Raw genomic sequence first — 57671 nt, forward strand, 5'->3', positions numbered from 1 at the left:
AAATGACAATTAGCAGGCTCCTTCTCCAAACGAGGCGGAATGGATAACGGGCATATGTCTTAATCACAATAAAGTTGATGAGAATGGCTGCAACATATCCAATTGTCGTTGCCAATACCGCTCCTCGTGTTTCCAGCAATTTTATTAACGGAATATTTAGAGTTAATTTAATTAATAATCCTACAAGTAAACTTAACACCGTAAACCGTTGTTCGTTGATTCCTTGTAATATAGCTGCGGTGACAGAATATAAGGAAAATAGAATGGCTACAGGTGCGTATGCCCTTAATACTTCAGTACCTATTAAATCATGCTGATAAAATGCCGTATAGACAGGTTCTGCCAACAACGAAAGACCGATAGCTGCAGGCAATGTTAAAAATAGCAGTACCTGAAAGGTCTGATTTAACTGGCGGTTTAGGCTTGCTCCCTCTCCCTCAACGAAGGCTCTCGTTATACTTGGTACAAGTGTTAACGAAAAACCTGTTGCCAGAGAAACTGGGATAATGACAATTTTGTGGGATTCAAAATTCAAAATAGAGAAGAAAGCTTCCGCAAATTTCTTTTTCCCAATTTCCTCCATCGCCTGGCTAAAGGTGAATTGATCAATTGCCTGGAACAAAGGATTAGCTATTCCAACTAACACGAACGGAAAAGCATAAATAAGAATTTCCTTATAAATATCCTTAAGGGAGATATCAATTGTGCCCTTATCATGTGATAGCAGTTCGTCTAAATACGGTTTTCGTTTATACCAATACCAAAATAATACGATTAATCCGCCAATGGCACCAATAAAGGCAGCGAACGTAGCCACACTTACAGCCGTTACCATTTTGCCATTAAAAATATGCAAGACGGCGAAGGCCCCCAAAAGGGTAAACGCAATCCTGACAATTTGCTCCACGACTTGTGAAAGTGCAGAAGGGCCCATCGATTGGTGCCCTTGAAAGAATCCTCTAATGAGACTCATAAATGGAACAACAATTAACGCAAAGCTGACAGCCCGCATAACCGTTGTGACATTATCTAAATTTGCCTTCTTATCACCCACACTCATTTCCGCTAATGTCGGTGCCGCAAGATACATAATCAAAAAGGCCATTACCCCTGTTGCCAGCATGATCACTAAGCCGGATTTAAACAACTTCCTGCCGACGGCATATTCCTCAAGGGCATTATATTTTGAAATAAATTTTGAAACGGCAAGCGGGACTCCTGCTGTTGCTATACTAATAAAAATGGTATAAGGAACATAGGAGAATTGATAAAGCGTTGTCCCTTCCCTGCCGACAATTTGAAAAAATGGAATAACGTAAATTAAGCCAATCACCTTTGATAAAATGGTACCCAGCGTTAAAATAAAGGTTCCTCTTAAAAGCTTAGATTGCATAAAATCCCTTCCTACCCGAAGAAAAAATTCGACTTTTTTTGCACACTATTAGTAGTTTACAACTTCTTTCTCTCAGACGCTACTCACAACCATGTAATTTTTCTCAAGAATCCCCCGGTTTTCGTTTTATTTTCACAAGAAATGTTTATAATGAAGTGACGAATTAATAAAAAGTTGGTGGAAATATGGAATACGATGTTATTGTTATCGGCGGCGGCCCATCCGGATTAATGGCGGCCATTGCTGCTGGTGAAAAAGGTGTGAAGGTGCTGTTAATTGATAAAGGAGACAAGCTTGGACGGAAGCTTGCCATTTCGGGCGGCGGCCGCTGCAATGTTACCAATCGCCTGCCGATTGAAGAAATTATTAAACACCTTCCGGGAAACGGAAAGTTTTTATATAGTGCCTTTTCGATTTTTAGTAATGAAGATATCATCGCATTTTTCGAAAAACTGGGAGTTGAATTAAAGGAAAGAGGATCATGGGAGGATGTTCCCGGTGTCGAACAAAGCCCAATCGGTTGTCGATGTGCTTTTAGAACAATTGGAGAAATTCCGAGTAAAAGTCTTCCAAAACAGTCCCGTTGCTGATGTCATGTATAAAGATGGTCATGTTTCTGGCGTTTTGTTAAAGGATGGGCAAGAAATTAGCGCAAAATCGATTGTCATTGCAGTCGGCGGAAAGTCCGTCCCACATACAGGCTCGACAGGTGATGGCTATGCATGGGCAGAAAAAGCGGGACACACGATTACAGATTTATTCCCAACGGAAGTCCCTGTTACCTCTAATGAACCCTTTATTAAAGATAAAACACTTCAAGGACTTTCATTACGAGACATTAACTTATCCGTGATGAATCCTAAAGGCAAGCCAATTATCACGCATCGAATGGATATGCTGTTTACTCATTTTGGCATCAGCGGGCCGGCCGTTCTTCGCTGCAGTCAGTTTGTTGTCAAAGCGATGAAAAAGTGGAAGCTTAAAGAAGTGACGATGAGCCTCGATGTTCTGCCTGACAAACGAGAAGAAGAGATTTTTCAAGAAATCGTCAAGCTTGTAAAAAATGAGCCTAAAAGAAGTATCAAAAATACGCTAAAAGGACTGGTCCCAGAGCGATATCTTCTCTTTTTATTAGAAAATAGCGGGATTGACCCAGCTGAACAGGGTGGCACGATTTCAAATGAAAAAATTCGCAGTTTTACAAAAAGCTGCAAGCAGTTTCTTATTAAAGTAAATGGCACCCTGCCGCTCGATAAAGCATTTGTGACAGGGGGCGGTGTATCTGTTAAAGAAATCGAACCACAAACAATGGGTTCAAAATTAATGAATGGGCTGTATTTCTGCGGGGAGATTCTTGATGTCCACGGTTATACTGGCGGATATAATATCACCTCTGCCCTTGTGACTGGCAGACTTGCCGGGACGAATTCTGCCCTAACTTCAAAAAATCGGGCCTGATGTAACCATCAGGCCTTGTAAATAATCATCGCTGAAAAACAATATATCTGCTCTTCTTCTTCCTCTTCAGCCATCGCAGCAACATTATATTTAATATCTAAAAGACTTTTTTCATCAATCCCTCTTAAAAACCGATTCATTTCCTTTTCCAAATCCTTTTCATGCTCCCGATCAAATAGTTTAACCTGTATCACTTTTATCTCCCTCTCTTTTTTCTATCATTATTGACCTATTTTCAGAATTTTAAAAATTAGGAAGTTAAGATTTTTTTAAGATTGTCCTTGTACACTTCTTTTTGAGGTCAAATGGAAAGGAGCTTTTGCAATGGATAAAAAACAAAAAATCTCTTGGGGTGTCAGTTTTGGCAGCTTAGCTCTAGTAGCTGGGATGGTTTCATATCTTGGGATATTTAACGGTGATAAAACAGACAATCAAATGACATTAAGCCAGGGACAGCAATCTGATAATAATGCAAATCAGCAGTCGCCAGGCAGCTTTAATCCACAACAAGGGGAGGATTTTGATCGTTCTTGGGGTGATGATCGTTCTTCACAATATAATCAGAATGATCAAGGGGAAAGTAATAATTTCGATAATGGCGGACAGGCATTTGATAACAGTGATCAGCAGCAAGGTCAATATTCAAACGGCGGCGTCCCATCGTTCGGTCAATCTGGTCATCATCATGGCTTTGATACAACCACAGGTGGAACCTAATGTATCAATACAACTTCCATTCCATGAGCACGATTGTGCAAATTTCGATTAGTCATGAACTATATGCCAATGATTTGATGCCCATCTATAAACAGTTTTCAATGATAGAGGATACGTGCAGCAGGTTTCGTGCCGATAGCGAGCTATCACGAATGAATCAACAAGTTGGAAAAGAAGTACCTGTATCTAGCGAAATGTTTTCCATTCTCACAAAGGCATATCAGTTTTATTTGGAAACAGATGGCGTTTTTAATCCAAGTGTGTTAGATGCTCTCGAAAACAATGGGTATGAAAAATCTATCGAATTCATTAGGGATCGTGAAATTGAATCACCGACACGTTCCTCCGTTGCTTTCCATACACAACCATATACGCTTAATGAAGAATTACAGACTGTTAGTTTACATTCAAAAATTGATCTTGGTGGCATTGCCAAGTGCTGGGTCATCGATCAATCCGCTCAGTTGTTAAATAAGATTGGCTATGGATTTATCAATGTTGGCGGTGATATTCGGATTTTTGGTAATTTGCCCCGGCCATTAAACATCGGGATTGAGGATCCTTTTGGAAAAACAAATATGATTTCTTCAATTAAGGTGGAAAATGGTGCGGTCGCAACATCCACTTCAATGAAACGAAAATGGCGTGTGAATGGTGAATGGAAGCACCATTTAATTGACACAAGAACAGGAAATCCATCTGAAAGCACGATTGTTTCATCAACAATTACCGCACCAACCGCATTAGAAGCCGATGTTTGGGCAAAAACAATTCTTTTTTTAGGCGAAAAGGATGGCCCCGAATGGATAAAGGAAAAAGGCACTCATGCCGTTTTAATCAATAAATACGGAGATGTTTGGAGAGGAGGCGAGTAAATTGGAGATGTTTGAATGGTTTTTGATTCGAGCGACAGGTACAGTTGCTTATCTATTACTATACTTATCAGTCATCATTGGATTGTACTCGCAAGTCCAGAAAAAGCGGAAACAGAAGGTTACAATAACGTTATTTTTACACGAATCATTGTCAAATTGGGCGCTTTATCTTGTCCTTGTGCATGTCGGACTCTTACTGATCGATACGTATATTTCGTTCCAATGGTATGAGGTCCTCATTCCGTTTAACACCTACTATAAACCATTACCTATGGCAATGGGTGCTTTATCGTTGTACTTTTTAAGCATCACGGTTGTAACCTCAAAGGCACGGAAAAAGCTTGGCTATCAAAAATGGCGAAAATTACATGCATTGAACCCAATTCTTTATATATTAGTTACATTACACGGTCTATTTATCGGGACAGACTTTCAAGGAAATATCCTTGCAGTGATAAACATTGTTCCATTAATTTTGATGGGAGTTATGCTGCAAAGACAGGAGCAGAAACAAAGCGCAATAAAATAAGCAGAGAAAAAGAAAAACCGATTCCAAAATAGCCAAAGATTAGCAGGAATATCCCTCTCTTTTTTATCATTAGGGTTAATTTTCTGAATTTTTTAACACAAAAAAGGAACTAGAGTTTTTTACACTTTAGTTCCTTAACAAATGTTGCAAGTTAGACACCCTAGCTCTACCTTGCAGCTCTTTCGTTAAATGAAGTTTTTTTTACAATAGGCTGACCTATGAAGATGCTTCGGTCGCAAATCGCATCAGCGTCACTGCGGTCGTGCGTTACCATCACGCAGGTCATGTTTGCTTTTTTCAAAATAGAGCGTAATTCCTCGCGAATTGATTCTTTTAAATCCGCATCCAGATTGCTGAATGGTTCATCCATTAACATCAATTTAGGCTTGGGAGCAAGTGCTCTTGCAAGGGCAATTCTTTGCTGCTGCCCACCGCTCAACTCATGAGGATATCTTTTTTCATAGTCTTCCATATGAACAAGCTCAAGCATTTCATTCAGGCGTGACTTTCGGTCTTTCCGAGGCATGCGAGACAAGCCAAATAAGATATTGTCCTTAACCGTCATATGCGGAAATAAGGCATAATCCTGAAACACCATCCCAACTCCCCTGTCTTCAGGCTGAACAAATAATCCCTTATTAACGACAGGAATGCCGGCAATATTTATACTACCCTTTTCTGGCAATTCCAGCCCGGCAATTAAACGCAGTAACGTACTTTTCCCACTTCCGCTTTGCCCGAGGACACCGACCATTTCCCCTTTATTAATCGAAAAGGAAAAATCGTTAATCACTGGTGCCGCTCCGCGTGAAAACGAAAAAGAAAGACCTTGAATGTCTAAAACCTTCATTACTCCACCCTCTTATCGATTATATGAAAGACGATTACTGACAATACACTTATGCCGATGATCATCAGAGAGGAAATAGAGGCCTCATGGATCATCTCGTCTTTTGCATATTGAAAAGTCTTTGTAGCTAATGTTTCAAAATTAAATGGCCGTAACAATAACACTAAAGGTAATTCCTTGCAAATTTCGACGAATGTTAAAATGAACCCGCTAAACAAGGCACCCTTGATTAACGGTAAATCCACTTTAAAAAATGATTTGGTCATCCCATGGCCAAGAAGCCTTGAAGCCTCGGTGTATTTTGTACCAACTTTTTCAAAACCGACTTCAACCGCATTAAAACCGGTTGCCATAAACCGAATCGTATATCCGGCAATCAGCATGAACAAAGACATACTTAACACAAGCGGGGCAGTTCCCAGTCCCATTAAAGAATATACCGGGGCAAGCCATTTATCAAGTGTGATAAAGACTGCAAGGACACCTATTGCGATAATCGCACCAGGTACCGAATAGCCGGAGGTGACCCATTTTGATAATAGATAGGAAAAAGACGTTTTAGAGCGGCAAATATTTGCGACAATAACAGAAAAAATCAGGATTAAGGCGGTCGATATTGCAGCCACATAAACGGTTTGATTGAACAAGGTGATGAAGGAGATGCTCCAAACTTTTTCAAATGTCAGCCTTGCCCACGATATTAACTGAAGCAGCGGGATAAGAAACCCTAATGCAAACACTGCTGCACAATACGTAAAAGCAGCCGCAGCGGGCAATCCTTTCAATTTCATCGGTACAAATGGCCTCGATTTATTGCTTAAATGATAGCGCCTGCGTTTTCTCAGAAGCTTTTCGACTAGAAACATTCCAACCACGACTACCATCAGCCACGCGGCAAGTCTCATCGCTGTATCAACGTCATACATGCCAAACCATGTTTGAAAAATCGCGGTTGTTATCGTATGAATGCCAAAATAGCTGGTGACTCCGTAATCACTCAGCACTTCATAAATCACTAAGACCACCCCGCCGACAACAGCAGGGCGGGACAATGGAAGTATTATTTTTAGAAAAATAGCCACTGGCTTTCTGCCCAGAAGTCTGGCATTTTCCATATAGGATGAGCTTTGGCTTTCTAGAAATGCTCTCGCTATAATGTAAACATACGGAAACAGAAACAAAGTGAAAATGAAAATCGCACCGCGAATGGATGAAATCGATAACAACTCAGGATTAATCTGATAATCATATTGATTTCTCAGGGTGGTTTGAATCACTCCAGTATAACTGAGCATTGTCCTGTAAGTATAGGCCGCAATATAAGGCGGTATTGCAAGTGGCAGCATCAGCCCCCAGCGAAAGAATTTCCGTAGAGGAAATTGATATACTGCTGTTAGCCATGCCAAGGTAATTCCTAAAAAAGCTGTCAAGATTCCCGTTGCACCCACAAGAACGATTGTATTAAAAATATAGTTTTTCAATAAGTATTGGCGGATTTGAAACCAGTTTTCGTTTGGTTCTTGAAAAAGCGAAAAGAACACAAACAGGATGGGCAGCAGGATGACTGCCGCCCCAATGATACTAATGATCCACCAGCCATTAAGCTCTTTTTGAACGTAACGCCTTATAAACTCAGTTTTCATTTTACTTCCAGCCTGTTTTATTAAATATTTCGATTGCCTTATGGTTATGTTCTCCTAAAGTATCAAAGTTAAGCTTTTGGCTTTTGAAGTCACCCCAAGATTGCAATAGTTCCGGTTTCTTTGCTTCTGGATTGACTGGGAACTCATAGTTATTTGCTGATAGATATTCCTGTGCCTCGGTACCAGTCATATACTCCACTAGCTTAATTGCATTATCTTTATTCTTGCTATATTTCGTTAGACCAATTCCACTGATATTAATATGTGTCCCAGTTGTTTCTTGGTTCGGGAAGAAGACGCCGATATTACTGCCTACTTTTGCTTCTTCAGGATCTGCTGAGTTAACTAGTAATCCCACATAGTATGTGTTCATAATTGCCACATCACCCGTCCCGGCAGCAATTGCTTTTGCCTGATCACGGTCACCGCCATCTGGCTGGCGCGCAAAGTTTTGTACGATTCCACTAGCCCATTCTTCCGCCTTCTTCTCGCCATTTAGCTCGATAAAGGAAGCTAACAGTGATTGGTTATATAGGCTTGTTGATGAACGGGCAAGTACTTTGCCCTTCCACTTCTTGTCCGTTAAATCCTCGTATGTAGATAGCTGGTCAGGAGACACCCGATCCTTTGAATATACGATCACCCGGGCTCTTGTAGCGATTCCCACCCAGTTATTCTCTTTATCTCTTAAATTTTCAGGTACATTTTTATCAATTATTTTAGAGGTTACGGGCTGTAGTACGCCATTATTCTTAGCATTCGCTAACACGCCGCCATCGACTGTAATAAATAAATCTGCTTGCGTGCTTTCTCCTTCACGCTTTAAACGTTCAATTAACTCTTCTGCCTCAGCTTTTACCACATTAACTTTAATTCCTGTTTTTTCAGTAAATTTTTTGTACACTTCATCATCTGCCTCATAATGTCTAGCTGTATAGACATTGACAATCTGGTTTTCTGATTTCTTCGGATTTCCTGCTGTTTTCTCCGAATCCGAATCCGAGTTACCCTGGCTCGCTCCACAACCAGTAAGGCCAATAGTCAGGAGTGTACTGGCGAGTAAAGGTTTAACTAATTTTGATAATTTCATCGTATGTATCCACCTTTTGTATTTTATATATATTGATAATGATAATTATTATCACTTGATTCCTTTTCATTGTAATAGCCATTTTGCCTATAGTCAATAACATATATATAATTATTTAAATAAGTTTGAATTTTTTTCACAACAATGTCAATTTCACTAAGGCTATTATCTTTTTCAAAAAAAAAACGATTCCGGTTGGAATCGTTTTTTATTTAACTTCACCAGTCCAATTCAACATGCCGCCTACCATGTTGCGAACTTTATAGCCTTGTTCCTGGAGGTAATGACAAACATTCCCGCTGCGAGCGCTAGAGCGGCAGATAAAGATATACTCTTTATCCTTATCAAAATAATCAAGGTTAGCAGGAATATCGCCCATGCGAATATGCTTTGCCTCAGGAATCATCCCTGCTGCTATTTCTTCATCTTCCCTAACGTCTACAAGCTCAAGTTTTTCCCCTGCCTCAAGCTTCTTTTGTAATTCTTCTGGTGTAATTGTTTGAATTTCTTCCATCCCAATCATCCTTTCAGAAAACTTCCCCCAAAAGCCAGGGGGAAGTATCCTTAATTTTAATTCGCAACGATATTTACTAACTTACCTGGTACTGTAATCACTTTACGAATTGTTTTTCCTTCAATTTGTTCCTTTACCCGGTCATCGTCCATTGCGATCCCTTCCAATGCTTCTTTGCTGGCATCCGTTGGAACCTTAAGTTTTGTCTTTACCTTACCGTTTACTTGGATGACAATTTCAACTTCATCATCGACTAATTTCGCCTCATCATATGCAGGCCAAGCTTCGTACGAGATGGTTCCGCTGTGACCTAGTTTTCCCCACAGCTCTTCAGCAATATGCGGGCAAACAGGTGCAAGCATTTTTACAAAACCTTCAACATAATCCTTTGGAAGTACAGTTGATTTATAGGCTTCATTAATGAATACCATCATTTGTGAAATCGCCGTATTGAAGCGTAGCCCTTCATAATCCTCGGTAACCTTTTTCACCGTTTGGTGGTACACTTTTTCCAAGGTAGAAGCTTCTTCATTTGGTTGGATTTTCGAATTTAATTCACCGTTTTCCTCCACAAATAAGCGCCATATCCGGTCAAGGAAGCGACGTGAGCCATCTAGACCGTTAGTTGACCAGGCAATCGAGGCATCTAGCGGGCCCATAAACATTTCATATAAGCGAAGCGTGTCGGCACCATGACTGTCGATGATATCATCAGGATTGACCACATTTCCTTTTGACTTACTCATTTTTTCATTGCCTTCGCCCAAAATCATCCCCTGGTTAAATAGCTTTTGGAATGGTTCTTTTGTCGGAACGACTCCGATATCATACAAGAATTTATGCCAGAAACGGGCATACAGCAAGTGAAGTACAGCATGTTCAGCACCGCCAATGTAAATATCAACCGGCAGCCAGTGATTTAATTTTTCAGCTGAAGCCAATGCTTCGCTGTTCTTTGGATCGATATAACGTAAATAGTACCAGCAGCTGCCGGCCCATTGCGGCATTGTATTCGTTTCACGGCGGCCTTTTTTGCCTGTTGCCGGATCCACGACATTTACCCAGTCTGCAATAATAGCAAGTGGTGATTCACCTGTACCGGACGGTTTGATATCTTTCGTTTTTGGCAGCATCAATGGAAGTTGATCTTCAGGAACAGCTGTCATCGTGCCATCTTCCCAATGGATAATTGGAATTGGTTCGCCCCAGTAACGCTGGCGGCTGAACAGCCAATCACGTAAACGGAAGGTTACCTTTTTCGTTCCAATGCCTTTTTCCTCTAACCAGGAAATCATTTTAGTAATTGCCTCTTCTTTATTTAACCCATTTAAGAAGTCGGAGTTGATATGTTCACCATCTCCGGTATATACTTCTTTCTCAACGTCGCCGCCGGCAACAACCGGTATAATTGGCAGACCGAATTCTTTGGCAAAATCATAGTCACGTTCATCGTGGGCAGGTACTGCCATAATTGCACCTGTTCCGTAGCTGACTAATACATAGTCTGCAATCCAGATTGGTATATTTTCACCATTTACCGGATTGATGGCATATGCTCCGGTAAATACACCTGTTTTCTCTTTCGCAAGGTCTGTACGCTCAAGGTCGCTCTTTGTTTTCACTTTATCTAAATAGGCTTCAACAGCAGCGCGTTGCTCAGCAGTTGTGATTTTATCAACAAAGGCATGTTCCGGCGCCAATACAGCATAAGTTGCACCGAATAAGGTATCCGGACGTGTCGTGAAAACAGTGAAGGTTTCATCATGTCCATCGATCGCGAAGGTTACTTCAGCACCTTCAGAACGGCCAATCCAATTGCGCTGCATTTCTTTCAAGCTTTCTGGCCAATCAAGCTCTTCTAAGTCTTCTAATAAACGGTCCCCGTAAGCAGTGATTTTTAACATCCATTGCTTCATCGGACGGCGTTCAACCGGATGGCCGCCGCGTTCACTCTTGCCATCAATGACCTCTTCGTTGGCAAGAACGGTTCCTAATGCGGGGCACCAGTTTACAGCTACCTCATCAATATAGGCAAGTCCTTTCTCCCAAAGCTTTAAGAAAATCCACTGTGTCCATTTATAGTACTCTGGGTCTGTCGTATTTACTTCCCGATCCCAATCATAGGAGAATCCAAGTGCTTTAATTTGTCTGCGGAAGGTGTTAATATTTTGCTCGGTAAACTCCGCCGGATCGTTACCAGTATCTAATGCGTACTGCTCTGCCGGCAGTCCGAAAGCATCCCAGCCCATTGGATGAAGGACATTATATCCCTGCATCCGCTTCATACGAGATAGTATATCTGTTGCTGTATAGCCTTCTGGATGACCTACATGGAGTCCTGCACCTGATGGATACGGGAACATATCTAAAGCGTAGAACTTGCGTTTATCATATTCTTCACTTGTTTTGAATGTTTTTTCTGTTTCCCATTTCTGTTGCCACTTTTTTTCGATTTGCTGATGGTCGAAACTCATTTTATTTTCCTCCTACAAAAAAATAAAAGCGGAAGCGCCTTGTTCAGCCCCGACCAGCATAAGACGGGCCGGTGAGAAGGTTGTTTTTTAACCTTCTTGCCGGACTGGCTTATGACCTCGAGGGGCTAGGCGCTGCAGCTAGATAAAATAAAAAACCTCTCATCCCAAAAAAGGGACGAGAGGATTGTATGTATCTTCCCGCGGTACCACCCACATTAGTGCATGAATGCACTCGCTTCATTCATCCTTAACGCGGAAAACGGCAAGCATTACTGTTCCTTCATGCCTGCAACTCAAAGGCGAGTTCATGATGTACCCGGTTGACTTTCACCAGCCGTCAACTCTCTAATGGCTCGGATATTGACCACTACTACTCCTGATCACTGTTTTTCTAATATAAAAAGTATTACGGTTATTGTATTAAATTTTCAGGCAGTATGCAAGTATGCTTGCGCCTATTTTCATATTAGACCGTTTCTCTTCCTTTTAAACATCAAAAAAACAGTGAGGTACCCCTCACTGTCCATTCCACGTGGACAAATCCTACATTTGTCCACGAACGGTGCCTGACACCAATTTCCTTTTTATTCCATGATCATAGATAAGTGTGGTTATGATGGCGATTAGGAAAAGTCCGATTAATAGGATAAATAGTACTGACATGTTGTATAGGTCTACAATTATTCCGCCTAGTAATGGGCCAATCATTCTGCCACCGGTTGCGGTGCTGTTGACGATTCCTTGATAAAAGCCTTCTCTTCCCTTAGGAGCTAAATCAAAAGCAATGGTAGGAACGGCAGGCCAGATGAACATTTCGCCGACTGTTAGGATTATCATTGCTACGAGGAAGCCTGAAAATGCATTCGCTTTACCTGCAACTAAAAATGAAACGATAAAGATCCCAATTCCAATTAGGATTTGCAACTTAAGAGAAGCAGATAGATATTTAAGTATCCCATTCAAAAGCGGCTGCCCGAGGACGATAATGGCACCGTTTATCGTCCATAATAAACTATAGTGCGTCATTGAGATGTTTATTTCTTGCGTGTAAGATGCAATCGTTGTTGTCCATTGACTGTAAGAAACCCAGCATAGCAAATAACCCGAACAAATAATTAACAAGGCATGTAAATTCACTTTGTTTTTTATTGGAGTCATTGTTTTTTCGATATGGTTGTGTGCTACATGTTCTACCGTGATTCCCTTATATCCAAAAATAGCAATTAGTAAGAAGACAACATACATGATGGTATTCGCTAAGAAGATTAATTGGAAGGAGTAATCAGCTACGATACCGCCAAGTGACGCACCAACGGCTACCCCGAGATTTTGTGCGACATAAATGGCATTAAATGATTTCCGCCCGCCCTCTTTCCAAACCGAACCCGCCATTGCATACATGGATGGAAAAATAATTCCTGCTCCAAAACCAGCGATGGTTAGAAAAACGACGTATTGCGGCCAATCATGCCAAATGGATAAGCCTATAAGGGCCAAGAGGGAAATACCAATTCCCAAAAGAATAGATTTATAGCCGCCAATTTTATCAAATAAATGACCGCCATAGAGATTTCCAATAACGCTTGCTCCCGAGTTGAGCATGAGGACAATCCCGGCTACGGATAAGGATTTTCCTAAATGATTGTGAATATAGATTGTATTTAAAGGCCATAAAAAAGAAGAGCCTATTACATTCACTGCCATCCCGATGATTAAAAGCCATAAGGCACGTGGCATGAAAAACGCTCCTTTATCATTAACTATTTCGATTCCCTTGGTAATTTTAGCTGTTTTTCTGCTCTGGCGCAATCGTTTTGTGTTTCCATTTTTCGCATTAATTCCGACACCATCACTGACAGCCCAGACAATTGACACCACGGCCCAATTCCAGCACAATAAACGTAAGAAAACACTGTCCCAAAAAGGGAAACAGTGTTTTCCAACACAATTTTAATGGCTCTTTCCTGAAAATTTCTTATTCCTTCTTGGCGGGATGAATAAGAATGTCAAAATGGAAAGAGTCTATTTTTTTGGTACCGCTGGTACGACTGGTGCCTGGGCAGGGAAATAGCTGTTAACTGCCTGATCCTTTTTCTTCTCATTCACTTTCTCATCAGCTACAGCTTTTTTCGCTTTTTCAATTTCCTGATCAAGCTCTTCCATGTTGACGCCTTTTTTCACAAGCTCTTCTGTTGCGAGGCGTATCGCTTTATTAGACTGTTCAATCGAAATCCTTAAGGAATCCATGGATCCTTGTGGATTGTGGAAGCCTGAAGAGTTTTCAGCGGCGATGATATCCCAGAACCATTGACCTTTACGGACAAATTCCTGTGCCTCTTTAATCTTTTCTTGGCTTACACCGGAAGTAATCATTTTGTTTACATAATAATGGGCAGACGTAGAAATATCTTGGGCATCATGTAATCCGCTTACGTTTGCTTCTTGAATTTCAAGCACACGGTCTTTTAACTTGTCTAAATCACGGTCACCATGGCACTGGCCGCAAGAAGTTTGCATTGTTTTAAGCGGTGAAGTCCACCAGTGTGACGAAATCTTTCTTTTTCCATCAACACGTTCATATGGCATATGGCAATCGGCACAGGAGACATTTGCTTTACCATGTGTACCCGATGAATGGGTTTCAAATTCAGGATGCTGTGCTTTTAACATTGGAGTTCCGGAAATATTACTGATCCAGTCTTTTTCAAAACCATTTTCTTTGGCAATCGTGTTATAGTATTCATACATTTCTTCAGGTTTAAAGCCTTTTGTCCATGGGTAGGTAACTTCGCTATTATTAGCAGCAAAGTAATATTCATCATGGCACTGGCCGCAAACATAGCTGCGCATTTCATTTTTCGTTGGGTTTGACACATCAACACCCTTAGCTTCCAATGCTTTAAAAAGACTTGGACGGGTAACCCGTAAATCCATTGTTTTTGGATCATGGCAATCAGAGCAGCCGATTGGCGAGTGACCCATTGCTTCACCTTTTGGCCAAATATCCTTGTTAAAATTTGCGCCCCAGTAGCTGTCGCCCATTTCTTCTATCATTTTTGGCACGGCCGTTGATTTACATGTATAACAGGAACCGACTGACTTATCGGTAATCCTTTTAACATTGCGGATATCTTCTAACGCGTAAGTATGGCCGCGGTCTTCATTGTATTCTGTCGCAAATCCATAGCCATTGAAAAGAATTGGCAATAGTGGTTCCTTATCCGGATCGTACTTACTGCGTTTTACTGAACCATTGTATTTTGTATCTTCCATCTTTTCATTTTTCTTATAACTGTTATATTGAAGCGGAAATAAGTCTTTAAATGCTTCATTGCTTATTTCATCTGTTGAAAGGCCTGTCGTCTTCTTACCTTCTGCCGAAGCGGTTTTATCACTACTGAAGTCCTTGCCGCAGCCAGTAATAATCAGCACTAATGCCAATAGAAGAAGATATGCCCCATATCGGAACCTTCCCATTCTTAAAATCCTCCCTTATTTTCTAATAATTCTCCTGATACAGGTGGCTTATTATAGTGGTCATCTTTAAAGCCTTTCCCGTGTGGTACTGTTTTGTGACACGAGATACAACTGTCCTTTGCATCATGCGAGACATTGTCAACCGTACTTTTGTGACATGAAATACAGTTGTCGTCCATGATCGCCTTTGTCCTCTCTGTTGCCCCAATCACATCTGGTATATCCTCAGTACCAAGTGTGTTGAAATAAATATGAGTCATCCCGGCACGGCCTTTGAAAAATAATTTCCCGACTTCACTCTTATGCGGCAGATGACAGTCATTACACTGCAATTCTGCATGTGTCGAATCGACGAATGAAGTATAAACAGATTTCATCGTATGACAGTTTTGACAAAAACCAGGGGAATCCAAATAGGCCATTGTTTTTACTGTTGAAAATGATAAAAACACGCCAATCAGCAGGGCTAACACAACTAAAAACTTTTTGTTCATCTTTAGAAGCTTTTTGAACATTTCTTCACCTCCCATAAAATCTTTTGATCTCTCTAATTATTTATTAAAACACCCTAGGGGTACCTTAATCCAAATGAACCATCCACCAATTTAAGCGCCTTGTTTTTACTACTTTTTCTTGCGGTTTCTGAATAATACGGCCAATGCAGTTACGGACAGAACACTTACCCCGCCGAATGCTGCGACTGCAAGGCTGGTGGTTTTTTTTTCTTTATTTTCTTTCAGTTCTTGAGGAGTTTTATTAATAGTTAGTTCTGTAGTTGGCTTAGTCTCGCTGCGCTCATATGTTATAGTGAAGTTTTTTTCATTACCTGCTTTTATATCTTGAAAAAAATAAGAAGAGGTATTAGCGCCTTCCCCATGATTCTGTTTTTCATCTGGGGCGGGGGTCAGCTTTATTTTTTTCGCCTTTGACGGTTGAGTAACAGTAATATTGACAAGACCGATGTCCGCGAAGCTTTTAAAATCGTAGGATAATGATTTCTTCGTCCTATTAACCTTTAGGCTGTCCGTATAAAACTCAATAACAAATTTATATCGTTCTTTTGGGGCAATCTCTTCAGTTGTAGTCCAGGAGATTGTTTCCTTTTCACGGTCAATGACGTATTCAATTTCAAAAGCATTTCGTAAATCGCTGGAATAATCCGCAACATAGCCAATTCGAAAATTCTTTTCCTTCATTGGAAGGGGAATTTCAATTTGACCCTTCTGCGACTGATTAGAATTGTTGATCATCGACCCCTGATAACCAATTAATAATGGTGCATGGTCTTTCTTCTGATCGTTTGGATGAAAAGCATACTCGGGCATGATTTGAATCGATAATTCTTCCATTTTTAAAATCGATTCATTTTCTGCATAACTGATTGCAGGGTACATAAAGAGTAAAATGATACTTACAATGAACAAGTATTTTTTCATTAATAACTTCCTTTCAAAAAAACTGTCTGAGGCAAATATGACTAAAATGTGAACATATTCACATAAACTTCAAAAATAGCGCTCCCCTGAGGAACTAGCGGCGGTTTGGGAATAAAATTTTCAAATCCCTACCTTATTTAAACCATGATAAAGTAACCCAATCTGTGACCTACATCACAACTTGAACCATAGTTGTTTCCAAAGTGTGAACAGCATTTTTCTTCTATTTCCATGTTGTTTTTATTAAGAAATTATTGTCTTGGGTCTTTTGAGGGGAATGAGATGGGTGAATCCTATTTTTTTGAGAAAATAAAAATTAATGAATATTTAGCAAAAAAATCCCCCAACGAAAATGTTGAGGGAATGAACCTTAACCTTATTCTTGATGCATTTTAGATTTTACCGGCTGGCCGCCAGACTTTTCGTATTTCTTTTTTGCCTGTTTTACAAGATCAATATCCTGACCTAGTTCGACATCTTGGTTATTACTGCCATTTCTTGTTTTTTGTTCAGGGTTTTGCTGCTTTGAACGTTTTTTCACAACGGTTCGCCTCCTCTTAATGCCCTTCTAAAATCATTGAGTTTTGTAACTGCTGAAGCTGCAGTCTCATTCGATGAAGTTGCTCCCGCTGCTGCGAATTTGCACTTAGAGCCATTTTGGCAATATCCTGATAGGTATCCTCTAGCTGTTGCAGTGCAGTTGTATAATTATCGTCATTATAATGCTCTTGAAGGCTGCTTTGTTTATATTGTTCCTCCGCATAACGAATGGTGTCCTCCACTTGCTGCATTAAATTATCCATTGAGTCGCGAGTAGCCATTTAAGTACCCCCTTATTGTTTCTACACAATCCCATTATGAAGCACACTGCTTCATTTCTTATTGTGTTCTCCATTCAGTTTCCTATAACTCAAACAGTTGGAGAAATTATGGCAATTTAACTTGAAACAATTACAATTGGATAAGGCAATTCCTTCATGTTAAAATTGACCTTATGTGATTTTACTTTTTAAAAAAGGAGGTTTTCTGACATGCTTCAGACAAAACCTTTTCAATATGCATCAGATGATAAACGTTACCATACATGGAATTACCACCTTCGACAGGAATTCGGCCATAAGGTGTTTAAAGTCGCGCTAGACGGGGGCTTTGACTGTCCGAATCGTGACGGTACGGTGGCACATGGCGGCTGTACGTTCTGCAGCGCTGCTGGTTCGGGCGATTTTGCGGGGAACCGTGTAGAGACCCTGGAAACACAATTCAACGAGATTAAAGCAAAAATGCATACAAAATGGAAAGACGGTAAATATATGGCCTATTTCCAAGCTTTTACGAATACCCATGCACCTCTGGATGTTATCCGCCAAAAGTATGAAACCGTCCTTAAACAAGAAGATGTTGTGGGATTGTCAATCGCAACCCGTCCTGATTGCCTGCCTGATGATGTGGTTGAATATTTAGCAGAATTAAATGAACGCACTTATTTATGGGTTGAACTTGGACTTCAAACTGTTCACGAACGCACAGCACTACTCATTAACCGTGCCCACGATTTTCAATGTTACGTTGAGGGAGTCAACAAATTAAGAAAGCATGGAATACGTATTTGCTCGCATATCATTAATGGCCTGCCGCTTGAATCGTATGAGATGATGATGGAAACGGCACGTGAAGTGGCTAAATTAGACGTCCAAGGGATTAAAATCCATCTGCTTCACCTATTAAAAGGTACACCAATGGTGAAGCAGTATGAAAAAGGCATGCTTGAATTTCTCACCCAAGAGGACTATGTAGACTTAGTATGCGACCAATTGGAAATTTTACCGCCGGAAATGATTGTCCATCGGATTACCGGTGACGGACCGATTGACTTGATGGTCGGCCCAATGTGGAGTGTGAATAAGTGGGAAGTTTTGAATGCCATCGATGCGGAACTGAAGCGACGAAGCAGCTGGCAGGGTAAATATTATCAAGGGGCATTGAACCAATGAAAATGGAACGTATTCTTCCCTTTGCAAAAAGTTTACTCGAAAAAGCGGTAAAAGCCGGAGGGGTTGCAGTAGATGCAACTGTTGGAAATGGCTATGACACCGTTTTTTTAGCGGATCTCGTTGGTGAAACTGGTAAGGTCTATGGCTTTGACGTTCAGGGAAGAGGCAATCGCAACAACGAAAGAGCGGTTGATACAGCATGGCCTGTCAGAGCGGGTAACCGTATTTCATGCAGGTCATGAGCAGCTTTCCGTAAGGATTCCTACTGAACACCAAAAAAAAATAGCAGGAGCGATTTTTAACCTTGGATACTTGCCCGGCAGTGATAAAACGATTGTAACCCGGCCTGAGACGACAATAGCTGCTATCGAGCAGTTATTAGCGATGATGGTACCTGAAGGGATCATTGTCCTTGTCATTTACCACGGGCACGAACAGGGTGCAGTAGAACGGGATTCTATCCTCCAATACTGCCGGCAATTAGATCAAAAAACAGCTCATGTGCTGCAGTATCAATTTATTAATCAGCAAAATAACCCACCGTTCATTGTTGCAATTGAAAAGAGATAAAAAAACCAGGCCCTGCCTGGTTTTTATTTTGCCAATAATCTCGTTACAAACGAGGGAACTGATTTTTGAAACGAGCGGTAGGCAAGTCCATTGAAATAAAAGAAATAGCTGATCCATCCTCCGGATTTAATGATACCTTTTGCCAGCTTTCGGACATTTTTCTGCTTGCGAACCTTCGAATCCGAAAGGTAGATTCCTAACAAGCCGCGATTGATCAACTGGTGGAATTTTTTGTGCGGCAGATATTCCGTATGCTTATCAGCTTCCAAAACAAAATGCTTTAAGCGCTTGAAAAGGGTCTCCTCACTTTTATAATAGGAGCAGAAATTCAAATCGCCTCCAGCAATGTCCTCCTCCTGGTCAATAAAATAATCTAAAAGAATATGTAATCCTTGAATATAAGGAAAATATCCCTTACGGATATTTTCAGCATCGCTCACCTTGAAGTCTTCTCGCATCGCATAGGAAATTAAACAAAAAATCCCCAATGTCGAACCGGAGCAGGCTGAAAACTCATACCATTCCATTTCAGGCAGCTCGTCTTGATAGCGGTGAAACCATTTTTCCAGACGGGGCACCCGTTCCTCCTTCACCACATGCTTGTGAATCTGTAAATCACAATAGTACTGGCATAATTCAAGAAGGTAATCTTTGATGACATCATAATGCTTTAACTCCCTTAAAACAGAACGACAGGTTGCCGACAAATCATGCAAATACTGATCATCGTTTTGATCGGCACGGAGCCGGTAATAATTTTTTTCTTCAGCATTTAGAACCAATGCATCTGACATCGATTCATGCAGGGCAGCAAAATCATTAGGATCAAGAGAAGTACTCCGATCGCAGAGGTTATCCAAGTAATCGCTAATCGTTTGATAGGCAACGATAAATTTGACGGCCTTTTTATAATCCTTACCAGCCGTGAGCGCTAGGATGGCCCCACCTTCACAATGAAAGGTTTTGTGCTCAATACTGGCAAGAGCCTGATTTCTTAGTTCAGCATTCGGAATTTTTTCAGCCCGGCTTCTCCAATAAGCCAATTCTTGGTGGACTGCTGGAATGATTTTGCGATATACCCTGGACATGAGGGTGATTGGCTTCATGGATTAAGACGTCCTTTCTATACAATGTATCCAATTGCTTTTAATTGGCTGTTAACAAAGTCCTTTGCGTATTCAAAAATTTCTTCCCGCTCCGGTTCGTTAAAAATTTCATGATAGCATTTCGGCCATTCCTTAAAACGTTTTTCAGATAATGGAACGTTATTAAACCATTCTTTAACGGTAGCTTTATTTACAATTTTATCATCCCCGCCCTGCATTACAAGCATAGGGATATCCTGAATTTTATCAAGATTGACGAATGCTTGTTTAATCGCGCCCGCCAGTTCACGATACCATCTGATCGAAACCTTTGTCACGTAAAGTGTATCATTGGAATCCGCTTCCCGGACATCCTCGTTTCTTGTTGCCATTTGGACGGTCAAGCCTGAATTCATCCTTAAAGAAGGATACACTGCATTTAAGAGGTGCGACATGGCATCTAAAAATTTTGAAGGGGTATGAATCAGTCCTAAGCATGGGGAGGAAAGAATCACACCTGCAATATTTAATCGTTCCTCCTGTAAAAGACGGATTGAAATTAACCCCCCCATACTGTGCCCAATTAAAAATACAGGCAGTTCATAGCGATAGGCAGCTTGAATCCAATCCTTTACCTCAATAATATATTCATCGAAAGAATCAATATGGCCGCGGCTGGCTCTTGTTGTCATGCCTTGCCCCGGAAGATCAGCCATGATGACATGAAAGCCGGATAATCGCCACATTTCAATCAGCCAGCCGTATCGGCCATGGTGTTCCATTGCCCCATGAACGATTACGATTACCGCTTTAGCTTCCCCTTCAGCTTCCCACTTCCACATATCATTTCCCCCTAGACATATTTGTTTCTTAATAAAAGTGAATTATTTTGAAAATTAAGTTCGGCATCGCTAAAATAGAAGTATGAATGTAAAAGGAGCGAACCCGATGATCTATCCCTATAAAGATAAATACCCTTTAATTGCCGAGACAGCGTTCATTGCTGATTATGTAACCATTACTGGAGATGTTGAAATTGGTGAATATTCAAGCATCTGGTTTAATACAAGTATCCGCGGTGATGTTGCACCAACGAAGATTGGAAATAAAGTAAATATCCAAGATAATTCTATCTTACACCAAAGTCCTAACAACCCGCTAATTTTAGAAGATGAAGTCACCATTGGCCATCAGGTGATACTTCACAGCTGTATTATCAGGAAACGGGCCCTTATCGGCATGGGGTCCATTATCCTTGATCAAGCCGAAATTGGGGAAGGTGCATTTATTGGCGCTGGCAGTCTTGTTCCACAAGGAAAGAAAATCCCTCCTAATACTTTAGCTTTTGGCAGACCTGCTAAAGTTATTAGAGAATTAACTCCTGAGGATAAAAAAGAAATCGAACGCATTTATACACAATATGCGGAGAAGGGGCAATATTATAAGTCACTTCAGTCATGAAAATTTGAAAAGCACCCATATCAAATAATTGGGTGCTTTCCTTTTAGTGCTTCATTGTTTGTAGCTCTTTGTTTATGGCATAATCACGTTGAAAGGAATAAACATCCTCCACATATACTTGATGCCAAACCATGAACATGAGAACCGTCCAAATTTTCCGGCTGTTATCAGCTTTTCCCTGGCAATGGTCTTCAAGCAATCTAGAGACGTATGCTTTATTGATTAAATGATCCGTATTGCTCTCGCGGATGATTTTTTTCGCCCAATCATTCATTTCATTTTTTAACCAGTGGCGAATTGGCACTGGAAAACCAAGCTTCTTCCGATCAAGCACATGTGCCGGCACAATTCCTTCTGCGGCTTTTCGCAAAATATACTTGGTGGTTCCATTCGTTGTCTTCAAGCTAGTCGGAATTTTTGATGCGACCTCAAATACGGCCTTGTCTAGAAATGGCACCCTTAGTTCAAGCGAATGGGCCATAGTTACTCTATCGGCCTTAAGCAAGATATCCCCGCGCATCCACGTATGAATATCAATATACTGCATCCGATCGACAGGATCGTAGCCTCTCGATTCCTGGTAAAGCGGATTCGTTACGTCTAAGTAATTCAATCCTTCATGATAAACATTTAATAGATCCCGCTTCTCTTCTTCGGTGAACATTTTCGCATTCCCGATATAACGCTCTTCCATTGGAGTGACACCGCGTTCAATAAAACTTTTGCCTTTCATTCCTTCAGGCATCATATTCGCAATCCCTTTTAACAACACTTTCCCAACTCTTGGGATTTTATTAAATACCTCAAGTGATTGCGGTTCACGATAAATATTATAGCCACCGAATAGCTCATCGGCCCCTTCTCCCGATAGAACGACGGTTACATGTTTACGGGCTTCGCGGGCAACGAAATAAAGCGGCACGCAAGCAGGGTCGGCAAGCGGGTCATCCATATGCCACATGATTTTTGGAACCTCGTTCATGTATTCTTCTGGTGTGATGACATAGCTGATATTTTCCAATCCAAGTTTTTCAGCCGTTTCTTTAGCGACATCGATTTCACTAAAGCCATTATGCTCAAAGCCGACAGAGAACGTTTTAATTGCCGGGTGAAATTGTTTGGCAATAGACGCAATAATCGAAGAGTCAATTCCTCCAGAAAGGAACGATCCAACCGGAACATCGCTGCGCATATGCTTTTCAACTGAATCAAATAGAATCTCACGAATTTCTTTAATATAATCATCCTCAGATTTCAGTACCGGCTTAAATTGTGCCTTCCAATACCTGTTGATTTCCATAGAGGAGCCAATTTTTTTTGTAAAATAATGACCAGGCTCTAGCTTTTGAATTCCCTCTGACAATGTATATGGCTCAGGAACGAATTGATAGGTCAAATAATGCTGCAACGAATCATAATTGAGCACATCATTTTCTAACGCAAGCAGAATACTTTTTTTCTCAGATGCAAAGAATGTTCTTTCTTCATCTTCCAAAAAGAAGAATGGTTTGATACCAAAGGGATCACGTGCCCCGTAAAGCGTCTGTTCTTGTTTATCCCAAATGACAAAAGCAAACATCCCACGCAGTTTTTCTACCGCTTTTTCCTTTAAATGGCTATAAAGAGCGATGATGACTTCTGTATCGGAGCTCGTAGCAAAAGATAAGCCCTCTTTAAGAAGTTCTTCACGAAGCTCTACATAGTTATAAATCTCACCATTAAAAATAATCCAATAGCGCTCATTCTCGTACGTAAGCGGCTGGTGTCCGCTTTCAATATCAATAATACTCAAGCGGCGGAACCCAAATTGGATGTGGTCATCATAATAAAAACCGTCATCATCCGGCCCGCGATGCGTAATGATATCATTCATATTTTTAAATTGTTGTTTTTGTTCTTCAGTATAGTTTTGTGTTTTGTCGTGTACACAACCGATAAAACCACACATTATGTACCTCACCTACTCCATTTAAAAATAAAACCTCTCTAATACTACCACTTTTTTTTAAAAAAAGGCACTGTGAACATTAGGAAATTTAGTCTATCTTCATTTTTCACTTCTTTTGTCCTACCTAAACATTTTATTCTATACGTCAGGATTACTATACAGAATATAGACGAAAAATAAAAATGGGAGTTACATATAAAATGCAACTCCCACCTCTATTTTTTCATGCTCAAGCATCTAGGATACTTTGCTTTTCTAATTAGATATTTGCTTGGCTGCGTAAAGCATCTGCTTTATCCGTGCGCTCCCAAGAAAGGTCAACATCTGTACGTCCAAAGTGGCCGTATGCGGCTGTTTGCTTGTAGATTGGGCGGCGAAGGTCGAGCATCTTAATGATTCCTGCTGGGCGAAGGTCAAAGTTGTTGCTTACAAGATCAACTAATATTTCTTCGCTTACTTTACCTGTACCAAATGTGTCGACAGAAATAGAAACAGGTCTTGCTACACCGATTGCATATGCAAGCTGTACTTCACATTTTTCAGCAAGTCCTGCCGCCACGATATTTTTGGCTACATAACGAGCTGCATAGGCCGCTGAACGGTCCACTTTAGTAGGATCCTTACCGGAGAAAGCACCGCCGCCATGACGAGCATAGCCGCCGTACGTATCAACGATGATTTTACGTCCAGTTAAACCGGCATCCCCTTGTGGTCCGCCAATTACAAAACGGCCTGTTGGATTTATGAAGTATTTTGTATTTTCATCAATTAGTTCTTGTGGAACAACTGGATTGATCACATATTCCTTCAGATTACGTTGAATTTGTTCTAACGTTACCTCTGGATTATGCTGAGTTGATATAACAATCGTATCAATGCGAACAGGCTTGTCATTTTCATCATACTCAACAGTTACTTGCGTTTTTCCATCTGGACGAAGGTATTCAAGAACTTTATCTTTACGTACTTCTGTTAATTTGCGAGCAAGCTTGTGTGCAAGTGATATTGGAAGAGGCATTAGTTCTTTTGTTTCATTACAAGCAAAACCAAACATTAACCCTTGGTCTCCTGCTCCAATTGCTTCGATTTCTTCATCGGACATTTGACCTTCACGTGCTTCAAGTGCCTGATCGACACCCATCGCAATATCAGGGCTCTGTTCACCAATCGATGTTAAAACAGCACAAGTTTCAGAATCAAAACCATATTTAGCACGATCATAACCAATACCTTTAACCGTTTCACGAACAATCTTTGGAATATCCACGTAAGTAGAAGTAGTAATTTCACCTGCAACTAGAACCAATCCGGTTGTTACTGATGTTTCAGCGGCAACACGGGCATTGGCATCCTTTGCTAAAATAGCATCTAAAATGGAATCAGAAATTTGGTCACAAATCTTATCAGGATGACCTTCAGTTACTGATTCAGAAGTGAACAATCGACGTTTTGTTGACATCTGAATTCCTCCTTAGTATTGAAATAAAGTGAGGTTAGCTGTGTGGGATAAAAGCATATCTTGCCGTTTAACCTCGGGTTGATACGGAACTCATTCCCTTAGTAGTATGAAATAAACATGGGGTTTTTATTATAAAACAACAGATTGGACGCAGCCCCATAGAAATTCTAACGATGGAATAAAAAGCAGCGATAATGGAGCACGTAAAAAATCTGCAAATAAAAAACCTTTCCATCGTGAGGAAAGGTTGATAGCAAAAGTTTTGCGTGCCTTTCACTCTTATCGTTCAAGGTCAAGCCTTGCTTCAGGTTTAGCACCTTTGCCCGAAAATTAGACTGATAAGAGAATTCTTTGATCACATCTATATTCGTTTGCAGGTTGCTGGGTTTCATTGGGCCTGTCCCTCCACCAGCTCGGGATAAGAGAGTATCCGTTCAAGGGTAAATCATAACCTACTCTGTCAAACGATGTCAATGGGTTTATTGAAAACTTTTCTGCTATTTTCTTTTCTTCCTATATATTGTGTTCATGACTTTTTTATGATTCTATGAATAAAGTATTTTATGCGGATTTTTTATTAAATAGCATAGATTATTGGAGTTAATGTGTTATACTATTTACCATAATCATTCTAAAAATAAGGATAAAGGAAGGTTTCAGTGAATGAATTCTGTTCATATTCCAAATGAATTAAAACAATTGTTACAAGAAAGTCATGCCCAAATTCAATTGTCCGTTCCTCAATTAGTTGAAAAAATCCTTACTCGTAATGAAGGGACTTTAACCTCAACTGGAGCTGTTCGAGTCTCTACAGGCAAATACACTGGGCGGTCACCGAAGGATAAATTTATTGTTTTGGAAGAGTCTTCGAAGGATAAAATCGAATGGGGACCAACAAATCAGCCTATTTCTGAAAAGGTATTCACAAACCTGTATCAGAAGGTACTTGAGTACTTAAAACAGCAAGATGAAATTTTTGTATTTAAAGGCTTTGCCGGTGCGGATAAAAGATCCCGCTTACCTATTCAAGTTATAAATGAATATGCATGGCATAATTTATTCGCGCATCAGTTATTCATTCGTCCCTCTGAAGATGAATTATTGGAACATGATGCCGGTTTCACAGTTATTTCTGCACCAAATTTTAAAGCGAATCCAGTTGTTGATGGTACAAACTCAGAAACCTTTATTATTATATCCTTTGAACAAAGAGTTGTCTTAATTGGGGGCACAGAATATGCCGGGGAAATGAAAAAGTCTATTTTTTCGGTCATGAATTATTTGCTGCCTGAAAATAATATTTTTTCAATGCATTGTTCGGCAAATGTTGGTCAGGAAGGGGATGTAGCCTTATTCTTCGGTTTATCCGGAACAGGAAAAACCACCTTATCGGCTGACCCTAATCGCAAACTGATTGGCGATGATGAGCATGGCTGGTCTTCCAACGGTGTCTTTAATGTGGAGGGCGGCTGCTATGCCAAATGTATAAATCTTTCGCGGGAAAAAGAGCCGCAAATATTTGACGCCATTCGATTTGGTACAGTTCTTGAAAACGTTGTCATGAATCAAGAATCAAGAATCCCTGATTATGATGATGGAACATTAACCGAAAATACACGGGCAGCCTACCCAATCCAAGCCATCGATAATATTGTTCAGCCTAGCATTGCCGGTCATCCAAATACAATCGTCTTTTTAACAGCAGATGCATTCGGGGTATTGCCGCCAATTGCAAAATTAACAAAAGAACAAGCAATGTATCATTTCTTAAGCGGATATACGTCAAAGCTTGCCGGAACAGAGCGAGGAGTCACGTCACCTGAAGCCACCTTCTCTACCTGCTTCGGTGCGCCATTCCTGCCGCTTCCGGCTACACGTTATGCAGAAATGCTCGGTGAAAAAATTCTTGAACATAGCGCAAATGTCTTTCTAGTCAATACAGGCTGGACCGGCGGCGAGTATGGAGTCGGCAGCCGAATCGAAGCTTTCCTACACAAGAGCAATGGTTCAGGCCGCTTTGGAAGGCGAATTGAATCATGTTGAAACCGTTAAAGATGAAATTTTCGGTTTAAATATTCCGCTTCACATTGCCGGTGTCCCAGATGAAGTGTTGCAGCCGAATAAAACATGGGCTGACCGTGCTGCATATGAGGCAAAAGCTAAAGAACTTGCCGGGAAATTCCGCGAGAACTTTAAGAAGTTTACCAATGTTGCGGAGGAAATTGAAGAAAAAGGCGGCCCTCTCGCCTAATATGAAAAGCGAAAGCATCCTGGTCAGCGGAGCGAAAGACATTAGCCGCTAGGGTGCTGGAGCCGGACAATTCTCTAAGTAGAAAGCCCATATCAATTGGATATGGGCTTTCTTACTTCTACCGTCTGCGACTGTTGTAAAACAGTGAAACGATATTTGCCGCTCTTTTTCAGTTGAAAATCTCCCTTGTACGTTGAAATATTTTTACCATCTGTCTTTGTATAGTCTGTTTTATCTTTAAATGTAAAGGTGGATGTCTCCCCTGTCTCCAGGCTGAATATCTCTAATTCTATCTCCTGAGGAAGGTCATCTCCCTCTATCTCAATATCGGTTTCCTCATAAAAACCAGCATATAAATCTTCTTGCGATATCATTAATGTGGAATTCCCAATTGTAATATAGGGCTCCTTCACATATATAGTAAATTCACCTGCATTTTTCTTTTCCCCTTTAGTGTTGTATAAAGTAAATTCCAAGTTCCAGAATCCTGGTTGATCCAAGGTTGCAAAATTGGTAAGTGCATGGGCATCGGCACCGTATAACCCGCTAGACAATGATGTTTTATCAAGATGCTGCGTTTCTCCTGTTTTAACATTTACGGCATCAATATTTAGTGTTTGACTTAAATCAAAATCTTTCCCCCACAAAAAGACCATGATTTTGCTGACAGAGCGGTAGTCTTGCGCAACCCATTCCTTTGGTGCGAGTAAACTGACCTTATTTGGAATGCCGTAGTTACTTTCTCCATAAAGCGGTTTTCCGTTGTCATCCCTTAAGGCAAAATAGTCGGCTTCCTGTGTTGCAATATTCGTGGATCCAGTCCTTGGTAATTGTTCCTCGGTGTTTATAAAATAAAGGATAGGGGCAATTAGAATGAACGCCAGTGCCGCGGCAAGGGCACCGATTTTTTGAAAATGAATCGTTCGCTTCTTCCCTCTGATTGCCGATCTCAGTCATTTTTTTTAACATTTCCGTTCTCTGAACAGTGGTTAATTCATACTTTGGAAAATCCGATAACAATTGGAGCAATTCTTTATCCGATAAATGACTCAAAATACTCTCCCTCCTTTAACCGCTCATTTAGTTTTTTTACTGCCCGAAAAAAGGTCACATTCACTTTATTTTCTGTCCAGCCAAGAACCTGCCCTGTTTCTTGTGAGGTAAGCTCGGCAATCCCCCTTAATAAAATCACATCCCGGTAATTTGGTTTCAGCTCGTTAATTGCTTCGTAAAGTTGTGCATATTCCATTTTCCTTATTAATTTCTCTTCCGTTTGCGGTTCGTGAAGATTTGGTGATTCTCGGTCCAGACGCTCCTTCACTCGCTGCCATACTGATTTTTTTCTATAAAAATCAATTGCAGTGTTTCTTGCAATCGAAATTAGCCATGTCTTTGGACTCGATTCATTTTTAAATCGTTCGAACGCTCGAAATGCCCGTAAAAAGGTTTCCTGAACTAAATCCTCGACATCCGCAGTGCCGGTATAATAAACGAGATAATTGGTCACATCCTTCTCAAATTGAATAAACCATTTCTCTATCTGATGCCCCCGTTCCAACTAGATCCCCCCCTTCCCAAATCGATAAAAAAATTTGAACTTACTAATTAAGACGTTTGTAAATAATATTTCTTACACATTATCTACAGTCTAACGACTCTTTTTCTGACTATGGGCTTTATGAAATCACTTTAATCTTAGTCAATAGAAAAACAGGCTGTGAAACCCAGCCTGCTTAATTCGGTGAATATAATGAAATTAATTGATAGGTTATTGTCGTAGTGCTGTTTTCCCATTCTACTTTTTTGATTACTCCGGTTCCACTTGATTCACTGTCGATGGTTTTCCTTACTTCAATGGGAATCTCAATCGGATAAAGTCTGTAACCTTCCTTAATGAGCACAAAAAGATTTTCTTCTACTCTCTTTTCCCTGCCTTTTGTCACGATCATCGTATTTAACTCAAGGGGCATTCCCATAACCAATCCGCTCCTCTGCTTGTATTAACTATATATTACCATCTTTTGCTTTGATTTTTCATCCACTTTGATAAATCCTCCACAACTTTTCGATTTACTACAGGCGGAAAATAGTGAGTATACTCTTCAAAGTACCAGCATTCAACTGGTTTTTCCAATGATCTCAGTCTACTTTCAAGACGGTACCCATGCTCAACGGATACATTATGATCCTTGACACCGTGAATAATCAGCACAGGGGGGACCAGTTTTTCCATTTCAAATAAAGGTGTCCGCTCCCGATATCTTTCGGGAAATTTCTCAGGGGTGCCGCCAATGACCCGTTTCATCATTCTCCGTAAATCTTTACGCTCCCGATAGGTTAGGACCATATCACTTACACCGCCCCAGGTGACAACGGATGCTGTTTCTGGAAATTGAATCGCAGTCATCAATGCCATTACCCCGCCGCGTGAAAAGCCAAATATATGGATATCACGAACCCTTGCGAGTGATTTTAACAGCAAATAAGCAGAAAAAGCATCCTCCCTGTCCTCACCGGCAAAATCCTCATTTCCCTCCCCCCCTTGATTTCCCCGATAAAAGGGGGCAAACACGATAAATCCCTCGGCAGCAAATTGGGCAATCCGGGCAGGACGGACTTTTCCAACATTTTTAATTCCGCCGCGTAAATAGAGAAATCCATCCAGCGGTTCATTACCTAAAGGTGCCGCAAGCATCCCTTTCACCCTTAATCCATTCGAAAGGTAAGTAATGACCGTTAATTCAACTCTAGGGTTTGGTGAAGGAAAGCGTGTATATTCAAGGATCTTTCCATTATTCATATTCATTGCAATCTTTCCTTTTAATAATTTTTGTAACTGGGCATTCACACATTCCTCCCCTTTTCATACGATATCTTAGGCAATTAGCCCAGATTTTAATGGTATTTAAGGAGGTTTATTTTATGAAAAAATCGTTAAAGTTCAGTTTCTCCTTTCTTCTCATTGCTATTCTTATGATTTCATTGGCCGCTTGTAATAATGATACCAAATCAGAGACAAAGAAATTGGAAAAGGTGAGAATTGCAGAAGTGACCCGGTCCATTTTCTATGCCCCCCAGTATGTTGCCTTAGCAAAAGGCTTTTTTAAGGAGGAAGGTTTAGACGTTACCTTAACAACAACCCCCGGCGGTGACAAAACGATGACGGCTCTTATTTCAGGAGGAGCGGATGTTGCCTTAGTGGGTTCGGAAACATCGATTTATGTTTACGCCCAAGGGGCTAATGACCCGGTCATCAATTTTGCGCAATTGACACAAACAGACGGCACCTTCCTTGTTGCTCGGGATAAAATCGATAACTTTTCATGGGATCTATTAAGAGGAAAAACATTCTTAGGCCAGCGGAAAGGCGGCATGCCGCAAATGGTCGGTGAATTCGTTCTAAAGAAGCATGGCATTGATCCGCACCAAGACTTGAATCTAATTCAAAATATTGATTTTGCAAATATCGCAAACGCTTTTGCCTCCGGAACGGGAGAATTCGTGCAATTGTTTGAACCAACAGCAAGTATTTTTGAAAAAGAAGGAAAGGGCCATATTGTTGCCTCATTTGGGAAAGAATCCGGCCATGTTCCATATACAACGTTCATGGCGAAAGAAAGCTTTATGAAAGAAAATAAAGCAACGATTGAAAAATTCACAAGAGCCGTTTATAAAGCGCAAAAGTGGGTGGAATCTCATAGTGCCGAAGAAATTGCCAAAGCAGTTGAACCATACTTCCCTGATACAGATCCCGAAATCATGAAAACCGTTGTTGAGCGCTATAAAAGTCAAGGTTCGTTTGCAACAGACCCGATTTTAGATGAGGAAGAGTGGAACAATCTGCAAAATATCATGAAGGAAGCGGGAGAGCTTCCGAAAGAAGTCGATCATAAAACCCTTGTAAACACTGAAGTAGCTGAAAAAGTTATTAAAAAATAAAAGGAAAGGGTGGCCGTTTACATGAGCTTTTTACAAGTTCAGGATGTACATCATACCTATTTCACCAAAGCCTCTGCCACCACGGCCCTCTCCGATATTACACTGACGGTTGAGGAAGGGGAATTTGTCTCTCTCCTCGGCCCAAGTGGCTGTGGAAAGACAACATTGCTTTCAATCATTTCTAGTTTACTCAAACCAACCCAAGGTACTATTCTTTTAGAAAACAAACCAGTATCGACAGCAAAAAATCAAATTGGCTATATGTTGCAGCAGGATTATTTGTTTCCTTGGAAAACGATTGAAGAAAATATTCTAATGGGCTTGAAATTATCAAAGCAGCTAAATGAAAAAAATAAATCAGCCGCATTAAACCTTTTGGATCAAATTGGCCTTGGCGGGCTGGAAAAACAACTGCCTAAGCAATTGTCAGGCGGAATGCGGCAACGGGTAGCTCTCGTAAGAACATTAGCTACCGAACCAAAATTACTAATGCTAGATGAACCCTTCTCTGCTCTCGATTACCAAACAAAGCTGAAACTAGAGGATTTAGTTTCAAAAACATTAGATGAATTTGGCAAAACAGCGATTCTTGTGACCCATGATATCGGTGAGTCCATTGCCATGAGTGACCGCGTCTTTTTACTTTCCCCCAGTCCGGGCAAAATCCATAAAATCTTTGAAATTCCGGATGAACTAAAAAGGATATCACCGTTTGAAGCTAGAAATCATGAAATGTACTCTAGCATCTTTCAAACGATATGGAAGGAGCTGGAGTCACTTGAACCTGGAAAAGAAAAGGCTTGAACTCCTTCATAAAAATTACATTCATTCGTTAAAATTGGAACGAAGATGGGTTCGTTTTTATCAGGCTGTCATCTTTATCGCCTTTTTCTCCAGTTGGGAACTGGCAAGCCAAAAGCAATGGATCGACCCATTGATTTTCAGTTCGCCATCTAAAATTTGGCAGTTATTTTTAGATAAAATTCAAGATGGTTCATTGATTACACATACAGGTGTGACCCTAACCGAAACCATTGTCGGCTTTATTCTTGGTACCTTGCTTGGCACCATTTTGGCCGCGATTCTCTGGTGGTCGCCGTTTGTGCAAAAAATTCTTGATCCCTATCTTGTTGTCTTAAATGCGATGCCGAAAGTGGCACTTGGACCAATTTTGATTGTCGCTTTAAGTCCAGGGTATCCATCGATTATTGCCATGGGTGCGATTATTTCGGTCATTATTACCACCATTGTCGTGTATACCTCATTTAAAGAGGTCGATCCCAATTATTTAAAGGTACTGCGAACATTTGGGGCATCGCGTTTTCAATGCTTTAAAGAAGCAATTCTGCCGGCAAGTTTTCCAACTATCATCTCGACGTTAAAAGTTAATGTCGGTTTATCTTGGGTCGGCGTCATTGTTGGGGAATTCCTCGTATCCTCACGCGGACTCGGATACATGATTATTTACGGATTCCAAGTATTTAATTTTACCCTCGTGTTCTTATCACTGTTAGTAATCGCAGTTATTGCGACAATTATGTATCAGCTGGTTGAACTTCTGGAGAAAAAACTCATAAAGGAATAGTGACTGCAACTATTCCTTTTTGAGTTGGAGCCGCTGGATCTGTTTCAGACATTCAGCAACGACTTCATCCTGCATAATAAAGCTAAAGTTATCCTCAAAGCGGCGCTGCAAAAGATCACCCGTAATCGCAACAGGGCCATTTGTTTCAAAGTACGAAACGGTTTTCTCGACTCGTTCAACTTCAGCCCAAAAAACAGCTTTTACAAAAGAATTTAATTCGTCCGTAACCTTATACTCACCTATAAATATGAGCTTGCCAAGAATAGACCCTGTTTCTTCATATGTCTCACGTCTTGCTGCTTCTTCAAGTGTTTCCCCTGCTTCCACTTTACCACCGGGAAATTCAAAACCACGTAGTTTATGATTCGTTAAAAACCAGCATCCCTGATATTGGCAAATAATAAGCACATGCTTTGCCGGTTCTTCAAATGCATTCAGTGAAAAAGAAAGTTCAACCCTATTCCCATTACGATCTAAAAATTGTTTCATGGAAAACCGCCTCAATATTTTACTTTAATGATATAGTAAAATGAAAAAAAGGAAAATCCTAAAAGAGCAGATTTTCCTAAAGACAATTATTTCGGCAGGATATTCATACTTTCAATATGGCTTTTTGCTTCATCATCACCTAATTTATGCAGCATGCCATACACTTGTTGGATGGTACTGTCGTAGGCATCATTTTCCCGGTCATAATGGTATTGCACATATGGAACATGGGCCCGAAAAAAATTCTTCCACTCTGTTGAATAGTTTTGGTTAAACAGCTCGCGAAGCTCGGTAATTTCTTGATCAGATGCTTGAATTTTATAGCTCCAAGTGGAACTTGTGGCACTCCTTGTGATATGACCGGTTCCAACATCAATATAATAGGTTTTCTTCTGTTCATCCATTGCATCATCCCCTTTTACTAAAGATAGTAAAGTATATAATTTCGACTTTGAGAAATGTCCAGCTCCAGCGCCCTAGCGGCTAATGTCCTTCGCTCTCCGCCCTACGATAAGTCAACATCGATTCGCCTCCGGCTCATCGTGTTTCCTTTATCTCAGTTGGAGGGCTCCAGGCCATACGCCGCTGACCAGGGCGCTTGCGCTTTTCTTATTTTAGTAATGTACAAATAGATAAAATTTATTCTGCTTCAAATTTCGACTCATTTTTTAGAAATGAATGCGATATAATAAACATACAATCAAGAAAACAGATTTTTCAGTTAATTCATTCATAGAAAGGCAGGGATGATTTCAAGCTTTTATGGGTATTCAATAAGATATACAATGATTTTAACGGAGGTGTTGTAATGAAAATAGTCGATGAATTATATGAAATGTATCGAAACAAATTAACTGGTGATGAAGAGGATATTGATATGCTGACATTTGCCTTTTTGGAAGAGATGTCCCATGAAGATCTTCTTGCATTAATTCAGGATATGGATAAACAGGAACTATATGATTTGATGGGCCTTTACCTAATTGAAAGCCTAAAAGGGAAATTTGCCCAAGAAGAGTACGGACAGCATCGAGCACATACTTTTTATCCTAGAAATATTCATTGAATTTACATAACACCAAACAAAAGGGAGCAGAACTGCTTCCTTTTTTCTTTTTCTTATCAACAGCAAGCCGTTTAATGGTACAATGTTGGTAAAGGGGGAAGAGAGATTTGTATACAGTAATGGTAGTCAGTATTATTATTGTTATTATTGTCTTGCTTCTAGCGGTCATTACCACTTCAAAGGCATATGATTATAAACATAGTGTGGATGCATTAGAAAATAATCCATATTTAGATCAAGAGATTAACGAATCTGTCCAAGACCAAAAGAAGGCATAAAAAAATTCCTATTCTAGCTAGAATAGGAATTTTTTTAATTAAGCGAAAACCTGTTTTAATTCTTCCTTGCTATGTTCCAGCCAGAAACGCATTAAGCGCTTGGCGCCTTCTAGGTCATGCAATTTTGCTTGGCCGCATTGTCTTTCATTCGCTGCAGGAATATCAATGATCTCAACTGCGTCCTTCATTGTATCTTCAAGAAGGTCAATAATTTCCTCGACGGTTGGTTCTCCGCTTACTACAAGATAGTAGCCAGTTTGGCAGCCCATCGGCGAAATATCAATAATGTCAAAGTGGTCATATTTTTCCGAATGCTCGCGGATATTGAAGGCTAACAAATGTTCAAGTGTATGAATCGCATCTGGTTTCATTGCCTGTTTATTTGGCTGGCAAAAGCGGATATCATATTTATTGACAATACCGTCACTCCCTACCTTATGGACACCACAATGTCTGACATAGGGGGCTTTCACGGCATTATGATCTAAATCAAAGCTTTCTACTGAAGGCATGTATATCACTCCTTTTTATATCTATCAATAATCATACAATAAATCCCGACTTTTTTCATTCACTTAGTTACATTTAACAATTTAGACGGCAATTAGAATTTATGGTATGTTGTATGTAAGGAGAGCGATATTATGCTAAAAAAAACTTTACTGGCGATTATTCGGTTTTATCAAGTTGCCATCTCACCTTTAAAACCGCCAACATGTCGATTTTATCCAACCTGTTCACATTATGGCATAGAGGCCATACAGCGTTTTGGCGCTCTTAAAGGCGGCTGGCTCACTATCAAACGAATTTTAAAATGTCATCCTTTTCATCCAGGCGGAATGGATCCTGTCCCTGAAAAAAAGAAACATTAATTTTTGTATCCATCTACGACAAGGTCCAGCTTACCTGTTTTAGGATCAATAACCAAACCATGAACTGGAACACCACTTGGCAATAATGGATGATGTTTAATGACATCAACACTGTGAGCGACACTTTCACTCACATTTTCAAACCCTTGAAGCCATTGTTTAATGTCAATGCCGGAATAGGAAAGTGTTTCAAACGTTTCGTCAGATATTCCACGGTCCTTCATGCTCTCAATCACAGGTTCAGGTTTCATGCCGCTCATGCCGCAATCATGGTGACCGACTACCAAAACTTCCTGCGCCTTTAACTGATATACTGCAACTAAAATACTTCTCATCACACTTCCAAAAGGATGCGAAACCAGTGCGCCGGCATCTTTAATGATTTTGGCATCCCCATTTCCCAAGTTTAACGCTTTTGGCAGTAACTCCAGCAAACGGGTATCCATACAAGTTAGGATGACCATCTTCTTATTCGGGAACTTCGTTGTTTCATACTTCTCATACTCGTGATCTTCTACAAACTTATGATTGTAGTCTAAAATCTCATTCAATATTGTCATTAAAATCCCGCCTTTCTATATAAGAATACATAATATTCCTTGTTTGAAACAAATATTATACTTGCATTTAGCCTATTTTTTTTGTAAGATACAAATGGAAATCGGAATCGTTCCGTATTACCTGCAAATATCTTTTCTGAATGCTAAAAATTTTTCGAATATAAATCGTAATTAATCCGATTTAATATATTATTAAGGAGTCTTTATGAAAAAAATTACCCTTTTCCTTTCTTTTTTATTACCATTAATCCTTATTTTATCCGCTTGTTCAACTAAAAAGGAGCAGACAGCCAAAAACAAGAATCAATTAACCATCTATACAACCGTATTCCCACTTCAATATTTTACTGAACGAATTGGCGGTAAATATGTAGATGTAAAAACGATCTATCCTCCCGGAGCAGATGAACACACATTCGAACCATCGCAAAAGGATATGATGAATTTGGCCGATTCAGACTTATTTTTCTATATCGGTCTTGGACTAGAAGGATTTGTTGAAAAAGCAAAAGGTACTTTAAAAAATGAAGCCGTTACATTAGTTCCTGCAGCCGATCAATTGGCTTTGCCTAAAGATACTCATTCTGATAAAGAAGAGGCAGGGCATGATGACCATAACCATGGAGATATCAACCCCCATGTCTGGCTTGACCCGATTTATTCAAAAGATATGGCCGCGGTTATTCGTGATGCATTAGCCAAAAAAATGCCGCAAAACAAGGAACTTTTTAATGAAAATTATCAAAAACTGGCAACAGAATTAGATGAATTAAATAGCGAATATGAGCAGACTATTTCCAACGCGAAGCATAAAAAAATAATCGTGACCCATGCGGCGTTTGGTTATTGGGAACATCGTTACGGGATTGAACAAATTAGTATTTCCGGGCTTTCAACTACCAATGAGCCAACACAAAAAGAACTTGAGAAAATCATCTCAATCGCCGACCATGACGGCTTACACTATATCCTTTTTGAACAAAACGTCCAATCCAAACTGGGCAAAGTTGTCCAAAAGGAAATTGGTGCAAGAGCACTGCCCATTCATAACCTGGCTATTTTATCTAAAGACAATATCAAGGATAAAGAAACCTATTTTTCATTGATGAAAGCAAATCTTGAGACATTAAAAACGGCTTTAAATAATTAATGGTACCTTTCCCATTTCCCGTATTTGTTTCCTGTCAGACTCAGGGATGCAGGTATACTCAAATTCAAATGCTATTACTGTATTACCGATACTTTAAGGAGTGATACGAATGGCAAAGGATGTATTATGTGAAGTAAACAACTGCACGTATTGGGCGAACGGAAACAAATGCAGTGCTGACAAAATCTATGTTGTCAGCCATACAGGGCAGACGGCTGATTCAACGAAAGAAACCGATTGTCAAACCTTTGAAGCGAGTGATTTATAGATAAATGACAGAACCAGGCACACCTTGCCTGGTTCTTTTTATCGTGAAAACGGAAAAGTCTTTTTTGTTAAAGTGACCTCTTCCAGCCTTTTTTTATTAATTTCGTATCCAATTCCAGGGTTGGATGGTACCGTAATAAACCCATTTTTAACGGTTACTTCGGGAAAAATAATATCTTCCTCCCAGAAACGACGCGATGCGGATATATCCCCGGGAATGGTGAATCCTGGGAGGGAAGCAAGTGCAATATTATGGGCACGTGAAATACCAAATTCGATCATGCCGCCGCACCAAACGGAAATTCCCCTTTCAAAACAATAATCATGGATTCGTTTAGCTTCATAAAGTCCGCCAACCCGCCCCACTTTTATATTAATGATTTTACAACTTCCGTACTCGATTGCTTTCCTTGCATCATCAAAGGTGACGATACTTTCATCTAAACAAACGGGCGTACGGATCTCCTTTTGCAGCAGAGCATGTTCGATGATATCGTCATGTGCCAGCGGCTGCTCAATCATCATCAGGTTAAAGTCATCTAAAGCTTTTAACCGGTCTATTGTCTTTAACGAATAAGCGGAATTGGCATCTGCCATTATCGGCAGATTTGGATAATGATGTCGGATATCTGCGAGAAAGTGGTAATCCTGTTGTGGATTAATTTTTACTTTGATCCGTTGATACCCATCCTCAAGAAACTGTTCGATTTGCTGGAGCGCATTTTTGGTTGAATCGGTTGCAACTACTACACCTGAAGCGATCATCGTGCGTGTACCGCCTAGCGTTTTTGAAAGTGAGGCAGTTTGGGACTTTGCATCTAAATCCCATAGCGCTGTTTCCAGGGCCGCCTTTGCCATATTGTTTCTTCTTATCGAACTGAAAAGCTGCGATGCGTCTTCAGGGCTGTTAATAGGAGATTTTTGCAGCAAGGGAATTAAAATGTCTGTTAACATATGTAGACTAGTTATCACCGTTTCTTCGGTATACCACGGCGTAGAGAAGGCCACACCTTCACCATACCCTGAAAGCCCATCAGTGTTAGTAATCTTAACGATGATTCCCTCTCGGTCATTCACCGCTCCGAGATGCGTTAGAAATGGTGCCTTTAATGGCATTTGAATAACAAAAAGTTCAATCTTGGCTATTTTCATGATCAGCCACCCACTCCCGCAGTTCTCTTCGCAGCAATTTTTTTGCTGCATTCCTTGGCAGCTTTTCGGTAAAATAAAAGACTTTAGGCATCTTGTATTTAGCTAGTTGAGTAAGGCAAAATTGTTGAAGTTCGTCTACTGTGACTTCTTCTCTTTTAACAATAAATGCAGCCGGTACCTGCCCCCATTTTGCATCATCAATGCCAGTAACCCCTGCTTCTACAACCGCAGGATGGGCTAATAAAACTGCTTCTACTTCTGCAGGGTAGATGTTTTCTCCTCCTGAGATAATCAGGTCAGAACGCCGGTCAATCACATACAAAAATCCTTCCTCGTCCAGATACCCGATGTCCCCCGTATATAACCAGCCATCATGAATTTTTTCATTTGTGACTTCCGGTCGATATAAATAGCCTGTGGTTACATTTGGCCCCTTGACAGCAATTTCTCCGGCTTCACCGGCTGTGGCGGCACGACCATCGTCATGGACAATTTTTAGCTCAGCCGGAAACAATGGCTTTCCTGCTGAACCAAGCTTTGTCAGACTGTATTCAGGTGAAAGTGTCACAATTTGCGAGGAGGATTCTGTCATGCCATATGTTTGAAAGACAGGAATTTCTTTATCCACGCAAGCTTTTAGTAATGGTAACGGTGCAGGACCGCCCCCAAGCAGCATACAGCGAAAATGATTGGCAAGCCTTCTTTCCCTTAATGCTTCAACGATACGCGTTAACATGGTCCCAACAACTGACATAATTGTTACCTTTTTTGTTTGAATATCTTCTATCGTTCTCTCTACATCAAAGTGGTCATGGAGGACAATCGGCATGCCGTAGATGACACTGCGCATGAGAATGGAGAATCCGCTGATATGGAATAACGGTACCGTACAAAGCCAGCAATCGCTCTCCATAAAGCCTAAATTTAATGCCGAGCCGACAGAGCTCCACCAATGGTTCCCGTATGTTTGTATTACACCTTTTGGGTTTCCGGTTGTGCCTGAGGTGTACATGATGGTGCAGATGTCGGAAAGGCTGACTTCGTCTTTGATAGTTGGTTTTACTGGGATTATTTCATACAGACACTTTTTCGTAAGGGTGTTTATTGATGCGATTCGGGCAAATTCCATTTCGGCAAATTCATCCTCAAGAATGAGGAATGTTGCTTTTGCGTCATTCAATTGCCACAACAGCTCAGCTGCTGTTAACCGGCTATTCAAAATAACCGCTTTAACCCCAATTAACTGGAGTGCAAATAAAATTACCACAGTATCAAGGTGATTTTTTAATAATACCCCTACAAATTGGTCTTTTTGCACACCGCTTGCCTGGATCTGCCCTGCAGTCTTAAGAGATCGATTGTATAGCTCTTTAAATGTTAAAGTTTGGTCCTGAAAAAAAACTGCTGTTCGGTCAGGAGTGAGGAATGCTCTTTTCTTTAAAAAATTGGGCATTGTTTCGTTTTGCATGAATACACCTCCTTATTGATATAAAAACAGCTTGATGGATACCAAACCATCAAGCTGCTGCAGAAAGCTTTTAATCAAGGGAAACGCGGGAATTGGCCGAAATCCGGCTTGCGCTTTTCTTTAAAGGAATCGCGGCCTTCTTTTGCTTCATCTGTTGTGTAGTAAAGCAATGTAGCATCACCTGCAAATTGCTGAAGTCCTGCTAATCCATCCGTATCAGCATTCATTGCTGCTTTAATAAAGCGAAGAGCCGTTGGACTTTTCTCAAGTATTTCCTCACACCATTTAATTGTTTCTTCTTCAACTTGCTCTAAAGGAACAACGGTGTTCACTAAGCCCATATCAAGCGCTTCCTGGGCATTGTACTGACGGCATAGATACCAAATTTCACGGGCTTTTTTATGGCCGATAATTCGTGCTAAATAGCCTGAACCGTAACCCGCATCGAAACTGCCTACTTTAGGTCCTGTTTGTCCAAATACCGCATTATCCGCAGCAATGGTTAAATCACAAACAACATGGAGTACGTGGCCCCCGCCAATCGCATAACCTTTTACCATTGCAATAACTGGCTTAGGAATCACACGGATTAAACGCTGTAAATCAAGGACATTTAAGCGTGGAATTTGATCCTCGCCTACATAGCCGCCATGTCCGCGGACACTTTGGTCACCGCCGGAACAGAACGCCTTCTCGCCAGCACCTGTTAACACAATAACGCCTATGCTGGAATCATCGCGTGCATGTGCAAAAGCATCAAACATTTCTGTTACCGTCTTTGGTGTAAAAGCATTATGTACGTGTGGGCGGTTAATCGTGATTTTCGCAATCCCATTATAGGTTTCATAAATAATTTCATCATATTTGCGTCCTGGAACCCATTCTACTGTCACAATGAAATCCTCCTTTAGATTTTTTTTGACAAAAAGTCACTTACTATTGTACCAAACTTTTCTGGTTCTTCCACATGAATTGCATGTCCACTATTTTCAACGACAACCCAAGTACCTTTTTTAAGCGATTGCAGTATACTCTCGGCAATCCCGCAAAACTTTTTATCCTCACGACCTGTTATCAGCAAAACTTCACAAGCCAGTTGATCTAATCGGTTCCACCAGGAAGGTTGTGAACCCGTTCCCATTCCAAGTAAACTGTTTGCTAGTCCAATAGAAGAATTACGAAGCCGCTGCATCCGAATCGATTCATTCATCTTAGCAGGCAGCCGCTTCATCGTAGAAAAGAGGGGAATCCCTTCCCAATACTCAACAAACGGCTTAATCCCTTGATCTCTAATAAACTTTGCAAGTTCTGCATCTTTCATACGGCGAAGTTCTCTTTCCGCTTCTGTAGCAAGTCCCGGTGATGCACTTTCAAGCATCAGCTTTCGCACCCTGTTTGGAAAAAGGAGCGCAAATGTGAGTGCCAGCCGGCCCCCCATAGAATAGCCAAGCAAATCTACCTCACTAACACCTAATTCATCAAGCATGTCATGTAAGTCTCCAGCAGCTGACTCAATTTGGTAGTGTGATAAATTCTCGGGAGACTCTGATTTCCCGTGCCCAATGATGTCTGGTGCAATTACCATGGAATGCCGGCTCCAGTCTGCAATAAAGGGTGTCCATGTTTCTGCATCGCCGGTAAATCCATGTAGCAAAACAAGCGGTGGAGATCCGTTCCCGCTGACCTTTACATGATAACGAATTCCGTCGATGAAAACGTCCATTACTGCTCACCTTTGACAAAATTTGATATTTCCTGGGAAACAGAGCGCCAAAAATTCCGATGTTCATGAAGATTAATCTCTCTTTTTGTCGCAATCTCATAAACATGTATACCTTTTTGGCCATTGCTCTTTTCCAATTCCATATGAAGGTGGTGCCAATCTGTAATTTTTGTAAAATATCCGTTAAACATTCTTACAGCATGTTCAAATTCTAGATTTAGAGGTGTACCAAATAGGAGTTCAAAATTTTTCGGATGCTCCGCTTGCGGTAAGAAGGAAAAAATCCCGCCTCCATTATTGTTCACAAGAATAATCTTAATATCAAGCTGATAAAGTTTTGCTGCAATAAGGCCATTTAAGTCATGGAAGAAAGTTAAATCCCCCAGTATTAAATATAAGGACTTTGAATACAGGGCAGCACCCAAGGCAGTCGAAACCGTACCGTCAATGCCATTAGCGCCTCGATTCGCCATTACTTTAATCGATTTATTATTATTTAAAAAGAAACTGTCAATGTCTCGGATTGGCATGCTATTCCCCACAAAAAGAGTTGACCCTTCCGGAAGCATATCAGCTAATTGATAAAACAGCCTGCCTTCACTTAATTCAGCAATGTCGTGAATGCCCGTCATATTTTTCTTTGTGAGCTCGTTAACTTTTTTCCAATCAGCCAAATAGTCGGTTGGCGCTTTGTTGTCCATAGAGGTTAACAGCGTTTCGCAAAAGGTCGTCTCATTACAAAAAACCATATTTGTGGATAATGAAGCAGGATCGCGCCAGCCTCCGCCGCCATCGATGACAAATTGCTCTGCAGCGTGGTTTTCCTTTAAGAAAATGGTTAACGCCTTAGAGATTGGCATTGCCCCGAATCGCAAAACAATATCTGGTTTAAGAAAGTCTTTAGCATCTTCATTTCTTAAAAATGTATCATATGATTCAATGATATTTTTTTTGCTGTGTTTACCACTTCTTAATTGTGATAACGGGTCAGCTAAAATCGGATAGTTTAATGAATCCGAAAGCTTCGTCACGGCTTCGGCAAAGCGATTGTCAGCAATATTTCCACAGACAATAATCCCTTTTTCCGTGCCGGTTAATTTTTCCGCTATAACTTTAAATTGCTCTGGATTGATGGTTAGCTCCCCATTTTGAACCTGAACATATCCTTTTGGGCGTTCCGTAAGCTGGAAAAGTACCTCATCCAATTTTGGAATGAGCGGCTCCCGAAACGGAAAATTCAAATGAACCGGACCCGAAGGAGCTGCCGCCGCAATAGCAGCAGCACGGGCACAAATGGTCCGGGCGTACCGGATAATCTCATCATTTTTCTCCGGTACAGCCATTTCAGCAAACCATTTAACATGATGGCCATATAGATGGATTTGGTCAATTGCCTGAGGTGCTCCCACATCCCTTAATTCATGCGGCCTGTCTGCCGTAAGGACAATTAAGGGCACTCGTGAATATCGCGCCTCCACAATCGCTGGAAAGTAGTTAGCCGCAGCAGTGCCGGATGTGCAGAGAATGGCAACAGGCCTGTTAATGGCCTTAGCAATACCTAAAGCAAAAAAGGCAGCTGAGCGTTCATCTACATGAACATGAATATTTAATTCAGGGTGTTCAGCCATTACCATCGCCATCGGAGTCGAGCGTGAACCAGGACTAACAACGACATCAGTAACCCCTGTTAACACGAGTTCTGAAACAAAAGCCGCAATATAAGCTGTTAATGATTCTTGATGATTCATTTTATTTTCCCCCAAGAGCCCGAAGCATTGGTGTAAACTTCAAGCCTGTTTCCAAATATTCACTTTCTGAATTTGAATCCGCTACAACACCGCACCCGGCAAACAATGAGGCCTCATCGCCCTGCAAGAGACCGCAGCGAATGGAGACCGCAAATTCGCCATTCTGTTTATAGTCAACCCAGCCAAGCGGTGCCCCATAGAAGCCGCGGTCCAGTTCCTCCACCTCTCGTATCTTTTCAACTGCTGCTTTTTTAGGCAGTCCTCCAAGAGCAGGTGTCGGATGAAGTCTTTCTACCAATAATAGTAACGATGCATCTTGATGGCACTTTCCAATCACTGGCGTATAAAGATGTTGAATATCCCGATTTTTCATTAACTGCGGTTGATCTGGAAGGATGATCTCTTCACAGGATTCTTCTAATGCTTCCTTAATCATTTCAACCACAAAACCGTGCTCAATCAGGTTTTTCTGATCATTTAATAAGGTTTGACCGAGAATTCTGTCCTCCGCTTCATTGCTGCCGCGTGAAATGGAGCCAGCCAAACAGGTTGAGTATACTTCAGACCCCTGCTTTTTTACTAACCTTTCGGGTGATGCCCCAATAAAGCAGTCGCCATTTGATTCAAAGGCAAAGATATAGCTTCCAGGCTGCTGTGTGTACAAATGCTCAAGTACGGTATCTGCCTCAACCTGATCATGAAAAACAAGTCTAAGTTCTCGTGCGAGGACAACTTTCTTTAAGGGTCCGTTTATTAACTCCTTCACAACACCATCAACAGCCTGTTTCCACTTTTCAGACGAAATTTCCTTAGTTTCCAATAATGCAGCACACTTTACTTCGTGATTCCGTTTTAGTGATTGAAGCAGTTGATTTCTTTCTTCACTAATCTTACTAAATAAAGACAAATCATCATTGGGTGTTATGACGATATTCGTTGTTAAATACGTTTCACCATCGATGATGCTTAATAAATATTGGGGAATATGGAACAACGATTCAGCATATTTGGACCAAAGATCGGTTTTTTCTTTATAAGGATCAAAGGAAAATCCTCCGAACATTAGCGGTCCAACAGCCATATTTGTATATGGATTAAATATTAAGCTATCCTTTAAAAAGCTCTTCCACTCTCTTTCAACATGAAAAAAGCGGTCAGTAGCCTGATCCGACTGAATTAGTTTTGAAATTCCAAGCCCAATAAGCATAATTTCTCCTGTTGGGTCTTTCCAGAAAAAACGTTCCCCGCTATAACGGGCTTTTCCCACATTAAAAAAGGATAAAGGGTTAATCATATCCATTTTATGGACTTCACTAATTAAAATAGGCCTGCCTAGATCTTTCGCACGATTAACAGCCAAAAAGCCTCTTTCCTTTATTCCCGTTTCTTGAATGGTAACCAAACAAATCCCTCCAAAACAGCCGAAATGACTGTTATCCATTCATTTTGATACATTTTTAGGTTACTACTCCCATTGTAAAGAAGTCAATAATACTTGTCACTATCAATACCGATTCAATCCTTATTATATATCAAAATTGTTACAATTAGGCTGAAAACGACTTTTCCCTTTCTCATTTTCCCACTATCCTGTCAATTATAATCAATCAGGTATAATCTTCTAGATATGAAAGCAAAAATCAATTGACACTAATACTGGAATTACATACACTTATGGTTGGGCAAGAAACCTACATGACAACATTTTGGTATCTTATATAGAGAAAATTATTTAAAAAGGGAGAGAGCAGAATGCAGCCAAATTTACAGCATCATTCGAAACCTGCCGTTAAATCAAACCGAGGTTTTCAAGTTTGGTGGCAAATGACCCGTCCACATACACTAACGGCATCGTTCGTACCCGTCCTACTTGGTACGGCTTTAGCTCTTAGACACGAGAAATTTCATTTTGGACTCTTTGCTGCGATGCTTGTTGCCAGTATTTTAATTCAAGCCGCTACTAATATGTTTAATGAATACTTTGATTACAAACGCGGACTTGACAATGAACACTCTGTTGGAATTGGCGGTACCATCGTCCGTGATGGAATTCAACCAAAAACCGTTATCAATTTAGCTTTTGGCTTTTACGGGGCTGCCTTATTATTAGGCATCTATATATGTGCAAATAGCAGCTGGTGGTTAGCATTGGTTGGGCTTGTTTGTATGGCGGTTGGCTATTTTTATACCGGCGGACCATTTCCCATTGCCTATACACCATTTGGTGAAGTTTTTTCCGGTTTCTTTATGGGGATGCTGATTATTTTAATTTCATTCTATATTCAAACAGGAACAATTACCAACACCAGTATTCTTGTCTCCGTTCCAAGTATGGTATTGGTTGGGATGATTATGTTATCCAATAATATCCGTGATTTAGATGGCGATAAAGAAAATGGCCGTAAAACGGTCGCCATTTTGTTAGGAAAAAAGAAAGCCATCTATTTATTAGCCGGGATGTTTACCTTTTCTTACATTTGGGTTATAGGGCTAATCATTAGCGGGATCGTACCATTTTGGACAGCGATTGTGATTCTAAGTGCTCCCAAAGCCATCAAGGCCACAAAAGGATTCATTGCAAATAATATTCCAATCAAAATGGCCCCTGCGATGGTCGCAACAGCTCAGACAAATACGATTTTTGGATTTTTACTTGCAGTCGGTATTTTTATCGGACATTTCTTTTCATAATAAAAAAGCTTCTGCCGCGGCAGAAGCTTTTTTATTATAGAGGTTTAATCCCCCAAATATCATCCGCGTATTCCTTAATCGTCCGGTCGCTTGAAAAATAACCGGCATGAGCAATATTGGTTAAGCTCATTTTTTGCCACTTTTCCTTATTCATAAAGGTTTCGCCAATCGACTGTTGGATATCGGCATATGCGGCAAAATCCTTTAAGACAAAATATTGATCATTTTCCTCCAAAAGCGAATCAAATATCGGTTCAAAATCATTTTGAACCCCTGGAAAAAACCCGTTTACCAGCTGGTCAACAGCCTGTCTGATGCGATAGTCATGATGATAATACTCTTGCGATTGATAGCCTCCGTGCTGATAATAATGAAGTACTTCATCTGCAGTTAATCCAAATGTAAAAATATGATCATCGCCAACCAATTCACGAATCTCAATATTAGCACCATCTAAGGTTCCTACTGTTAGGGCACCGTTAATCATGAATTTCATATTTCCCGTACCGGAGGCTTCTTTACTCGCCGTGGAAATTTGTTCACTCACATCGGAGGCAGGAAAGATTCTTTCCGCTAAGGAAACACGGTAATTCTCAAGAAAGATTACCTTCATTTTATCGCCGACGATTGGATCATTATTCACTTTTTCCGCCACAGAGTTTATTAATTTGATAATTTTTTTCGCATAATAATACCCCGGTGATGCTTTTGCACCAAAGATGAACACTCTTGGGGGGATGGAATAGCTTGAATCCTCTTTAATCCTGTTATATAAATGCATAATGTGAAGAACATTTAAAAGCTGCCGTTTATAGGCGTGCAGCCGTTTCACTTGAACATCAAATATCGCCCCAGTATCAACTGCTACTCCCGTCCTATCTAAAATAATATCAGCAAGCCTCTGTTTATTTTCATTTTTTATTTTCAACAGCTGTTCTAAAAATGATCGGTCATTTTTATATTTTAGTAAATGGGTAAGTTCTTCAGCGGAAAAGGTCCAGGACGGTCCGATCACTTCAGTTATAAGGGAAGATAACTTTGGATTCGCTTTTAACAGCCAGCGTCGGTAGGCAATTCCGTTTGTTTTATTATTAAATTTTTCAGGAAACAGTTCGAAAAACAGCTTCATCTCCCGTTTCTTTAATATTTCTGTATGCAGCTTAGCTACACCATTTACACTAAAACTGCCGACTATTGCTAAATGAGCCATTTTCACATACTCATCCGCAATGATTGCCAGTTCTTTTATTCTCTGCCAGTCACCAGGGGTTTGTTCCCAAAGCTCTTGGCAAAACCGTTCATTAATTTCTTCCACGATCATATAAATTCTTGGCAGCAGCGGGCGAAAAATATGGATGGGCCATTTTTCTAATGCTTCCGACAATGTCGTATGATTCGTATAGGAAATGGTATGTTGCGTTATATCCCACGCTTGCTCCCAGTCAAACCCGTCCACATCAATCAGGATCCTCATTAACTCCGGAATCGCCAGAACAGGGTGCGTATCATTGATATGGATACAAATATGTTCATGTAGCTGATGTAAGTTCCCATGTTGTTTCCGGTAGGTTCTTAAAATCGATTGAATACTGGCTGATACTAAAAAGTATTGCTGCTTCAGTCGTAAAATCTTCCCCTCATCATGGGTGTCATCAGGGTATAAAAACTCGGAAATCGATTCAGTCTCCCGTTTATATTTTAAAACATCCTTATGCATAGGAAAGGGAGAAGGCTCCGCATTCCAAAGCCTTAGTGTATTTACATTTTTAGATTTATAGCCAATCACAGGCATATCATGGGGGACAGCTGTAACGGCTTCGGCGTTCAAATGGTGAAAAACAAGGCGTCCCTCTTCCATCTTCGCCTCCACCTTACCCCAAAATGGAATTTTCACCGCACTATCTGCCTTGCGAATTTCCCACACATTGCCGCTCCTTAGCCATTGCTCCGGCAGTTCCACTTGGTAGCCGTCGACTATTTTTTGTTCAAATAGGCCATGCTTGTATCGAATGCCGTGCCCATGCCCCGGTAGATCGAGTGAAGCAAGCGAATCTAGAAAACAGGCTGCTAACCGGCCCAAGCCGCCGTTTCCTAACCCTGCATCCGCTTCTATTTCCTCTAGCTCCCCCAGGTCAATATCAAGCTCCTGAAGCCCTTTCTCTACAGTCTCTTCAACACCTAAATTAATTAAATTTTGCCGTAACAGTTTCCCCAATAAATATTCAATCGAGAGGTAATATACCTGCTTCCCTTCTGCTGCATGGTACCGTTCATTTGTGGCAATCCAGTTATTACTGACAAATTCACGAATCATACTTCCAAGGGTTTGATAATGATCCCTTGTCGAACTCTCCGAAAACCCCTTACCGCATAACATCTCGAGCCTTTTAAGAAAGGTATTCTTAAACTCTGTTGTACTAGAAAACATGTGTTTCACTCCTTGAAACCAGCTCAGCATAAAGCTGATTATAACTAAATGCTGATTGTGCCCAGCTATAATCCTTTTCCATTGCCTGTTTCACGATTGACGCCCACGCCGGTTTATTATGATAAAAGTGTAAGGCTCTTTGGATGGTATACAGCATGTCATGGGCATTAAAATTCCGGAAAGAAAAGCCATTTCCTTCACCGGTATACTCATTCCAAGCGTTCACAGTATCGTTTAATCCGCCAGTTTCGCGAACAATCGGAATCGCTCCGTATTTCATCGCGATAAGTTGTCCCAGACCACATGGTTCAAATTGTGACGGCATTAAAAACACGTCTGCTGCTGCATAAAGCTTATGAGCGAGCTCCTCATTAAAACCAGTATGAACCTTTAATTTTTCAGGGTAGACCCTTGCTGCCTGCCTTAAGTGCTCCTCGTATTCGTAATCACCGGTGCCAAGAATAATGACTTGTACGTCCTCCTGCAAAATTTCACGGAGGACACACTTTACTAAATCCAGCCCTTTCTGCCTAGTGAGCCTGGAGATCATCACCAGCAATGGGGTGCCCGCACTTTGCGGCAGTTCAAATCTTTTTTGGATTTCCCTTTTGTTGACTGCCTTCTTTTGATAAGAACCCACTTTATAAGTTTGCTCAATGAGCGGATCAATTGCCGGATTGTAAAAGTCCTCATCTATGCCATTTAAAATTCCAATCAGATCTTCCTCGCGTTCCCTAAGCAGACCATCAAGCTTTTCACCATATCCAGGAGTCTGAATTTCTTCTTTATACGTTGGACTTACAGTCGTTATTTTATCAGCGGCAACGAGCGCCCCTTTCATAAAATTGATATTTCCAAAAAACTCTAATTGGCCTGAATGAAAGGAGTTGTAATCCATACCCAGTAAATCACCCAATACCTCTTTTGGAAATATCCCCTGAAATTGCAGATTATGAATCGTGAATACGGTCCGGATCGTATCATAACCTTTTCGCTTGTAGTATTCCGTTCTCAAAAGAAAAGGGATCATTGCCGTATGCCAATCATGACAATGCAGGACATCCGGATAAAAATTAAGCTGTGCTATTGTTTCTAGCACTGCCTGATTGAAATAGGCAAACCTTTCCCCGTCATCAAAATAGCCATAAAGATTTTCCCGGTTAAAATAGTATTCGTTATCAACAAAATAATAAGTAATCCCCTGATGGGCAAAGACCTCAATACCGCAATATTGATTCCTCCAACCGACTGATACGGTAAATTCCTTAACTTTTTTCATTTCTTGTTTATATTCATTAGAAATGGTCCCATACTTAGGAAGAATTACCCTGACATCTGTTCCCAAGCTTTTTAATTCTTTTGGAAGGGAACCGGCAACATCGGCAAGCCCCCCTGATTTGGCAAATGGACCACATTCTGATACGGCAAATAATACTTTCACGAATTCATCAACGCTCCTTGTCTTGACCCTTTACGAATAACATATGGGGACCCTGCAGATCCCGTTAAATGGGTCCCTGCCTCCACTTTTACATCCTTATCTAAAATAACCGAATCAAGGTAACAATTCTCTTCAATTTGGCATTTTTGCATGATGATGCAATTCTTGATGACAGCCCCTTTTCCGATTTTTACCCCGCGTGAGACAATACTGTTCTCCACCGTTCCGCTAATAAAGCAGCCGTTCGCAATCATCGCATTTTTCACAGAGGATCCTTTGACATATTTGGTTGGCGGCTCATCCTTTACTTTTGTCAAAATCGGCTGATCTTTTAAGAATAATTGCTTCCAAACATTGGATTCAAGAAGCTTCATACTAGTAGAAAAATAGCTTTCAATCGAATCTATCATTACGGCATAGCCGTTATAATCATAGTGACAAATAGAATACTCATTATGAATAGCCGTTACAACATCCTTAATGCAGGTATAGCCTGTTTCATGTCTTGTTTCGAGCAGTTTTATGAGTAAAGAGGTTTTGATTAAATAAATTTCCATAGGCGTTCCATCCGAGTGATGGATTTCAGTTATATCGCATTGGGCATGTTTATGCCAATCTAATATTGGTCTAAAGTCCATATTAAAAATCGTATAACAGTTGGCAATCACTGCATACTCTTGTGTACTGCGATAAAAGTAATCCATGTTGGCAGCAAAATGTTCAAACGATCCAATTTTATTTCCGTCATTATCCACGATTGGAGAAGGGAAAAAGAAAAGGCCATCTCGCTTGCGATTTAAATCCCAATTTTTTCCTGAACCTAGATGATCCATTAATGAGCGGTACTGCATTTTTGGAAAAATGGCCACACTGCGAATACCTGAATTCACCATATTTGACAGGACAAAATCAATAATACGGTAACGTCCTGCAAAAGGTAGTGCGGCTAGTGAACGGTGTGCTAACAAATCTTCTAAATCATCATGATAGGTTGTGGCATCAATAACGCCTAATAGCTTTCTTTTCACTAAATTCCCTCCTGTTTTCTACTAACGGCAATTAAGAGATTTAAATAGCAGAATAAAGACTGCTTAACATTTCTTCCGTTACAAGGATAATTTCATCGTCAAACGACCGGATTACTGTCCCGTCCGGTACCTTTATATCACTCGGGACAATGGCCTTTTCAATTAAACAGTTCATTCCAATCGTTGCATCAGGCATAATAACCGATTCTAATATGGTTGATCCCTTGCCAACCGTGACACCTTGAAACAAAACCGATTTAACAATTTCCCCTTCAATCGTACAGCCCTCATTTATTAATGACTCGCTTACAATTGCCTCTGAAGAGATATACTGCGGCGGCTGATTCGGATTGACGGAATAAATTCTCCAATCATGGTCAAATAAGTCCAACTCACATTCCTCACCTAATAAATCCATATTTGCTTCCCAAAGGCTTTGGACTGTACCAACATCTTTCCAATAGCCCTTAAACGGATAGGCAAACAATTTCTTATTTTCTTCTAAAAGTAGCGGGATGACATCTTTTCCAAAATCATGACTAGACTCCGGGTTCCGTTCATCCATTTCTAAATATTCTTTCAGTATATTCCAGCTAAATATATAAATGCCCATGGAAGCCAGATTATTTTTTGGATCACTAGGCTTTTCTTCAAACTCAACTATTCTCATTTCCTCGTTTGTATTCATGATTCCAAACCGGCTGGCTTCAACCCAAGGAACCTCTATCAATGAAATCGTCACATCTGCTCTTTTCTCAATGTGATATTCGAGCATGCTCTCGTAATTCATTTTGTAAATATGGTCACCTGATAGGATTAATACATATTCCGGTTGATGTTGTTTCAGATAATTTAGGTTTTGGTAGATGGCGCTTGCGGTACCGGTATACCATTTTACTTCCGACGACTCACTGTAAGGGGGTAAAACGGTTACCCCGCCATCCTTGCGATCAAGATCCCAAGCGCTGCCGATACCAATATAGGAATTTAATAGAAGTGGCTGATATTGCGTTAAAACCCCAACTGTATCAATACCGGAATTAACGCAGTTGCTTAAGGTAAAATCAATGATACGGTATTTCCCTCCAAACGGTACTGCTGGTTTCGCCAGATCTTTAGTCAGCGAATTAAGTCTACTTCCTTTCCCTCCTGCTAACAGCATGGCTACGCACTTTTTCTTTCCCATTTCCTTTTCGCTCCTTTCGTTTCTTAACCGGTCTGATTATTTGAAAACCAAACGGGGCAATGGCCATTTCAACGGAACACGGCTGCCCATGGAAGGGCTCTTCTGACGCAAAAATGGTTTTTTTATTCGTCAATCCCGTTCCGCCGTATTCCTGTTGATCACTATTCATTATTTCTCGGTACTCTCCGGATTTAGGAACACCGATTTTATAAATGGGGTAATTCACACCCGTAAAATTGCAGACAATAATGACATAATCCTCTTTCTTTTTCCCTTTCCGAATGAAGGAAAAAATCGATTGGCTGCTGTTATTGGCATCAATCCACTCAAACCCATCCTGTAAATGATCCAATTCATATAATGATTTCGTTCGTTTATAAAGTTTTGTTAATACTTTTACATATGAATTTAAATTACTGTGCATGTCATATTCCATTAAGTTCCAGTCTAACTCCTCTTTGTCATTCCACTCTGCAAACTGGCCAAATTCGAAACCCATGAATAGTAGTTTCTTTCCTGGATGAGCAAACATATAGCCTAATAAAAGTTTAAGCTGGGCAAATTTTTCCCAATAATCCCCGGGCATTTTATCAAGTAGAGACTTTTTCCCATGAACCACTTCATCGTGTGAAAATGGGAGCATAAAGTTTTCCAAAAAGGCATATAAAAGTGAAAATGTTACCTTGGAATGGGCATGGGGCCGTGAATATGGAGGTGTTTCCATATACTCAAGCATGTCATTCATCCAGCCCATATTCCATTTGTAATCAAAGCCGAGGCCGCCGTAGTGAACGGGTGTTGTCACTTGAGGGAACTCGGTCGAATCCTCACCAATCATTAAAAAATGGGGATCATGTTCATGGACCGCATGATTTAATTTTTTCAAAAAATGAATGCCAAACGGATTCTCTCTCTTTCCCTGGTCGGCATTGGGCCAGTAGATGATATTCGCGACCGCATCCATTCGAAAACCATCAATATGAAAATAGTCAATCCAATATAGCGCGTTTGAAATAAGAAAGCTTTGGACCTCACCTTTTCCTAAATCAAAATTCGCCGTTCCCCATACGACATTTTCTCTGTCATGAACATGGCTATATGAATAAATATGTGTACCATCAAAACGATATAGCCCGTGTGCATCTTTGCAGAAATGACCTGGAACCCAGTCAAGAATGACACCGATCCCTTGCTGATGACACTGGTCCACAAAATATCTAAAGTCATCGGGTGTACCATACCTGGACGTCACTGAGAAATAACCAGTTCCTTGATACCCCCATGAGTCATCGAGCGGATGCTCGACAAGCGGTAATATTTCAATATGGGTGAAACCGTGCTCTATTACATAAGGAATAAGCTTTGCTGCCATGTCCTTATAGGTTATGTAGTCACCATTGGCATTCTTTCTCCAAGAACCTAGATGAACCTCATAAATGACAGCTGGCTCTGATAAAAAATTCTTTTTTTCCCTTCGGTTCATCCAATGAGTGTCTTGCCACGTATATTGGTTAAACGAGTAAACAATAGAAGCAGTATCGGGTCTTACTTCCGAATAAAATGCAAAGGGATCTGCCTTTAAATGCCTTTCTCCTGTTTGTGAAATAATTTCATACTTGTATATCTTTCCTTCTAGGTCTTGATTGACAACAATAATCCATACTCCTTCATCATTAACCTTCTGAAGTTCATATCCATTACCATTCCAGTTATTAAAATTGCCCAGGAGCCTCACTTGAGAGGCGTTAGGGGCCCATACACAAAATCGAGTATATACTTGATTGGAATTCTTTAAGATATGAGCGCCAAAAAGCTGATGACTTTGAAAGTAGTTGCCTTCATGAAACAAGTGCAACTGATAATCAGTTGGAAAAAACGTGTTCACAGTCATGGCTCTCCTCATCCTCAATGAAAATATGTATTTCAATGACCAATTATAAGCGCAATTGTCTTATTTTCCTCGAAATACTTTTTTATCTTTTCTGACATCTTGTGATGTTTATTGCTACACAGAGACTTTTTATTACATTTTTCGAGTATGTCCGACATATATTTCATCTTTATTCGACATAATCTTATAAAGTTTTTTATTTTTTTTATGAAAAAAATTATTTAAATACTAATAATTTCGTGGTGTGAAAACAGGAGAAAACAGGAAGATGTAAGCGTTATCAATGGTTTTCAAGATTGGTTTAAGTGATTAAATATTATATCGATATAATGAGTTTTAATCTTAGGTGGAGTTTGGGATAAGGGCGCTGCTAGTGGAGGGTGGGGCGATGTTCAGATTATATATTGTTACCATCTGTTTAATCTTTTCACGCACATGGGCATTATATATCTTTTTTATTTCCGTTCTTTCAGTTTTTTAGGGATCACGGGCATAATCATATATGGCCTTACCCTTTACCGACGACTTCTGATGTTTTATCTACGACTTTTAATCTTTTATCAACAACTTTTCAGGTTTTAACTACGACTTTTAATCTTTTATCAACAACTTTTCAGGTTTTATCTACGACGTTCCAACTTTTTTCTACAACTCATTATTAAGCTTTAAAGGATGGCGTAGGCCGTGGTCCTGCCCTTAATTATTTAATAGGCACAAAAAAACTGATAACAAATTGTTATCAGTTTTTTCATATGACCCCTACGGGATTCGAACCCGTGTTACCGCCGTGAAAGGGCGGTGTCTTAACCGCTTGACCAAGGGGCCGTTTAAAATTATGGCGGAGAAGGAGGGATTTGAACCCTCGCGCCGGTTACCCGACCTACACCCTTAGCAGGGGCGCCTCTTCAGCCTCTTGAGTACTTCCCCATAATGGCTCCGCAGGTAGGACTCGAACCTACGACCGATCGGTTAACAGCCGATAGCTCTACCACTGAGCTACTGCGGAATAAAATATGGTGGGCCTAAATGGACTCGAACCATCGACCTCACGCTTATCAGGCGTGCGCTCTAACCAGCTGAGCTATAGGCCCCTAATGGAGCGGGTGATGAGAATCGAACTCACAACATCAGCTTGGAAGGCTGAGGTTTTACCACTAAACTACACCCGCATTGTTAAAGATGATGGGGCGGCTGATGGGAATCGAACCCACGAATGTCGGAACCACAATCCGATGCGTTAACCACTTCGCCACAACCGCCATACATATAAAATTTAAAATAAAATGGTGGCTCAGGACGGAATCGAACCGCCGACACAAGGATTTTCAGTCCTTTGCTCTACCGACTGAGCTACTGAGCCACTTTAGATGGCGGTCTGGACGGGACTCGAACCCGCGACCTCCTGCGTGACAGGCAGGCATTCTAACCAACTGAACTACCAGACCGAATTGCGGGGACAGGATTTGAACCTGCGACCTTCGGGTTATGAGCCCGACGAGCTACCAGACTGCTCCACCCCGCGATAATAAAAACTGTTAAAATAATATGGCGGAGGAAGAGGGATTCGAACCCCCGCGCGATTTAACCCGCCTGTCGGTTTTCAAGACCGATCCCTTCAGCCGGACTTGGGTATTCCTCCATATTATAAAGTGTTACTGGTGGACCTTGTAGGACTCGAACCTACGACCGGACGGTTATGAGCCGTCTGCTCTAACCAGCTGAGCTAAAGGTCCAAGTTGAAAATATTTTTTAAAAATTTGGTAGCGGCGGAGGGGATCGAACCCCCGACCTTACGGGTATGAACCGTACGCTCTAGCCAGCTGAGCTACACCGCCATAATTGAATTTTATACGAAAGTTTGGTGGAGCCTAGCGGGATCGAACCGCTGACCTCCTGCGTGCAAAGCAGGCGCTCTCCCAGCTGAGCTAAGGCCCCAAAAGTATAATAATTGAAATGGTCGGGAAGACAGGATTCGAACCTGCGACCCCTTGGTCCCAAACCAAGTGCTCTACCAAGCTGAGCTACTTCCCGTTAAACTTAATGGCGCGCCCGAAAGGAGTCGAACCCATAACCTTCTGATCCGTAGTCAGACGCTCTATCCAATTGAGCTACGGGCGCATTAATTTAGAATGGTGCCGAGGACCGGAATCGAACCGGTACGGTAGTCACCTACCGCAGGATTTTAAGTCCTGTGCGTCTGCCAGTTCCGCCACCCCGGCACTACATAGAGAGCGGAAGACGGGATTCGAACCCGCGACCCCCACCTTGGCAAGGTGGTGTTCTACCACTGAACTACTTCCGCATATCAAAATTAAATGGTGCGGGTGAAGGGAGTCGAACCCCCACGCCTTGCGGCGCCAGATCCTAAGTCTGGTGCGTCTGCCAATTCCGCCACACCCGCATATTAATTTTAAATGGTGAGCCATGAAGGACTCGAACCTTCGACCCTCTGATTAAAAGTCAGATGCTCTACCAACTGAGCTAATGGCTCGTACAAAGGTGCCGGCGAGAGGACTTGAACCCCCAACCTACTGATTACAAGTCAGTTGCTCTACCAATTGAGCTACCCCGGCAATTGTTAACATAATTATTTATGGTGGAGGATGACGGGATCGAACCGCCGACCCTCTGCTTGTAAGGCAGATGCTCTCCCAGCTGAGCTAATCCTCCATATATAAAGCCTGGCAACGTCCTACTCTCACAGGGGCGCATGCCCCAACTACCATCGGCGCTGAGAAGCTTAACTTCCGTGTTCGGTATGGGAACGGGTGTGACCTTCTCGCCATTAGTTACCAGACTATTTATTTGAGGTTTTCATTCCCTCAAAACTAGATAATGCAGAAGAAGTTTTTTGTAAAAACGAGTTCAACCACTTAAAAATGGTTAAGTCCTCGATCGATTAGTATCAGTCAGCTCCACATGTCGCCATGCTTCCACCTCTGACCTATCAACCTGATCATCTTTCAGGGATCTTACTAGCTTGACGCTATGGGAAATCTCATCTTGAGGGGGGCTTCATGCTTAGATGCTTTCAGCACTTATCCCGTCCGCACATAGCTACCCAGCGATGCCTTTGGCAAGACAACTGGTACACCAGCGGTGCGTCCATCCCGGTCCTCTCGTACTAAGGACAGCTCCTCTCAAATTTCCTGCGCCCACGACGGATAGGGACCGAACTGTCTCACGACGTTCTGAACCCAGCTCGCGTACCGCTTTAATGGGCGAACAGCCCAACCCTTGGGACCGACTACAGCCCCAGGATGCGATGAGCCGACATCGAGGTGCCAAACCTCCCCGTCGATGTGGACTCTTGGGGGAGATAAGCCTGTTATCCCCGGGGTAGCTTTTATCCGTTGAGCGATGGCCCTTCCATGCGGAACCACCGGATCACTAAGCCCGACTTTCGTCCCTGCTCGACTTGTAGGTCTCGCAGTCAAGCTCCCTTGTGCCTTTACACTCTACGAATGATTTCCAACCATTCTGAGGGA

The 57671-nt window shown here is 41.0% G+C and carries 52 protein-coding genes, 21 tRNA genes, 2 rRNA genes, 3 pseudogenes, 1 riboswitch and 1 other annotated feature (2 of these 80 cut by a window edge); of the genes and pseudogenes, 18 read left to right on the forward strand and 60 right to left on the reverse strand.

Going from position 1 to position 57671, the window contains the following annotated elements:
- Positions 1-1393, reverse strand: the 5' portion of a protein-coding gene (locus tag ACO1D1_RS15375) for a putative polysaccharide biosynthesis protein (protein WP_149871303.1). 233 nt of this gene lie to the left of the window's left edge; 1393 of the gene's 1626 nt are visible here — the first part of the coding sequence; its start codon is at positions 1391-1393; the stop codon falls past the left edge of the window.
- Between the two features lie 185 nt (positions 1394-1578).
- On the opposite strand from ACO1D1_RS15375, the pseudogene ACO1D1_RS15380 reads away from it, so the two are divergent.
- Positions 1579-2851, forward strand: a pseudogene (locus tag ACO1D1_RS15380) (NAD(P)/FAD-dependent oxidoreductase).
- An 8-nt stretch (positions 2852-2859) separates the two neighbouring features.
- On the opposite strand, the gene ACO1D1_RS15385 reads toward ACO1D1_RS15380, so the two are convergent.
- Complete coding sequence (locus tag ACO1D1_RS15385; RefSeq protein WP_149871305.1) at positions 2860-3045, reverse strand: sporulation protein Cse60; 186 nt, start codon at positions 3043-3045, stop codon at positions 2860-2862.
- A gap of 130 nt (positions 3046-3175) precedes the next feature.
- Between ACO1D1_RS15385 and ACO1D1_RS15390 the strand changes: the two genes are divergently transcribed.
- Genes ACO1D1_RS15390 through ACO1D1_RS15400 form a run of 3 tightly spaced genes read left to right on the forward strand, consistent with a single transcriptional unit; the run spans position 3176 to position 4972 of the window.
- Complete coding sequence (locus tag ACO1D1_RS15390; protein WP_149871306.1) at positions 3176-3568, forward strand: hypothetical protein; 393 nt, start codon at positions 3176-3178, stop codon at positions 3566-3568.
- On the forward strand, positions 3568-4443 hold the full coding sequence (locus tag ACO1D1_RS15395; RefSeq protein ID WP_423336397.1) for an FAD:protein FMN transferase: 876 nt from the start codon (positions 3568-3570) through the stop codon (positions 4441-4443). Before ACO1D1_RS15390 ends, ACO1D1_RS15395 begins: the two co-directional genes overlap by 1 nt.
- Positions 4444-4450: 7 nt before the next feature.
- Entirely contained in the window at positions 4451-4972 is a 522-nt protein-coding gene (locus tag ACO1D1_RS15400) for a ferric reductase-like transmembrane domain-containing protein (protein WP_423336449.1), read from the forward strand.
- Between the two features lie 166 nt (positions 4973-5138).
- Here the strand turns inward: ACO1D1_RS15400 and ACO1D1_RS15405 are convergent, their stop codons facing one another.
- From ACO1D1_RS15405 to ACO1D1_RS15455, 11 genes are all read right to left on the reverse strand, one after another.
- Positions 5139-5822 carry an ABC transporter ATP-binding protein gene (locus ACO1D1_RS15405; protein WP_423336398.1) on the reverse strand — a complete coding sequence of 228 codons (684 nt, stop codon included), beginning with the start codon at positions 5820-5822 and terminating at the stop codon, positions 5139-5141.
- A complete protein-coding gene (locus ACO1D1_RS15410; RefSeq protein ID WP_423336399.1) occupies positions 5822-7465 on the reverse strand; it encodes an ABC transporter permease in 1644 nt (547 codons plus the stop codon). Before ACO1D1_RS15410 ends, ACO1D1_RS15405 begins: the two co-directional genes overlap by 1 nt.
- Before the next feature lies 1 nt (position 7466).
- Positions 7467-8555: a Fe(3+) ABC transporter substrate-binding protein gene (locus ACO1D1_RS15415; protein ID WP_423336400.1), complete on the reverse strand. Its 1089-nt coding sequence runs from the start codon at positions 8553-8555 to the stop codon at positions 7467-7469.
- A 208-nt stretch (positions 8556-8763) separates the two neighbouring features.
- Complete coding sequence (locus ACO1D1_RS15420; RefSeq protein WP_423336401.1) at positions 8764-9069, reverse strand: rhodanese-like domain-containing protein; 306 nt, start codon at positions 9067-9069, stop codon at positions 8764-8766.
- A gap of 56 nt (positions 9070-9125) precedes the next feature.
- Complete coding sequence (gene leuS / locus ACO1D1_RS15425; RefSeq protein ID WP_423336402.1) at positions 9126-11543, reverse strand: leucine--tRNA ligase; 2418 nt, start codon at positions 11541-11543, stop codon at positions 9126-9128.
- 168 nt (positions 11544-11711) lie between these two features.
- Positions 11712-11936: a binding site (T-box leader), on the reverse strand.
- A gap of 150 nt (positions 11937-12086) precedes the next feature.
- Positions 12087-13280: an MDR family MFS transporter gene (locus tag ACO1D1_RS15430; protein ID WP_423336450.1), complete on the reverse strand. Its 1194-nt coding sequence runs from the start codon at positions 13278-13280 to the stop codon at positions 12087-12089.
- A gap of 285 nt (positions 13281-13565) precedes the next feature.
- Positions 13566-15020: an ammonia-forming cytochrome c nitrite reductase subunit c552 gene (locus ACO1D1_RS15435; protein WP_423336403.1), complete on the reverse strand. Its 1455-nt coding sequence runs from the start codon at positions 15018-15020 to the stop codon at positions 13566-13568.
- 2 nt (positions 15021-15022) lie between these two features.
- The gene (locus ACO1D1_RS15440) at positions 15023-15535 is read right to left on the reverse strand and encodes a NapC/NirT family cytochrome c (protein ID WP_149871315.1); all 513 of its coding nucleotides are present in this window, start codon (positions 15533-15535) and stop codon (positions 15023-15025) included.
- Between the two features lie 108 nt (positions 15536-15643).
- On the reverse strand, positions 15644-16456 hold the full coding sequence (locus tag ACO1D1_RS15445) for a hypothetical protein (RefSeq protein ID WP_423336404.1): 813 nt from the start codon (positions 16454-16456) through the stop codon (positions 15644-15646).
- A gap of 376 nt (positions 16457-16832) precedes the next feature.
- Positions 16833-16997: a glycogen biosynthesis protein GlgD gene (locus ACO1D1_RS15450; protein WP_149871317.1), complete on the reverse strand. Its 165-nt coding sequence runs from the start codon at positions 16995-16997 to the stop codon at positions 16833-16835.
- A gap of 16 nt (positions 16998-17013) precedes the next feature.
- Positions 17014-17277 (reverse strand): YtzC family protein, encoded by a 264-nt coding sequence (locus tag ACO1D1_RS15455; RefSeq protein WP_423336405.1) that lies wholly within the window; start codon positions 17275-17277, stop codon positions 17014-17016.
- 210 nt (positions 17278-17487) lie between these two features.
- Here ACO1D1_RS15455 and ACO1D1_RS15460 point away from each other — a divergent pair, with 210 nt between their 5' ends.
- From ACO1D1_RS15460 to ACO1D1_RS15470, 3 genes and pseudogenes are all read left to right on the forward strand, one after another.
- Positions 17488-18447, forward strand: coding sequence for a TIGR01212 family radical SAM protein (locus ACO1D1_RS15460; RefSeq protein WP_423336406.1), 960 nt, complete (start codon positions 17488-17490; stop codon positions 18445-18447).
- Positions 18444-18619 (forward strand): annotated as a pseudogene (locus tag ACO1D1_RS15465) (rRNA methyltransferase); the annotation flags it as partial. The gene ACO1D1_RS15460 and the pseudogene ACO1D1_RS15465, both read left to right, overlap by 4 nt.
- Before the next feature lie 17 nt (positions 18620-18636).
- Positions 18637-19017, forward strand: a complete 381-nt coding sequence (locus tag ACO1D1_RS15470) for a tRNA (mnm(5)s(2)U34)-methyltransferase (protein WP_423336451.1) — start codon at positions 18637-18639, stop codon at positions 19015-19017.
- A 23-nt stretch (positions 19018-19040) separates the two neighbouring features.
- On the opposite strand, the gene ACO1D1_RS15475 is transcribed toward ACO1D1_RS15470, so the two are convergent.
- A complete protein-coding gene (locus ACO1D1_RS15475) occupies positions 19041-20123 on the reverse strand; it encodes a tetraprenyl-beta-curcumene synthase family protein (RefSeq protein ID WP_423336407.1) in 1083 nt (360 codons plus the stop codon).
- 17 nt (positions 20124-20140) lie between these two features.
- Positions 20141-20944, reverse strand: a complete 804-nt coding sequence (locus ACO1D1_RS15480) for a lysophospholipase (protein ID WP_423336408.1) — start codon at positions 20942-20944, stop codon at positions 20141-20143.
- 106 nt (positions 20945-21050) lie between these two features.
- Here ACO1D1_RS15480 and ACO1D1_RS15485 point away from each other — a divergent pair, with 106 nt between their 5' ends.
- Positions 21051-21563, forward strand: a complete 513-nt coding sequence (locus ACO1D1_RS15485) for a gamma carbonic anhydrase family protein (RefSeq protein WP_149872775.1) — start codon at positions 21051-21053, stop codon at positions 21561-21563.
- Positions 21564-21606: 43 nt separating this feature from the next.
- On the opposite strand, the gene asnB is transcribed toward ACO1D1_RS15485, so the two are convergent.
- Both asnB and metK read right to left on the reverse strand, forming a co-directional pair.
- Positions 21607-23511 carry an asparagine synthase (glutamine-hydrolyzing) gene (gene asnB, locus ACO1D1_RS15490; RefSeq protein WP_423336409.1) on the reverse strand — a complete coding sequence of 635 codons (1905 nt, stop codon included), beginning with the start codon at positions 23509-23511 and terminating at the stop codon, positions 21607-21609.
- A gap of 259 nt (positions 23512-23770) precedes the next feature.
- Entirely contained in the window at positions 23771-24970 is a 1200-nt protein-coding gene (gene metK / locus ACO1D1_RS15495) for a methionine adenosyltransferase (RefSeq protein WP_149871324.1), read from the reverse strand.
- A 276-nt stretch (positions 24971-25246) separates the two neighbouring features.
- A riboswitch (SAM riboswitch) is annotated at positions 25247-25395 on the reverse strand.
- Positions 25396-25633: 238 nt separating this feature from the next.
- Between metK and pckA the strand changes: the two are divergent.
- Positions 25634-27221, forward strand: a pseudogene (pckA, locus tag ACO1D1_RS15500) (phosphoenolpyruvate carboxykinase (ATP)).
- A 92-nt stretch (positions 27222-27313) separates the two neighbouring features.
- Here the strand turns inward: pckA and ACO1D1_RS15505 are convergent.
- The 5 genes from ACO1D1_RS15505 to ACO1D1_RS15525 form a co-directional block, all read right to left on the reverse strand.
- Complete coding sequence (locus ACO1D1_RS15505; protein ID WP_423336410.1) at positions 27314-27877, reverse strand: hypothetical protein; 564 nt, start codon at positions 27875-27877, stop codon at positions 27314-27316.
- A gap of 109 nt (positions 27878-27986) precedes the next feature.
- Positions 27987-28274, reverse strand: a complete 288-nt coding sequence (locus ACO1D1_RS15510) for a hypothetical protein (RefSeq protein WP_423336411.1) — start codon at positions 28272-28274, stop codon at positions 27987-27989.
- A complete protein-coding gene (locus ACO1D1_RS15515) occupies positions 28255-28779 on the reverse strand; it encodes an RNA polymerase sigma factor (protein WP_423336412.1) in 525 nt (174 codons plus the stop codon). Before ACO1D1_RS15515 ends, ACO1D1_RS15510 begins: the two co-directional genes overlap by 20 nt.
- A gap of 175 nt (positions 28780-28954) precedes the next feature.
- Positions 28955-29197 carry a DUF2584 domain-containing protein gene (locus tag ACO1D1_RS15520; protein ID WP_423336413.1) on the reverse strand — a complete coding sequence of 81 codons (243 nt, stop codon included), beginning with the start codon at positions 29195-29197 and terminating at the stop codon, positions 28955-28957.
- Between the two features lie 35 nt (positions 29198-29232).
- A complete protein-coding gene (locus ACO1D1_RS15525; RefSeq protein WP_423336452.1) occupies positions 29233-30027 on the reverse strand; it encodes an alpha/beta hydrolase family protein in 795 nt (264 codons plus the stop codon).
- A gap of 116 nt (positions 30028-30143) precedes the next feature.
- Here ACO1D1_RS15525 and ACO1D1_RS15530 point away from each other — a divergent pair, with 116 nt between their 5' ends.
- The 3 genes from ACO1D1_RS15530 to ACO1D1_RS15540 are packed head-to-tail and all read left to right on the forward strand — an operon-like array spanning position 30144 to position 32745.
- Entirely contained in the window at positions 30144-31160 is a 1017-nt protein-coding gene (locus ACO1D1_RS15530) for an ABC transporter substrate-binding protein (RefSeq protein ID WP_423336414.1), read from the forward strand.
- A gap of 21 nt (positions 31161-31181) precedes the next feature.
- Entirely contained in the window at positions 31182-31964 is a 783-nt protein-coding gene (locus ACO1D1_RS15535; protein WP_423336415.1) for an ABC transporter ATP-binding protein, read from the forward strand.
- Entirely contained in the window at positions 31939-32745 is an 807-nt protein-coding gene (locus ACO1D1_RS15540) for an ABC transporter permease (protein WP_423336416.1), read from the forward strand. The genes ACO1D1_RS15535 and ACO1D1_RS15540 overlap by 26 nt, the downstream gene beginning before the upstream one ends.
- A 9-nt stretch (positions 32746-32754) precedes the next feature.
- Here the strand turns inward: ACO1D1_RS15540 and ytkD are convergent, their stop codons facing one another.
- On the reverse strand, positions 32755-33234 hold the full coding sequence (gene ytkD / locus ACO1D1_RS15545; RefSeq protein WP_423336417.1) for an RNA deprotection pyrophosphohydrolase: 480 nt from the start codon (positions 33232-33234) through the stop codon (positions 32755-32757).
- 86 nt (positions 33235-33320) lie between these two features.
- Positions 33321-33638, reverse strand: a complete 318-nt coding sequence (locus tag ACO1D1_RS15550) for a hydrolase (protein WP_423336418.1) — start codon at positions 33636-33638, stop codon at positions 33321-33323.
- Between the two features lie 404 nt (positions 33639-34042).
- On the opposite strand from ACO1D1_RS15550, the gene ACO1D1_RS15555 reads away from it, so the two are divergent.
- Positions 34043-34300: a DUF6154 family protein gene (locus ACO1D1_RS15555; protein ID WP_423336419.1), complete on the forward strand. Its 258-nt coding sequence runs from the start codon at positions 34043-34045 to the stop codon at positions 34298-34300.
- A 107-nt stretch (positions 34301-34407) separates the two neighbouring features.
- Positions 34408-34578 carry a YtzI protein gene (gene ytzI, locus ACO1D1_RS15560; RefSeq protein WP_423336420.1) on the forward strand — a complete coding sequence of 57 codons (171 nt, stop codon included), beginning with the start codon at positions 34408-34410 and terminating at the stop codon, positions 34576-34578.
- Positions 34579-34616: 38 nt separating this feature from the next.
- Here ytzI and ACO1D1_RS15565 read toward each other — a convergent pair whose 3' ends face one another.
- Positions 34617-35090 carry an S-ribosylhomocysteine lyase gene (locus ACO1D1_RS15565; protein WP_423336421.1) on the reverse strand — a complete coding sequence of 158 codons (474 nt, stop codon included), beginning with the start codon at positions 35088-35090 and terminating at the stop codon, positions 34617-34619.
- Positions 35091-35222: 132 nt separating this feature from the next.
- On the opposite strand from ACO1D1_RS15565, the gene yidD reads away from it, so the two are divergent.
- Complete coding sequence (gene yidD, locus ACO1D1_RS15570; RefSeq protein ID WP_423336422.1) at positions 35223-35450, forward strand: membrane protein insertion efficiency factor YidD; 228 nt, start codon at positions 35223-35225, stop codon at positions 35448-35450.
- Here yidD and ACO1D1_RS15575 read toward each other — a convergent pair.
- Positions 35447-36010: a beta-class carbonic anhydrase gene (locus ACO1D1_RS15575; protein WP_423336423.1), complete on the reverse strand. Its 564-nt coding sequence runs from the start codon at positions 36008-36010 to the stop codon at positions 35447-35449. The genes yidD and ACO1D1_RS15575 overlap by 4 nt on opposite strands.
- Before the next feature lie 205 nt (positions 36011-36215).
- Between ACO1D1_RS15575 and ACO1D1_RS15580 the strand changes: the two genes are divergently transcribed.
- A complete protein-coding gene (locus tag ACO1D1_RS15580) occupies positions 36216-37160 on the forward strand; it encodes a metal ABC transporter substrate-binding protein (protein ID WP_423336424.1) in 945 nt (314 codons plus the stop codon).
- 109 nt (positions 37161-37269) lie between these two features.
- Positions 37270-37428 carry a DUF1540 domain-containing protein gene (locus ACO1D1_RS15585; RefSeq protein ID WP_149871340.1) on the forward strand — a complete coding sequence of 53 codons (159 nt, stop codon included), beginning with the start codon at positions 37270-37272 and terminating at the stop codon, positions 37426-37428.
- Positions 37429-37466: 38 nt separating this feature from the next.
- On the opposite strand, the gene menC is transcribed toward ACO1D1_RS15585, so the two are convergent.
- The 6 genes from menC to ACO1D1_RS15615 all read right to left on the reverse strand — a co-directional run bounded on the left by menC (position 37467) and on the right by ACO1D1_RS15615 (position 44920).
- Positions 37467-38579 carry an o-succinylbenzoate synthase gene (menC, locus tag ACO1D1_RS15590; RefSeq protein WP_149871341.1) on the reverse strand — a complete coding sequence of 371 codons (1113 nt, stop codon included), beginning with the start codon at positions 38577-38579 and terminating at the stop codon, positions 37467-37469.
- The gene (locus tag ACO1D1_RS15595; protein WP_423336425.1) at positions 38560-40047 is read right to left on the reverse strand and encodes an o-succinylbenzoate--CoA ligase; all 1488 of its coding nucleotides are present in this window, start codon (positions 40045-40047) and stop codon (positions 38560-38562) included. The genes menC and ACO1D1_RS15595 overlap by 20 nt, the downstream gene beginning before the upstream one ends.
- A gap of 74 nt (positions 40048-40121) precedes the next feature.
- Positions 40122-40940, reverse strand: coding sequence for a 1,4-dihydroxy-2-naphthoyl-CoA synthase (gene menB, locus ACO1D1_RS15600; RefSeq protein WP_423336426.1), 819 nt, complete (start codon positions 40938-40940; stop codon positions 40122-40124).
- Between the two features lie 14 nt (positions 40941-40954).
- Entirely contained in the window at positions 40955-41770 is an 816-nt protein-coding gene (gene menH, locus ACO1D1_RS15605; protein ID WP_423336427.1) for a 2-succinyl-6-hydroxy-2,4-cyclohexadiene-1-carboxylate synthase, read from the reverse strand.
- Complete coding sequence (menD, locus tag ACO1D1_RS15610; RefSeq protein WP_149871345.1) at positions 41770-43518, reverse strand: 2-succinyl-5-enolpyruvyl-6-hydroxy-3-cyclohexene-1-carboxylic-acid synthase; 1749 nt, start codon at positions 43516-43518, stop codon at positions 41770-41772. Before menD ends, menH begins: the two co-directional genes overlap by 1 nt.
- Position 43519: 1 nt before the next feature.
- The gene (locus ACO1D1_RS15615; protein WP_423336428.1) at positions 43520-44920 is read right to left on the reverse strand and encodes an isochorismate synthase; all 1401 of its coding nucleotides are present in this window, start codon (positions 44918-44920) and stop codon (positions 43520-43522) included.
- Positions 44921-45270: 350 nt separating this feature from the next.
- Between ACO1D1_RS15615 and ACO1D1_RS15620 the strand changes: the two genes are divergently transcribed.
- Positions 45271-46209, forward strand: coding sequence for a 1,4-dihydroxy-2-naphthoate polyprenyltransferase (locus tag ACO1D1_RS15620; RefSeq protein WP_423336429.1), 939 nt, complete (start codon positions 45271-45273; stop codon positions 46207-46209).
- A gap of 34 nt (positions 46210-46243) precedes the next feature.
- Here ACO1D1_RS15620 and ACO1D1_RS15625 read toward each other — a convergent pair whose 3' ends face one another.
- From ACO1D1_RS15625 to ACO1D1_RS15760, 28 genes are all read right to left on the reverse strand, one after another.
- Positions 46244-48637, reverse strand: coding sequence for a glycogen/starch/alpha-glucan phosphorylase (locus ACO1D1_RS15625; RefSeq protein WP_149871348.1), 2394 nt, complete (start codon positions 48635-48637; stop codon positions 46244-46246).
- Positions 48627-50078, reverse strand: coding sequence for a glycogen synthase GlgA (glgA, locus tag ACO1D1_RS15630; RefSeq protein ID WP_423336430.1), 1452 nt, complete (start codon positions 50076-50078; stop codon positions 48627-48629). Before glgA ends, ACO1D1_RS15625 begins: the two co-directional genes overlap by 11 nt.
- Positions 50075-51106: a sugar phosphate nucleotidyltransferase gene (locus ACO1D1_RS15635; RefSeq protein ID WP_149871350.1), complete on the reverse strand. Its 1032-nt coding sequence runs from the start codon at positions 51104-51106 to the stop codon at positions 50075-50077. Before ACO1D1_RS15635 ends, glgA begins: the two co-directional genes overlap by 4 nt.
- Positions 51107-51146: 40 nt before the next feature.
- Entirely contained in the window at positions 51147-52292 is a 1146-nt protein-coding gene (locus ACO1D1_RS15640; protein ID WP_149871351.1) for a glucose-1-phosphate adenylyltransferase, read from the reverse strand.
- Positions 52240-54183, reverse strand: a complete 1944-nt coding sequence (gene glgB / locus ACO1D1_RS15645; protein ID WP_423336431.1) for a 1,4-alpha-glucan branching protein GlgB — start codon at positions 54181-54183, stop codon at positions 52240-52242. The genes ACO1D1_RS15640 and glgB overlap by 53 nt, the downstream gene beginning before the upstream one ends.
- Positions 54184-54936: 753 nt before the next feature.
- Positions 54937-55008: transfer RNA gene (locus ACO1D1_RS15650), tRNA-Glu, on the reverse strand.
- An 11-nt stretch (positions 55009-55019) separates the two neighbouring features.
- Positions 55020-55110 (reverse strand) — tRNA-Ser (locus ACO1D1_RS15655).
- A 4-nt stretch (positions 55111-55114) separates the two neighbouring features.
- A tRNA-Asn gene (locus tag ACO1D1_RS15660) sits at positions 55115-55189 on the reverse strand.
- An 8-nt stretch (positions 55190-55197) separates the two neighbouring features.
- Positions 55198-55274 (reverse strand) — tRNA-Ile (locus ACO1D1_RS15665).
- 4 nt (positions 55275-55278) lie between these two features.
- Positions 55279-55352: transfer RNA gene (locus tag ACO1D1_RS15670), tRNA-Gly, on the reverse strand.
- A 14-nt stretch (positions 55353-55366) separates the two neighbouring features.
- Positions 55367-55442 (reverse strand) — tRNA-His (locus ACO1D1_RS15675).
- Between the two features lie 25 nt (positions 55443-55467).
- Positions 55468-55543: transfer RNA gene (locus ACO1D1_RS15680), tRNA-Phe, on the reverse strand.
- Positions 55544-55551: 8 nt separating this feature from the next.
- Positions 55552-55628 (reverse strand) — tRNA-Asp (locus ACO1D1_RS15685).
- Between the two features lie 3 nt (positions 55629-55631).
- Positions 55632-55705: transfer RNA gene (locus tag ACO1D1_RS15690), tRNA-Met, on the reverse strand.
- Positions 55706-55729: 24 nt separating this feature from the next.
- Positions 55730-55822, reverse strand: a tRNA-Ser gene (locus ACO1D1_RS15695).
- 17 nt (positions 55823-55839) lie between these two features.
- Positions 55840-55916, reverse strand: a tRNA-Ile gene (locus ACO1D1_RS15700).
- A 25-nt stretch (positions 55917-55941) separates the two neighbouring features.
- A tRNA-Met gene (locus ACO1D1_RS15705) sits at positions 55942-56018 on the reverse strand.
- 24 nt (positions 56019-56042) lie between these two features.
- Positions 56043-56118: transfer RNA gene (locus ACO1D1_RS15710), tRNA-Ala, on the reverse strand.
- A gap of 19 nt (positions 56119-56137) precedes the next feature.
- Positions 56138-56214: transfer RNA gene (locus tag ACO1D1_RS15715), tRNA-Pro, on the reverse strand.
- 10 nt (positions 56215-56224) lie between these two features.
- Positions 56225-56301, reverse strand: a tRNA-Arg gene (locus ACO1D1_RS15720).
- A gap of 12 nt (positions 56302-56313) precedes the next feature.
- Positions 56314-56402 (reverse strand) — tRNA-Leu (locus ACO1D1_RS15725).
- Between the two features lie 11 nt (positions 56403-56413).
- Positions 56414-56485: transfer RNA gene (locus tag ACO1D1_RS15730), tRNA-Gly, on the reverse strand.
- A gap of 14 nt (positions 56486-56499) precedes the next feature.
- Positions 56500-56584, reverse strand: a tRNA-Leu gene (locus tag ACO1D1_RS15735).
- 14 nt (positions 56585-56598) lie between these two features.
- Positions 56599-56674: transfer RNA gene (locus ACO1D1_RS15740), tRNA-Lys, on the reverse strand.
- 9 nt (positions 56675-56683) lie between these two features.
- Positions 56684-56756: transfer RNA gene (locus tag ACO1D1_RS15745), tRNA-Thr, on the reverse strand.
- A gap of 21 nt (positions 56757-56777) precedes the next feature.
- A tRNA-Val gene (locus tag ACO1D1_RS15750) sits at positions 56778-56853 on the reverse strand.
- 9 nt (positions 56854-56862) lie between these two features.
- A 5S ribosomal RNA gene (gene rrf, locus ACO1D1_RS15755) occupies positions 56863-56980 on the reverse strand.
- An 82-nt stretch (positions 56981-57062) separates the two neighbouring features.
- Positions 57063-57671: ribosomal RNA gene (locus ACO1D1_RS15760) — 23S ribosomal RNA — on the reverse strand (it continues 2328 nt past the right edge of the window).

It is taken from the genome of Neobacillus sp. 19 (assembly GCF_049463095.1).
Lineage (GTDB): Bacteria > Bacillota > Bacilli > Bacillales > Cytobacillaceae > Neobacillus.

Coding starts and splice junctions, on each gene's coding strand:
- ACO1D1_RS15565 (WP_423336421.1), bottom strand. CDS start 35,090: ATGCCTTCAGTAGAAAGCTTTGATTTAGATCATAATGCCGTGAAAGCC.
- ACO1D1_RS15485 (WP_149872775.1), top strand. CDS start 21,051: ATGATCTATCCCTATAAAGATAAATACCCTTTAATTGCCGAGACAGCG.
- ACO1D1_RS15395 (WP_423336397.1), top strand. CDS start 3,568: ATGTATCAATACAACTTCCATTCCATGAGCACGATTGTGCAAATTTCG.
- ytkD (WP_423336417.1), bottom strand. CDS start 33,234: ATGAAACAATTTTTAGATCGTAATGGGAATAGGGTTGAACTTTCTTTT.
- ACO1D1_RS15435 (WP_423336403.1), bottom strand. CDS start 15,020: ATGGGAAGGTTCCGATATGGGGCATATCTTCTTCTATTGGCATTAGTG.
- ACO1D1_RS15595 (WP_423336425.1), bottom strand. CDS start 40,047: ATGCAAAACGAAACAATGCCCAATTTTTTAAAGAAAAGAGCATTCCTC.
- ACO1D1_RS15405 (WP_423336398.1), bottom strand. CDS start 5,822: ATGAAGGTTTTAGACATTCAAGGTCTTTCTTTTTCGTTTTCACGCGGA.
- ACO1D1_RS15480 (WP_423336408.1), bottom strand. CDS start 20,944: ATGTGGAAGTGGGAAGCTGAAGGGGAAGCTAAAGCGGTAATCGTAATC.
- metK (WP_149871324.1), bottom strand. CDS start 24,970: ATGTCAACAAAACGTCGATTGTTCACTTCTGAATCAGTAACTGAAGGT.
- ACO1D1_RS15460 (WP_423336406.1), top strand. CDS start 17,488: ATGCTTCAGACAAAACCTTTTCAATATGCATCAGATGATAAACGTTAC.
- ACO1D1_RS15625 (WP_149871348.1), bottom strand. CDS start 48,637: ATGTTTTCTAGTACAACAGAGTTTAAGAATACCTTTCTTAAAAGGCTC.
- glgB (WP_423336431.1), bottom strand. CDS start 54,183: ATGACTGTGAACACGTTTTTTCCAACTGATTATCAGTTGCACTTGTTT.
- ACO1D1_RS15620 (WP_423336429.1), top strand. CDS start 45,271: ATGCAGCCAAATTTACAGCATCATTCGAAACCTGCCGTTAAATCAAAC.
- ACO1D1_RS15525 (WP_423336452.1), bottom strand. CDS start 30,027: ATGAATATGAATAATGGAAAGATCCTTGAATATACACGCTTTCCTTCA.
- ACO1D1_RS15585 (WP_149871340.1), top strand. CDS start 37,270: ATGGCAAAGGATGTATTATGTGAAGTAAACAACTGCACGTATTGGGCG.
- ACO1D1_RS15575 (WP_423336423.1), bottom strand. CDS start 36,010: ATGACAATATTGAATGAGATTTTAGACTACAATCATAAGTTTGTAGAA.
- ACO1D1_RS15505 (WP_423336410.1), bottom strand. CDS start 27,877: ATGGTCTTTTTGTGGGGGAAAGATTTTGATTTAAGTCAAACACTAAAT.
- ACO1D1_RS15555 (WP_423336419.1), top strand. CDS start 34,043: ATGAAAATAGTCGATGAATTATATGAAATGTATCGAAACAAATTAACT.
- ACO1D1_RS15390 (WP_149871306.1), top strand. CDS start 3,176: ATGGATAAAAAACAAAAAATCTCTTGGGGTGTCAGTTTTGGCAGCTTA.
- ACO1D1_RS15580 (WP_423336424.1), top strand. CDS start 36,216: ATGAAAAAAATTACCCTTTTCCTTTCTTTTTTATTACCATTAATCCTT.
- ACO1D1_RS15420 (WP_423336401.1), bottom strand. CDS start 9,069: ATGGAAGAAATTCAAACAATTACACCAGAAGAATTACAAAAGAAGCTT.
- yidD (WP_423336422.1), top strand. CDS start 35,223: ATGCTAAAAAAAACTTTACTGGCGATTATTCGGTTTTATCAAGTTGCC.
- ACO1D1_RS15400 (WP_423336449.1), top strand. CDS start 4,451: ATGTTTGAATGGTTTTTGATTCGAGCGACAGGTACAGTTGCTTATCTA.
- ACO1D1_RS15535 (WP_423336415.1), top strand. CDS start 31,182: ATGAGCTTTTTACAAGTTCAGGATGTACATCATACCTATTTCACCAAA.
- ACO1D1_RS15455 (WP_423336405.1), bottom strand. CDS start 17,277: ATGGCTACTCGCGACTCAATGGATAATTTAATGCAGCAAGTGGAGGAC.
- ACO1D1_RS15430 (WP_423336450.1), bottom strand. CDS start 13,280: ATGCCACGTGCCTTATGGCTTTTAATCATCGGGATGGCAGTGAATGTA.
- ACO1D1_RS15415 (WP_423336400.1), bottom strand. CDS start 8,555: ATGAAATTATCAAAATTAGTTAAACCTTTACTCGCCAGTACACTCCTG.
- menC (WP_149871341.1), bottom strand. CDS start 38,579: ATGAAAATAGCCAAGATTGAACTTTTTGTTATTCAAATGCCATTAAAG.
- ACO1D1_RS15475 (WP_423336407.1), bottom strand. CDS start 20,123: ATGAAGCCAATCACCCTCATGTCCAGGGTATATCGCAAAATCATTCCA.
- menD (WP_149871345.1), bottom strand. CDS start 43,518: ATGAATCATCAAGAATCATTAACAGCTTATATTGCGGCTTTTGTTTCA.
- ACO1D1_RS15445 (WP_423336404.1), bottom strand. CDS start 16,456: ATGAAAAAATACTTGTTCATTGTAAGTATCATTTTACTCTTTATGTAC.
- ACO1D1_RS15530 (WP_423336414.1), top strand. CDS start 30,144: ATGAAAAAATCGTTAAAGTTCAGTTTCTCCTTTCTTCTCATTGCTATT.
- ACO1D1_RS15520 (WP_423336413.1), bottom strand. CDS start 29,197: ATGGGAATGCCCCTTGAGTTAAATACGATGATCGTGACAAAAGGCAGG.
- ACO1D1_RS15440 (WP_149871315.1), bottom strand. CDS start 15,535: ATGTTCAAAAAGCTTCTAAAGATGAACAAAAAGTTTTTAGTTGTGTTA.
- asnB (WP_423336409.1), bottom strand. CDS start 23,511: ATGTGTGGTTTTATCGGTTGTGTACACGACAAAACACAAAACTATACT.
- ACO1D1_RS15550 (WP_423336418.1), bottom strand. CDS start 33,638: ATGGATGAACAGAAGAAAACCTATTATATTGATGTTGGAACCGGTCAT.
- leuS (WP_423336402.1), bottom strand. CDS start 11,543: ATGAGTTTCGACCATCAGCAAATCGAAAAAAAGTGGCAACAGAAATGG.
- ACO1D1_RS15640 (WP_149871351.1), bottom strand. CDS start 52,292: ATGGGAAAGAAAAAGTGCGTAGCCATGCTGTTAGCAGGAGGGAAAGGA.
- ACO1D1_RS15410 (WP_423336399.1), bottom strand. CDS start 7,465: ATGAAAACTGAGTTTATAAGGCGTTACGTTCAAAAAGAGCTTAATGGC.
- menH (WP_423336427.1), bottom strand. CDS start 41,770: ATGGACGTTTTCATCGACGGAATTCGTTATCATGTAAAGGTCAGCGGG.